This is a genomic window from Methylibium rhizosphaerae (genome assembly GCF_006386545.1).
Classification (GTDB): domain Bacteria; phylum Pseudomonadota; class Gammaproteobacteria; order Burkholderiales; family Burkholderiaceae_C; genus Pseudorivibacter; species Pseudorivibacter rhizosphaerae.
In genome coordinates, this window is sequence record NZ_SWAR01000009.1 from 113511 (window position 1) to 163713 (window position 50203).

The following is a 50203-nucleotide window of genomic DNA, read 5'->3' on the forward strand; positions in this document are numbered from 1 at the left end:
GGTTGCTCGGGTTGACCAGCATGTAGTCGGTCTGCTTGATCTTCATCGGGCGTCCCATGGCGTCCGGCGAACCGTCAGGGAAGCGCTTCCTGATCGCCGCGACCGCGTCCGCCTCGCTCATGCCGAGCTTGACGCCGAGCATGTCGTACCCGGCCATCGCGCCAGTGGTGTCCTGAGGCTTCGGCTTCGAGGGGTCCACGAGTTGCGCCCGGGCGCTGACAGTCAACCCGATGAGGGCGGCCATGGTGAGGGTTCTCAGCGGCGAGTTCCGGGCGAAGTCGAGTGTCATGCAGTCCTGTCCCTGGTTCAATGGTGAGCAAGGTGTGGCGCATCCAGCACCTTAGGCATAACCGTTAGGTCTATAGGTGAACTTAAATGATACACAAAGGGCGCATTTCGATCCACCGTTGATGTGGTCATGCTGCGCTCCTGAAACGGATGCTTGGGCCTCATGCCCAAAGCCAAGCAGCCCCTCACTGCCAGACAAGTTTTCGCTCGGAACCTACGACGAGCGCGGCGGTTGCAGGACCTGACCCAAGAGCAACTTGCGCTTGAGGCTGACATGCCACGCGCGTACATCAGCCGGGTCGAGCGTGGCACGATCAACATCAGCATGGACAACGCCGACATCCTGGCCAAGGCGGTGGGGGTTCCCCTGCGCGATCTAGTGGACCCGGCGAAATTTCAGGGCCTCGACGACGCTGCGTGAAGCCCGCATTAAGGGGGCTTAGCTTGCGGAAACTTCCTCGCTCGTCGCTCGCCTGAGGCGCTGCTTCGTTGCCTTCTCCAGCCGCGCGCGAAGTGCTGAAATTTGCTCGTCCACGGCGGAGGGACTCAGCTCGTTAATTCGCAGACGCACAACTTCTAGCGGAGAGAGGTCAAACACACCCGGAACAACTGCATTCCGCACAAAAAGGTCCCTGCTGCCCGCTCGCACGTAAGCGGCTGGAATATCGAGCGCGTCAAGATCAGCGGACTCTTGGTCAAGAATGGTCCGAGCAGCAGCCGCAAAGCCATCTGGTGCTTCTTGCAAATCTGCCTCGAGGTGTGATCGCCACGCCTCTGGTGCGTATGAGGAGAAGCAGATCCCCGCCATGCGCTCCGCCAACACCGCGGCGTAGACGCGAGTCGCCCGTAGCGGCACCCTGAATATATGTTCCGGCGATATGAGCGCAATTAGCTCGTCCTTATGGCAGAGCAGACATTCCGATGCGTGGCGGATACCATCTACGAAGCACTCAAAGTGCTCAACTGCCGGTGCGATGCGTCGTCCATCCACCTCCACCGCGCTTCGACTACGGTGCAAGCGTAGTGACCGTTGCTCCCAAGGAAGTTCAACCTGAAGGCCTGCATTCGGATCGGCGCGAAACATTACGTCGACGCAACTGAGGCCTCCGTAGTCGATCTCCTGGCCGCCATAGTGGTCGAAGTTAAGGAAAAGGGACGTCACATCGTCATGCTCTTCGCGTGGGCGACGCAGAAGGTAAGCAGCGGCGGCAGCCGAGAACCTTGGCTGACACATCGTTTCACAGTCGACGACGACAGGCCCCTGCTTGGTGGCAATGATGTTCTCGAAGTGCAAATCTGACGCGTTCAGCACTCTCGCCACGGCGTACAGCACCCCACCGGAGAAGGCAAAGTGCTTCGCGGCTTTGGAATCAATTTTCTCCTCGTACTCCACTCCGGCCATCCAATGGTAGCCCTCTCTTATCAAGGCTTCAGGAGCCACCAACGGGAGGCCCCAATGGCGAAGATGACGAGAGACCTCGCCACAAAGTGCAGCCCCAGAGCCAGAGCGAGGTTTGTAGTACAGATCGCCATGGCCAACAAAAGCGAACCGCAGAACGTGTTGACCGTGATGTTTGTCTGCCGAAGCAATTCGCACCGAGCTCAACTCAACGCCATGCCGCAGTAGCCCATTGCTTATTAGCAACTCCTGATCGAGCAAATAACGATGACCTGCTGTAGCGAACTCATGGACCAACTGACATGATTGCTCGTAAAGCGCGCGATCAAGCACCGGACAAGATCGGAGATTGCGCAGTATCCATTGTGCGAGCCCGATCCCCGATAAAGCAGCGAACTGACGCTCAATTGCATTCTTCAGCGGATCACATAACCGTCTGTAGAGCGCGATGAGTTCAATCCCCAAGCCGAGCTCTACGGCTTGATTTAAGAGTCCATCGCCCTTCAATTTCGCGACGACAAGGTTTGCGATCTGCTTAAGACAATCCTCTTCCTCAGCCGAATCGACATCTGCACCACCGATAAGTGCGGAAATCAGCAAGCTTTGTACTCCAACACCCCAAGAGTGATAAGCCGACGACCGAGCTCTATTGCGTCTTCAATCGGCAGACCCAGCTCCTGAGCGATTTCACGCGGAGTGAACTCGCACTTCTCGTTGATCAGTTGCATAGCACGATAGTATCCAGAGGGGAAGGCCGTCTTAGATCGTTGCTCCGAACGGACGCCATAGTCGAATAGCAGGCCTGACACTTCAAGCGTGGATAGGTCGCGCATCAGCTTGTAGGTTATAGGAACCCCATTCACGCGCACGAGCAAGTCTTCGGCGACAAGTCGACCTACGCGCAGCATTGACCGTAACCCATCCCGCGGAAGATAGATTCTTTTCTCGGCGAGATCGGCATCCAAACCTGAATTCGCTTCTAGTGTCTCGAGCGCTTGGCGAATCAGCTCGTCGCGTTCACCAGCCGTGGCAGGCAGCCGAAGTGCCTCCTGAAGCAAGCTCGCTTTGCGGACAGCTTGGACGATTCCGTCCGCGATCGTCGGCACATGCACCCCCGCGGAGAGATGCAATGATCCCGCCTGACCAGGCAGCCCCCGATGAATGTGACCTCGCGGAATGTAGAGCACATCACCCGGCGAAAGATCAGTGCGAAGGTATTCGCGCGCGCACTGGTCCTGGTCGACCGGGGGTTTGTACATTCCCTCAATAGGAAAAGGCGTAGAGGGCCTAGCCACAGACCACGACTTGACGCCATGGACCTGGACCAGAAACACGTCAACTTCGTCGTAGTGATACCCGAAACAATGCTGCGACGAAGGGGACAAGAACGCAGTTACGAAGGTCCGAGCTCCGTCCGGGTAAGCGCGATTGATCTCTTGACAGAGGCGCGCGACGTCAGCGTTACAAAGGTTTAGCTTATTAAAGATGGCCGTATAGCCATCCGCCAATCCTTCGAAGATCCACTGAAGGGCGTCTTGTCTGGCCGCTGCGACAGTGGGAAAGATCTCCTTATCCGCACCGGCCATCCGAATATTCTGCGCGATCTGGCCGCGGTTCGCCCAAAGATCCACCTCGAAGTCAGCCAGTTCGTAGTGGAAATCTGGCAAAGCATCTTCAAGGCGAAAGGTCCGTGCGAATTCCGACGGGATGAAACCCATCATCCCGGGAATCCCATTAGCAAATGATCGACGGCAGAATCAGCTGCGTTCCCGCGCGAGCAACTTCAAGCATCTCAGAACGCGTAAGCGTTTGGGCGACCGGAGGAGACGGGATAATGAAATGAAGCCGTGGCATTTCATCAGCAACAAACACGTATTCCACACCAGGGTTGACCTGAATACCCTCGGCTTGGAGAACGGCCTTTGGATCGGCGAGCAAGGCAGCCTTGAATCCCGGGTCTTGCCAGCATTTCAGCACTATGGCAGCCATCTGCTCTCGAATGCGAGCTTTCTGTGTGCCCAGCGGTTCACCCGGGACAAGCATGTTATGCGGCATGTTGAGCTCCCATGTTTGGACGAGCCACAGTAGTTTGTGTAAACGAACATGTCAAGCTGGCGCAACCGCGTCACGTCATGCAGATTGATGACCCGCAAGTCATAAGGCCCCATCGAGGCGTTCGACTCTCCCTTCATTCCTCGAACTCCGCCGACGAAAACTTCAGCACCGAAGCGTTCTCCTTCGCTGCCCGTTGGGTCGCGTCATCAAATACGCCGCCGCCTGCGTCGGCCTCGATCTCCACCCGAAGCTGAACGCTGACCCCAGGCTTCGTAGTGAACAGCATGACAAGCTCATCGTAGAGGTCGTTGAAGCCTTTCTTTCCCAGCACGGGATCCAACGTCGTTGACGCGTAGAAGCGTCGCTTGACCGAAGAGGGCGTCGGAGGCTGTGCGTTGGAGCCGTTCTCCACGCTCGGCGGGGTCACCGGCGGCGGCACCACAGCCCCACCGCCCCCAGGTATTGGTGACGTAGGGCTTCGCTCTCGAACCGAGTTCGCAAACGATGCAGCCGCGGAAGGCTCGATTAGCAACAGCGAGCTGTCCAGGATCGGCGTCGTGCGATTTCCGTAGACAAAACCGACGAAGCCGTCACTGTCCTTGCCCTGCGCCAGACCAAAGAAGTCGCGACTTTCGGCGCCAGCCGCCAGCGTGCTCTGGAACACGCGATCATCCCGCAGGCGTGGCAGATAGAGCTGGTGGCAGGTCTGCTGCCATACACCCAGTGCGCCGACGTCCGTCTGTTCCGGCTTCCAGAACCAGTTGCGCAGCACCGTGGCGAGATGAACGGGCGCCCACGCCCCAATCACCAGTTCGTTCTCCTTCAGCACACGATCGAGCTCATCACCGAAGTTCGCCGTGCCTGGGTTGAGGGCGAAGTGCTCCCACTGCACATCTGAAATGCCCTTGCCGGGCCGCGCCTCCTGAGAGGGCGCCAGAAGCCACTTATAGGCCTCACGGATCGTCCTACGCACGGTGTCAACCGCCTCTCCCAGGCTGCGCTCGGCCTGCCGCGCTTGGAGTTGGTCGAGGTTCAGCCGCAGATCCTTCACGTCATTGACGATGGACTGCCAGGCCAGCATCGAGCGGACTTGGTCCTTCAGGCGAGACACGGTCTCGAAGTCGGCCGCGACGAAGAGCACCCGGTTCTGCTTGAATCGTGGCTGGTCGCCACGGCCTTTTAGGATCTCGGTCGCACGATCAATCGCCAGGCTCTGCCCACTGCGGCTGAATGCCGCGTCAGGGGGCAGAACGACCAAGCGAAGCATCCAATCGTCGGGCACGTCGGCACTTGGCGTGAACACGTGCACCGCATCGAATGAGGCGCTCGTGATGCTGCGCTGCAGCCGATCGCGGACGGAAGGGAAGACGTCCTCCTTGTCCTGGAACCGGCGTTTCCGGTCCTCCATCTCACGCCTCAGATTCGCGCGCACGTCGAACCAGAAGCGGTTGTTGCCGCTGTTCAGGTACTGAAGCCTATCGCCCAGGCGCCGCAAGGCATCTTTGAACAGGCTCGGCTGCTGTCCGGGCTGAGCGACGCCCAGGACAACGCGCTCTAGCTCAATGCCACGCACAACTTGACCACCATTGGTCGGCGCGCTCCCAAGAAAGATGGCGCGTGCAGCTCGGCGACATGCTTGCACGCTGCCCAAGCGCGGATCGCGACGCTCGATCTCGGTCGTCTCGGCACGCTCGCCGTCAATGTCCTTCTCCAGTACCGGGTCCCACCCCTGCGGCAGGTAGTAGATCGCCTCGTTCCGGACATCGGCGTCGTACAACGGCAAGCTGCCGGGCATGATCAGCAGGTCGGTGTTGTTGGCATTCCAAAGCCGGTGGATGACCTTGGCCATCAACTTCAGCACGCCTCGCGTGCGCTGGAAGTTGTCGAGGGACGACCAGTCCTCGTACAAGCGGTCGAACACCTCCGGATGGATCGGGTACGCCGACAGCAGACGGTCGTGGTACCTGGATTCCTGTGTCTCGTGCGGGAAGTCGTGCGCGTGACCAACGTACAGGTCCGCGAACGCACGGCACACCTCCTCTGCCGCTAGTTGGTCGCCAATGGAGGCAAACAGTCGGCGGCGGACGATCTCGAATGCTTCGCTGGACGACACCGGCTTCCACAGCGCCTGCACGCGACCGAAGTAGTGGGCCAGAGCGCCCAACGCCTTGACCCCTCGCTGGCTTCCCGCCTCCTTGTCAGACTCCGGCAGGGAAGCCAGAAGGATGGCCGTCGGCACTGCCTTCAGGGCCTCTGTGAGTGCCTGGATGAAGCTCAGGTTCGAGTCGAAACTGCCGCCGCTGAGAGCCTTGCCCTCCTCGAACTGGCGGATGTAGGCAACCAGCTCGTCGATCAGGATCACGCAAGGCGCATACCTCGACAGCAATTGCTCCAGCACCGCCTTGCCGGGCGAGGTGCCAGACTGATCGGCATCACGCACCAGCTCATAGGCCTCAGCCTTGCCCAGTTGCCAGGCCAGTTCGCCCCACAAGGTCTTCACGGCTAGGCCGTCATAAACCGCAGGCTGATTCGGCGACTGGCGGATGCCGTCGAGCACGACGATACGGGCAGGCTGTAGGTCGACGATGCCCGCGCTCTCCAGGATGGCCGGGATTCCTTGCAGGTTTGTCGCCGGCACTGCGCCCTTGGCCAGGTGGTATACGGCCAGCATCGTGTGCGTCTTGCCGCCACCAAATGCTGTCTGCAGCTGGATGACCGGATCGCCGCCCTTGCCAGCCAGGCGCTTGACCACGGAGTCGAGCAGCAGCCGCATGCCCTCAGTAATGAACGTGCGCTGGAAGAACAGCGCGGCGTCCTGGTACTCGGCCGACGCGGTCTTGTCATGCACGCGTGACAGATCCGCCGCGAACTCGGCTTGCTGGAAAGTGCCCTTCAGCACGTCCGAATGCGGAACGGCGACTTCACGCCACGGCTTCAATCCCATTTCTCAACTCCCCGAGATGCGCAAGTTCCCGGCCACATAGCCGTGGTGCCGTGAACCGCCGCCACCGAAAGTTGGTGGTGCTGTCAGCGTTTCCGGCATCGTCTCTGCTGCGCCGCCGATGGCCACGGCCAGCTGCGGATACACCGCCTCCAGCTCAACCGGCATGTCGTTCATCCACTGCGGCCGCGGATCGACAGCCTGGCGCAGGATGCGGTGCCCCTTGACGTCGATCGGGCCCTTACCAAGGACTTGCATCATCGGCAGCGGCGAGCTGCCGCCGGTCAGCACCACGTGCAAGCGCACACCATCCATCGCCAGCCATCGCAGCCATGTTTCGTCGACAGCGTCCAGCGACTTCTTGAAGCCGGCCTCCACCGCCTGGGCGAAACGCATCACCTTGTCGTCCGCCAGAAAGTCGTCGAGCTTCACCTCGCCCACGGTGCCGTCTGCCAGGGCGTACTCGAGCTTGCCCGTCTTGAACAGCGTCTCCTTCAGGCCGCGGATCCGACGATTCAGGTCCGCCAGGATCAAGCGGCCCGAGTTGTCGCTCAGGTCGATGGACTCCCGCTGCGCGATGTATCCACGCAGCAGCCCGTCCACCTTGTCGCCAGCCTGCATCAGGCCGTGGATCGACGCGGGCACCTGAAAAACGCGGATCTCGCCGTCCTCCGGCCGGTGGGTCGAGATGAACAGGCCGAAGTCAGTCGTGCCGGCGCCGACGTCAACCACCATGAAGGCGTCGCGCAGGTTCTCGCTATCGGCGATCGCACCGGCGGCCACAGCCACCGGCTCTGGCACGCCGTCATCGATGAGGTATTCGGGCCGCTTGCCCACGGCCTTGATCTGCTCGACAGCCGACTTCAGTTCGCCAACCGGGATACCGCCAGCCCAGCGATCGCTGAAGGTGTCGGCCAGGATCTGCGCTTCGGCCAGCATGCTGCGCATCAGTCCGTCCGCCCACTTCGCCTGCGCCGCATCCGGCCAGCACGGACGGGCGAATCGGCGCTTGGCATACCGCGGTTCCTTCACGCTCTGAAAGGCGAGCGAACGCTCGGCCACGTCCGTCAGGTAGGCGAGATAGATGCGGATCAGGTCGCCTTCTGTTAGGCGAAAGCCCGTAGGGTTCATCGCGGGCTTGAGGACGCAGGCCTCGCCGTCGAGGTTGCCTTCCCTGCGCAGGCTCAGCCAGCCCTTGATCGAGTCCAGCCGCTCGCGACCGGAGTCCACCAGGTCCTGGCTCTGCTCGATCGCTTCGAAGCCGAAGTAGGCCTTGCCATCGTCACCAATGAACACCGAGGAGGGCAGCGTATAGCCCTGCCGGCCAGCCTCGGTGCCCAGCTCCAGGTCGAGGTACTTGTCGGGGAAAACGGTCGCGAAGGCCTTCGACATCGCAGTTCCGAAGTCGAGGCACAACAGCACTTCAGGATCGGTGACCTCCTCGCGCTCGATGGAACCCAACGCGAGCGAAACCTGCGGCAGCGAAGCAATCTTCGGCGTTGAAGTCGTCTTGTCCTCGATGTTCACCGAGGTCGGTGCATTCGGAATCGGAGATGTCCCGTTGCCGCCGGTCACCGCAGCCGAAGCTGGGCTGGGCGCATTCGCCACCGGTTCCGCAGCCGCCGACGCATCGGCGTCGCCACCTGCCTGCAGCGCAAGCAACGCCAGCTGCAGCGCCTTGCGCTCCAGCGACGATACGGCACCAATAACCTGGTCGCGTTCGATGCGCTCCATCAGGCTCGCAATCAATATCGCAGCAGTGTTCTTGTCCAAAGTTCCCTCCTCGACGACTTGTCAGCGATCGGGCCGAAGTGGCCCGCGATTCACTCCACCAATCCCTTGGTCACCACGTCTCCCAGGCCACCATCTGCACGCTTGCGCACGATGGCAGGCTGCTTGACAACCATGCGCTGCCGCGGCGAACCTCCGACGACGGTGAAGAACTTGGTCGACATCTCGACCTCCTCCCCCGGCACGCCGTACAGGTCCAGTCCCCGCAGCGCGGCAGCCTGCTCCACCTGGATGGCCAGCGCCTGCACGCCATCCAACAAGGCCTGCGTGGACGGTGCCAGCGCGGGGTCGTAGATCTCGAGGTTCGACACCAGCGGATCTCGCAGCCCATCGCGAAGCTTGCGGGCCTGGCGCGCGGCCTGTAGCGCGAGCCCGATACTCTCGTCGGCATTGCTGGCAGCGGCCTCCACGGCGGAACTGCTGGCTTGCCGCACCGGCCGCACCCGGCCGTGTTCCAGCCAGTCACGCACCTCTTCGTTCAGCTCGGGATGTCGGGCGGCGAGTTCACGGGCCACCGCGCGGGCCCGCTCAGGGTGGTTGCACAGCACCTCCAGCTGCGCAAGCAGGGCTTGATCACGCTGCCCCTGTCGACCCAGAAGTAGAAGCGCCTCGCTTACGTCAGTAATCAGCCTATCCAGCGGCTTCTGGAGCTCGTTGGGCCAGGAGCCCCCGCCCACCAGTCGTCGACAGTAATCCACTACCCGGTACATCGTTGGATCCGCGACGACCGAGATGCGCGTACGGACGATGTCGTGGACAAGAAGCAGCGCTTGCCGGCACAGGTCCACCTGTGCCTTGTCTTCCTGCGGTTTGCCAACCGCCATCAGCGGGGCACTGACCCACTCGTACAGCGCGATGCCTAGCTCGTCGCCAGCCTCGAGCTCGCTCTCGAGCAGTGCCTCCCGAATGGCCTCGATGGCCGAAGCAAGTCTCCGCGCCATCGTGTCACCAGGTGCCTGCGTGTCGGGTCGGTACGCTTCAAAGGCTTTCGCGAGACGGCGCAGCACTTCGGCGAGGCTGCCCGAACCGGCCATCAAAGCCGACACCAGCTCGAGGCGTGCCTTGTCCGCCGATGCCTCCTCGGCAATGGCTCGGGCCTGGTAGTCCGGCAGCCATGGCGCTGACATCTGGGCACAGGCGCGCGCTAAGTTGAGCCGGTCGTCCCCCTTAGCCAGCAGCTGCATATTCGGCAAGGGCTCGGAGAAGGCAGGGCGCAATTGCTCCACCATCTCAGGCGCCCAGCGCTTGACGATCTGCACTAGGCGGATGCACTCGGCGATCGCAAGCAGTCGATGACCGGGCTCCGAGGCCGTAAGCGCCTGCTGTAGCAAGTGGCGTCGGCCGGCAGCGACTGCCGGATCCTCGTATTGCTTAGGCAGAAACTTGGTCGTGCTGAGCGTCGACAGGGCTTCGTATCGATCCTCCGGCGATGCAGCCGGATCGGCGAACCTCGCCAGGGCCGATACCGCCTCCGAACTGCTTAAGGTATTGGTCGCCATGCGCTGCCCCTCACATGTCCAGCGAGGTTTGGGTACCCACGGGGCCCGCATCCTGCGCGGCCGACTCGATGCCTGCCCATGAACCGATCAGCTCGTTGTAGGCCCGCGCATCCTCGGCCTTGCCCTGCCGTTCGCACAGCGTGTACAGGCGATAGGCCAATGCACGGATGGGCTCAGCGCGCGCTGGCATGCGCGCGAGCAGCGCGCCGGCGGCCGACTCGCCGCCCTTGGCGAGCGCACCGATCAGCTGATGCAGAGCCTCCCAGATCGGCGTCCGGGTGTCAGCTTCAGGCGACCAGTCGGCCGGCATCTCGGCCCAGCGGAGAAGGCGCAGATCGCCACCCGCGCTCTCCACCACGCCCGACACGCGCAGACCTTCCACACTCGTGCCCTTGGCACGGGCCAGCACGTCAGCCTCGCCGAACTTTCCCGATGCCCAGCCACGATGCTCGAACCAGGCCAGGCAGAACTGGGTATCGTGGTCGAAGTCGTCTTCGGCCAAGAAGCGGTTGATCAGCTGCAACGCGGTCTTCACGCTCATCTTGCTGCCGTCGGCTTCCAGTACGGCGCCATACTGACTGAAGATGGCCATGCCAGGGCCGATGATGGCTTGACTTAGGTCCACCGGCGCCACGGGAGAATTGACGCCGCCGCGCGTCATCTCGTCCAGCGCGTCCGGGAGCGCGGCGTTCAGCTCGCGAATGAAGGCCCGGCGGCCGATGGTGGGTGCGTCGTTGGCGCGTTGGCGGCAGACCAGCACGATGCTGGATGCCAAGGCGTTGGAACCGATGCCCCGTGACCGTGCACTACGCTCGGTGCGCATGGGCCACGTACCTGTCACCGCAAAGCCTGCATCCAGGACCGCCTGCAGAAAGGTTTCCCAGCCAGTGCTGGACGTTCCGGACTCAACTTCGGTCTCGCTCTGCTTGAATGCATAGTAGATGGATACCGGAAAGGCGGGGTGCGCCTTTTCGGCCAGGTTGTGCATTGCCTGGGTCATTCCATCAAGAAAGAACGCTTCTGCCTCCTCAGTGCCGCCGTGGCGGTAAGGAGTAGCCACAAGTTCGTCGGCCTTTGGCACAGCCACCGTGGCGTACAGATTCGCGTAGATGGGTTTCAGGCTCCTGCGCAGCCAGACGTAGAAGAAGTCGGACAAGTCGGCATAGCCGATGTTGTCGTAATAAGGCGGATCGGTTGAGACCACCTTTGCTGCAGAGACGCTTTGAAGCTGCGCGCTGTCCTGCACAGCTGTGCCTTGGTATCGGACCTCCAGCCTATCCAGCACACGGCACATACTTCCCACTGTGGTCACGAAATCCCCGGCAGCATCGGAGAAAACGGAAGATTCGGCGAAGTCCCAGACCATCGGAATCGCTTGCCGGCGGAAAAGATGCTGCGTCTGATCAGCGCTCGGCCCCCATTGGCAAAGCGCGTTTTGCGCATCTGCTAGGCGACTCACCGCCAGTCCGAGGTAGACACCAACGGCTTCGGCGTAGGCAGTCGCGGCTTGTCCACCCGACTCCAAAGACAGGCCATCATCAGCAATTCCAGCGGCCAGAGAATCTGAACGGCAGCAGGCGATGACGTCATGCACTAGATCGGAGAAGGTACTTAGCGCGACGAGTTGGCGCGCGGTGAACAGGTCACTCCACTGCGCCATGCCGTAGTTTCCAACGCGGAATCCGAGGGCTTGCTGCAGGAACGCAACGTCCGGCTTCCACGTAGGCGTCGCATTCGCCGCGACGGTTTCGTGTTCGACAGTTGGTGTCAGATAGACGCGCCCGCGCTTCCCCTCGGCCACGATGGCCATCAACCGCGCACCCATGCGGCCGGCCTGACCCTCAGCCTTGATGTAGTCACCACTAATTGGCGCGCCCGACAAGAGGCAGAGGAAGTTGGCTCCGCGCCCTCCAGCTTTGGTTCCTGCTTCCGCAGCCTCGCCCGGTTTACCCATCCGCACGGTGAAGCGGTAGTCGCCCCCCGTAACCAGCGGCTGCACATACGCCTGCTTGCCTTCCTTGCTAGACAGCACGAAGCTTGAGACCAGAGGCACCGCCACGTCAGCAAACGCCGGATTGGGGCTCTTAACCGTGCGCGCCCACAGCCATGCTATGACGGTGAGTCTCTCGCCCAGGTAGGGCTTCAGGTCCGGCCGCTCGGCCACCATCTCCGCCGTCACCTCGATCTTCGGGTACAGGTGTCCGATACGCTTGTAGGCCTCGGCGCGCATCCAGGCGCCGTAGCGTCGAACGTCCTCGGCCAGGCCGCGCGCACCGCTCCAGTCCTCACCGAACTTACCCTGCTTGTCGCCCTCCAGGCGAGGCCCCACCGGTGCGCGGCCAGCGAACTTGGGCGGAATCTCGATCATCGCCTTGTTGATCGTCACTGCCACCGGGTTCAGGTCGCTAGCCCAGCTCTCCAGGCCCAGCCTCTGCGCTTCCAGCGGCAGCGCACCGCCTCCAGCAAAGGGGTCGTGGAAGGCCGGCAGCTTGTCCGGGTTGAACAGATCGGCGGCCTGCGGATGGCCCCTGTTCAGCCGGCAAGTCTCGACCCAGCTCTCGCGGATAGCGGCGCGGGCGCGCTCGAGCACCGCCTCGTTGTTTGTGTTCTCCCACTGCACCAGGTCTTCGATGATCTTGAACAGCTCTTCGCGTTTGGCGTCGGCCTGGATCTTTGTCATGCCCGCAAAGTAGCCGCGCTCGCCGCCTGGGTCATTCACCATCTGCGCAAAGATCACCGCCCTCGCCGCGGCGAGCGGCCGACGCGCCCACCACAGGTGCAGCGTGCTCGGATGACCGTGGCGGATGGATTTCTCACGCGCCGACGCCGTATTGATCACGTCCAGGGGCAACGCCACCTCGATGAGCTTTTTGGGAGACTTGACAGGGGTCATACGAGAGCGGGGGCGTGCGCCTGCAAGGCGGCTTCAGCTGCGGCGCCGAAGAACTGGCGGGTGAGGGAGAAAAAACGGCTTAGCTTGCCGTTCACGGGGACAAGGTCGACGGCGGCCAGGTCAGGAAGGCTCCAGTTCTTCTGGCGATGCTCTTCGTACAGCGCGTCCAGTTCGTCCCACCATTGGCGACGACGGGTCAATAGGAAAGGGCTGTTGAGGTTGAGGATGTCGATGGTGTACTGCGCCTGGTCTTGTTCTGCCGGATTCAACCCCAACGAGGGAACAACCCGCCCATCGGACAAGAAGGCAAAGTAACGGCGGCAGTCAGGCCGATGACACGACACGAAGCGCAGCATGTCGCAGGCAGACTGCTTACCGGGTGCATGGCCGCCAAACACGACGTAGCCTTGCGCTTTGAAGGCCTGCAAGTCCTGGGCGCTATCGAGTGCACTCGCGGCAAGGTTCGCATAGTCGAAGGTACGCGGCGGGTTCTGGCTTTTGTTCTCGACGTGCTCGATGTGGTAGCCCAGGCCCTCCTCGTCAGCCCGCAGCTCGCTATAGCAGCAAAGCTGGAACTGCTCATCAAGCAGGCACTGCAAGACAGCTGGTTTGTGCCCGAACGAGCCCCAGCGGCTGGTGGCTTGTTGATGCGTCTGAGGCGGATTGGTGTGGGCTTGGCCTAGGTGGTACCCGCCGCCGCCCTGCTTCTGGATGCTCCTCATTGCTTCAGCGCCTCTTGACGCTGAATGCTGCGCTGCAGTCGCTGCAGTTGGGGGTGCTGTACGCCCAGAATGTCCGTCAGGCGCTGCAGGAGAGCACGAGCCTCTGTCTCCTGGTAACGCCCCTGGTCCACCCACTCCGTAAGGCGCTGCAGATCGGCCTTCTCCGCGACAGGCGGCTGGGGATCGACGAGCATCACACTGTGGAGCACGTCGCCGCTCGGTTCGCCATAGGTCATCGCTAGCGGCGGCACGGCGACGACCTTGCCCCTGCTGTCTTGCCCGATCACCCGGATGTTCTCGCGCTTCACGGTGCTAAGCACCTGCGGACTATGTGTGGTCACGATGAATTGCGTGTTCCGGAAGGTCTGCATCAGGTCGGTCAACACGCGTTGCTGCCAGGATGGATGCAGATGCAAGTCCACCTCGTCAATCAGAGCGATAGCGGGGAGGTCCAGCGGATTCATGACCTGCATGCCGTTGGGCAGCAGCCTGCTGTTGGCCTGCGCCATGCGGCGCGCTAAGTCCATCGTTAGGCCCAGCACCACCCGATAGCCGTCGCTGAGTTGGCTGATGCGCAGCGTTCGAGTGGTCCCGTCCGGCATCCTGCGGTCGATAACGAAGCGAAGTGGGCCGACCTCGGTGCGGGGCCTGCTGAAGCCTTCCGGCAGCAAGCGCACGATGGCCGTACGTACAGCGCTCAACTCGGGATGCTGGAAGTCAAAGTCGCGCCGCGTCTCCCGCTCGCGGCGTTCGACGTCCTCCATCGCATTGAACCACTCGAACGCAGCACGGAACCGAGAGTTCGGATCGAGCGCTCCGAAGAGCGCATCGAAGCGGGAGAAGTTCTTTCTGAAGCCGCGGCGGCGCTGCACCTCTTCGCGAATCGCGCGGTTGGTGCCGTAGTAGGCGATGACTGGAAGGAAGTAGGGCTGCTGGTCGGCCTCGGCCTGGACAAGACCCAGCGTGAAGTCGTCCAGCTCTTTCAGCCCGCGGTTAAGCAGGGCTTCATGCTCCTCGGACAGCACCTTCTTGATGGTGGCAGCACCGACAGCACCATCGCGTTTACGACCAGTGGCCCATACAACAGGCACTTCGTCACGCGTGCGGGCCTCCCACGCCAGCATCATGAAAGGCTCTCGGCGCTCGCCGTCTGCAACTCGAAGATCAGTGTCCTTGGTCGTGAGGCCGCCAATCCCCGGCAGCTTGGTGAGGTAGCGTCCGAAGCCGATCGCGATCGCGTCCAGCACAGCGGTCTTGCCGGCGCCGTTCTCGGCAATGATGACCGTGAGCCGCTTGCCGAAGTCGATGGTCAGATCCTCAAAGCATCGGAAATTGCGAAGGTGAAGGTGTTCTAGTCTCATGTCCCGGCTCCGGATAACATGGCCGCATGCCCCGTCAGAGATCGCATCTCTGGTCCGACGCCTCCCTGGTGGAGGCGTTTCTCTTTGATGGCTCCGTCCTTCATCTGCGTCCGCATTACAGGGAATCCTCCGCCGAGACCGCCCGCTGAAGCAGTTGTTGAAGGTCGAGGTTCACGCTGGTCACGGCCCAATCAGGCTCCTGGGTGAACGGACGACGGATGTAGTGCGGCCCGTCAACGCTCTCTCCATCGACGTTGACGACGGCGAGGAGGAATTTGTCTTGCTGGTTGAGGCCGTACAGGATCTCGTTCCGGGTGACTGTGACTGAGCCTGCGCCCTTCACGCGCCCCTTCACTTCCAGGTGCCGAGGTGGCAACAGGCGCCCGTCGGCGGACTTGCGGATTGCCGTGACGTCCCAGCCGCACTTTTGCGCCGACACGTCAAACACCTCGTGCCCCAAGGCGCGCTCGGAGGCGATCACGGCATTCATTGCCATGCGCTCGATCCGGGCACGCGCTGCCGCGTCGGCTGACCAGCCTGGTTCGCCGCGACGTTGCGCCAAGAGACCTGCGGGAATCACAAGCGCCCCGCCGAGCACGACCGGGGTCGATGAGACGACATGGCGCATGGCCTTCAACTCGGCAGTCCGGGCCTGCAGGCGCGCCGTGAGGTCGTCCAGGGTCCGCAGTGCGTTGTCGTAGTTCAGGCGCGGCTGCTTTCCGGCGGCGACGTCGTCCTTGAGCTTGATGGCGCGGTCTTGCCAGAAATTGATTTCCTTGACCAGGCGCTCGTGGACCGCCGCCAGCGTCTTGTCGGCAGCGGCCTCGCGGCGCCGCTTGATCTCGTCGAAGTGCTCGGGTGCGAGCTGCGAACTCGCATGCGCGAGCGCCTGAGCTTCGAGATCCTTGGCGATCCAGGGGGCGGAAACGACATCGGCTACCAGCGCCAGATCTTGCGGTGCCAGCGGCGCGAGATCCAGGTGCGGCGCCCAGCCGGCGTGCTTGGCCTGCCCCAACGGATCGATCTCGACGAACTGTAGGCGCCGGCTGATGACCCGGCTCGAGTCAGCGCCCTCACGAATGCTGTGGTCCAGGATGAACAGGACCCGAGGGGCTACGCCCATGTCTCCGGGCGCGACGAGCACCGCGCCCTGCTTGAGTTTGTTGCGATGCTGCTCGAGCACCATGTCCGTCACCGCCTGCATGAGCGGGTGGCCGGGGTGGATCAGGCTTGCCAGAGGTGCGCTGGAACGGTCGGCCACCCGGAGGTGCTGCTTCTCGAAGCAGATGCGCTCGTAGCGGCGCAGCACCGGATCGACATTGCGACGATCGCGGCCAGACAGCATCCGGTCGCGTTCTCGGACGGCGGCCGGGACGTGGCTGATCTCCCAGCGGCCCAGTTCGCGCGGTCGGAGCTCGCCGCCCAGCTGTTGGAAGGCTTGAGTGAAGAAGGCGCGCACGAAGTACGGCTGCAGTCGACGCGCTTCGGCCTTCTCCATCTCCTCCCGGACGGCGAACAGGCGCTTCGAGTCCATCACCTCTTCGCACAACGCGTTGCGGTGAATGATGTCCTCGAGATGGCGTGTGTCCAGCGCGCCTTCCACCTTCTTGCGCAACCGCGCCTTTACCTGCGGGTCGTCGCCGTAGCGAATGGCCTCAATCAGCAGGTCCTTGAGGCTGGTGTCCTCGAAGATCTCGCCGAGAACGTCAAACACCTTGCCCTTGAGCGTGGCCCGGGCGACCTCCATCTTCTCAAACAGCTTGTGGAAAACGTCGCCTTCGCGGGTCTCCTTGGCCACCATGTTCCAGAGGTGGCAGACCTCGGTCTGACCGATCCGATGGATGCGGCCGAAGCGCTGCTCCAACCTGTTGGGATTCCACGGAAGGTCGTAGTTCACCATCAGGTTAGCGTTCTGTAGGTTGACACCTTCGCCTGCGGCATCGGTGGCCACCAGGACACGGGTCGCCAAGTCGTTGCGAAACAGCTCCTGGACCCTGCGGCGATCCTCCCGCTTCACGCCGCCGTGGATCACGACGACAGCGTCCTCGCTGCCCAGGAGACCTCGAATCTTCTGAGCCAAGTAGTCAAGCGTGTCCTTGTGCTCCGTGAACAGGATGAGCTTGCGTTGGCGCCCTGACGCGTCTCGCATCTCGGGCGTGTTCTGAAGCAGGGAAGACAGTTCCTCCCACTTCTTGTCCGTGCCGGAATGGACAACTTGCCGCGCCTGATCTTCGAGCGCCTGGAGGCTGAAGATCTCGGCCTCGAGTTCAGCGATGGTCTGCGACGCGGTTGCCTGGTCGACGACCTCTTCCTCGAAGGTCTCGTAGGCCTCGGCCGACATGGCTTCGGCCGCGTCCCACACGTCATCGGAGGCCATCGGTGGCGTTGCAACGTCGATCAGGGCCTGACCACGTTGACGAAGCTTTTCGTCTTCGACGCGGCGTGTCAACTTCAGACGTCTGCGCCGCAACGATTGGTAGATCGCCTGAGGACTGGAGGCCAGCCGACGCTGGAGCGAAGTCAGCGCGAACCCGACGGTGCCTTTGCGTGCGCCGTCCTGCAGCGTGTCGGCACGGTTCATCTCCTCGCGTACGTAGGCCGAGACGGCGTTGTAGAGCGCGGCCTCCTGCTCCGACAGTTTGTAGTTGACGGTGTAGGCCCGGCGCTCAGGGAACAGCGGCGTACCGTCGAACTTGAGCAGTTCCTCCTTGACCATCCGGCGCATCAGATCGGTGACGTCGACCTTGTGGGCGCCGTCCCTGAACTTGCCGTAAAAGCGGTCGCTGTCCAGGAGCGACATGAACAGCTGAAAGTCCTCCTCTTTGCCGTTATGCGGCGTCGCAGTCATCAACAGGAAGTGCCTGGTGATCGACCCGAGCAGTTCGCCAAGCTGGAAGCGCTTGGTCTTGTTGACCTTCTGCCCGAAGTAATTGGCCGATAGCTTGTGGGCTTCGTCGCAGACCACCAGGTCCCAGTGGGACAGCCGTAGCTTCTCGATCAGTTCGTCGCTGCGCGCGAGCTGATCAATGCGCGCGATCAACAGGTCGCGGTCATCGAACGGATTCCCTGACCGGGACTGTTCGATCTGCTCACGGCTGAAGATGTCGAATGCCAGGCCGAACTTTTCGTGCAGTTCGTCTTGCCACTGTTCGACCAGGCTGCCAGGCGCAACGATGAGGACGCGCTTGGCGTCGGCCCGCATCAGCAACTCGCGGATCAGCAAGCCCGCCATGATCGTCTTTCCAGCACCCGGATCGTCCGCCAGCACATAGCGAAGAGGTTGCCGGGGCAGCATCGACTCGTAGACGGCGGTGATCTGGTGCGGCAATGGCTCCACGTTGGACGTGTGGACAGCCATCATCGGGTCGAACAGGTGCGCCAGATCGATGCGCAGTGCCTCAACGCCGAGCTTGAAGGACTCACCGTCGGCATCAAAGGCCCAAGGGCGCCCGACCACTGCAAGGCTGAGAGTGCCCTCGTCCTGTCGAAACAGCATGCGCTCGTGGAGCGCGCCATCGGGCGTCTTGTAGTAGACCGTGATCGCGTTGTCGCCGACTACCTCGGTGGTCACGACGCGCACGACATGGCCTGGTTCCAGGCCGACCAATGCCGCGTTCTTCTTGATGTCCTCAAGCTTCAGCAATGTGCCCTCCCTGGGCTCTTGGCGCTGCAGTCATTCCCCGCCATAGCCGGGCGCCAGACTCAGATTCTCGACACCCACGAGCATGGGCCGGTTGCGCAACCAGAGGTGGTACTCGGGGCCGCGCAAGCGGTGGTCGATGGAGCAGTCAACATTCATGCGGCGCAGCAGATAGCCCGCAACTGCAGCCCTCACACGGACTTCGAGCACGCCGGCTTCCATTCCGAACTCGGCCTCGATAGTGTCGGGGTGCTGGATGTTGGCGGGGTGTGGCACGAACTCGAGATCGACAAGCCGTTGCCACTGCGCGTCCTGGTCCAAGGCTTCGTGATCGTGGCGCACCGACGGCGATGCCTCAGCGTCGGCGATGCGGGCAATGACGAAGTCCCGGAACGCCATCGACCGCCGGTCGTACGCCCGGATGTGCCAACGATGGCCATCGTTGGCCAGTGCCAGTGGAGCGACTTCCCGAGTAGTCAGGCCGCTGGTCAGCGATCGATACGTGATGCGCACGATCTGCCCCTGATGCATCGCCCGCGTCAGCGCGCCCAGGACATCCAGCCTGATTGCCTGTGGAGCGATGGCGCTGGCGCTCGGCACCAGTGAACGACCGCGAGCCGGTGCAGCATCGCCCGCGCCTTCGGTAAGCCACGCCAGGACGCGCGAGGCACTATGGTCGAACAGGGGCTGGAAGCGATCGGTCCGGCGGTACGCCCGCGTACCCCCGTCCAGGGTCATGTTCTCTGGCGCCATCTCGCGGTAAGCGGAAAGGTCGCGGGTGGCCGCCGCTGTCTGAATCTCGAAACGTCCAACCAAGTCTCCCCGTCGCACCTCCCCGAAGAACTGCAGGCGCAAGTCGACGTGCGCCAAGCGATCACGCTGCGCAAGAGACATGGAAGCCAAGCTGGTCATGGTGAAAGGGCTGGGGAGATCTATTTGTATCCACATTAGAGATCAAATTGATCTCTAATGCAAATCGTCATGATCCTCGTCGACTCAAGCACTTCCCTTCCTACCGGCTTCGGAACACCAGCGTCGCGACCACGCCCTGACCGACGATGTGCAGCGGGACGTCTGTCGGCTGAAAGTCGAAGGGAAGCGCGTCGCGAAGCGTGGATTCGATGGGAAGTGCGCCCCCGGTCGGCGCCGGGACTCGGCGGCCTTGGATCGCCTGCGTCGCAAGAAGGCGCCATATCTCTCGGCCGCGTCCTTCGCGCCAGCGTGCTTGGCCGATAGACGACCCGTCCAGCCAGTCCTCGACCAGCCGACCCATCGCGCTGCGCTGTTCGGACGAAATCGCCCCCGCCAAGGCGGCCAGGATCAACTCGCTGCTAAACCAGGTCCACGCCCAATAACCGGCCAGAACATCCTCCAGGCACTCGCCCGTGCCTCGTAGTGGCTTGTAGACCGTGTCGGCATAACGAAGGAAGCGCGGCTGACCCGAGTGCAACTCATTCCAGGTCAGGACGGCCTCCACTCTTGCATGGAAGAGCAGCCTTTCGTAGGCCAGCCCTATGACCAGCCGGGCCGCCTGCCGATCCGCATCAGCCGCAAGTCCTCTTTGACGCAGTTCTTCTGCCGCCGCGCTGACGACAGCGTCCAACCGACCTGCATGGATGTAGATGCCCCAGGCTTGCTCGGCAAAGCAGTGATGCGGCTGGTACCAACCCAGGGATGCAAGGCCGACCTGCCCGAAGGCCTCGCAGGCCCGAGAGATCGCTTGCTGCTTCTTGGGGAAGTCAAACTGCCGCACCTCTTCAAGCCGCTTGAGCCAGGACGGCTCGCGCGGGTCGAAAGGCCGAGCCGTCACGACGACCTCGCCATCGGCGACCAGGTGCGAATTGGCGACATCCGGTCGAAGTCCAGACTGCCTCGGCTGAAGGAAAGCCCGCGCGAGGCACTTCTTGGAAGCCGCGCGAACTTCCGGGTATCCCGGAAGACCGCGATAGGGCGACCAGGTCACCAGCACGATGCGCTCACCGGAGTTGACCCCCTGCGTGACCCATCCCCGGTACCGAGCGTCACGCGGCGGCGGATAGCTTGGGTTCACGCCCGAGCGGATGGCCATCTCGACCTTCTTGTGGATCACCTCTGGCGCCCACGACGTTCGGATCCGCACGGCCAAACCTTGCGGCAATCGGTTGGCGATGTCCCGCGTGACGCCGTCGAGAATCTCTGCTGGCAACCGTGGTACGCCTGATTTGGTCACCGACACCTGCAGGCCGGCCGCAGGTTCGTCAACCGACGACACGGGAAGCAGGTCATTTGCGAGCTCCATGACCGCTGCGGAGGCCGCAGCGGCGGCACGCCACGCTCGGAGCTTTGCATCGAGCGTGATGGCGGCGTCGTGCACATCGGCTGGAACGAAGGCCGGTCCATTCATCGGCGCACGCGCCATGCACAGCGCCAGCTCATGCCCTGAAGCAACACACAGGACGGCATGCCCATGCAGCCGGATCGCTTCGCCTCGCGGAATGCGATCCTTGTGATTCGCCCTCTGGAGGCTCGAGGCCAAGGCCGCTTCGATGCTACGCCCGCACTGCCGCATTGCTGCGAGTTCGTCCTTTAACCGAACGCCCCGAGCGGGAACCGCAACCTCAAACGCACCATCGCGAAGAACCGGCAGGTACTCAGCCGAATCCACCGGGACCAGGACGGTGATCAGATCGGCCCGCGATTCCAGATGAAGCTCAATCTCCTGCCAGATCCTGGAGGAGGGCAAAGGTGGCATCAATAGTTCCGGTTAGGTGGCATGGCTCGTCAGCGGTGCGAGCAAGTCACCATGCCACCACGTTGCCACGATGACAGCATTCTGACGGACGAAGATGCACATGGATTCGCAGGGGCAGACGGCAACGGAGGCGCCGTCAGCGCGCCCTGTGCGTGCCCGCGACGCAGCCGTGCACGGCCGCCTTGTGCCGCTCGTTCAATAGCCGCGATGCGGCCGGCAGTCCGTATGCTCCAGCAACGTGTCTGGCGATCGAACGCAGGGTCGACGAGTTCCGCTCCGGAAGCTTGCAAGCTGGCGAGCCGGCGACCATCAGCGCCAGGACGATATGAACATGCAGATGTTGCCGGTCGCCGTGCGGCACGACGATCATTGGGAAGTGTTCACCAACACCCAGGTTCTCCAAGGCATCCAGCGCAATGTGGACGGCTTTCGAGTGAACCGAGTTGCTCCCCATGGTGCTTCGCACCGTCGAACCCAAGCCGGCCCGTCGACTAAGCTTGGGCGAGTAACTGATGACAATGTGGCTGTACACGCGTCGGGGCAACCGTCCACCGCCCGTCCAACCCGCTCGGATGAATGCAAACATCTGGTGTGCTAGATCCGTCGCTGCGTTCCGCGCGTCGAGCCCCCATGGCAGATGGCGCTGTACCACGCGACGCGTGACAGGCGGTCCAGCCAAACGCAAGTGGGCGCCGGTCTCCTGTTCGCCAGTTTGCGCAGCAAATAGATAGCGCAGGAGCCGGGCAAGGTCGCCTGGCCGCTGCGGCTCCACCGCGGCGTACGGCAGGATCTTGATGATCAAGCCACACTCCGCCCGGCGATTCGCTGGATCTGCTCAATCGCGTCGGCCAGTTGCGCCCGAGCCTCAGCCCGCCGATGCCGCGAGATGCGCCCTTCGAGAGTCTCAACGACGTAGCCCAGGCCAACGACGAGGTTCGCCAGCGTTACTACGTCATCGTGGATCGTAGATGGATAGATCCCGTCGGCGATGCCGAGCGACGGCGGGGCTACGCCCGCCTCGCCGCCGAGCAACCGCTGGATCGCCTGCCGGATCAGGGCCGACCGACTGACGTTTCTCCGCTTGGCCTCAGACATCAACGCCGCGCTCTCCTCAGCCGTCAGATGGACGCTGGTGGGGCGCACACCCGACCGCCGTGGTGTTGACACCGCGCGGTCGGACCGCTCTTTCGGTGCGCCTCCAATGACCTTCTTGGGCATGCGATTCCTTCCTCTTGTATTCAATTCTCGACTATGTTTTCTTCTCGCCCAGCGACGGACAGCGCCCCGGTCTGCACATTGGTATCGATGCGCGGTCAGGACGGCGTTTCACGCAACGTGCGACGAGGCTACTGGTCTCTGCGGTCCGCCGGATCGGCAGCCTCAGCCGTCGCAGCGTTCGCTGCAATGCGAGCCTCGACCGTCCGCGCGATGCATCGAGCCCACTCCCACACTTCACGGTAGGCAGGAGCTGGCCAGGTTGCCAGCACGTAGTCACGCCCGGCAGGGTCGGCGCTCTCCAGCGTTCGCAGCAAACGGTCGCGGTCGCCGGTAGCGACGCACGCGTCAACGAGTGCTGCGATGTGCAAGCGAGAAGAACTTGCCGTCGACAAAACCGCTGCCAACGCGTCTAGTGCTTGCGCCTGGGCTAGCACGGCGATGGCCGCCTCCATGCGCTCTTTCAGACAGACGACAGGGACGCCGCAAGGGCTGAATGTGTAGAGCCTGGCCTCGGGAGGCGCGCCTGGCGCGTGGCGAACCCATGCATGCACCTCGTCGTCCGAGAGAGGTCGCCATACGTCGGCCAGCAACGGCTCGTTGAATAGAGTCAGTCTTGCCTTCATCGGTGCGCCTGATGTCGTTTGTAGGTTTGTAGATACCTTTGAACAGAGCCAGTGTTGGCATGATCGACTCGCGGGTGGACAACACCTGCGCTGAACGAATCTTCAGGGCCGGAACCCGATAGGGCGCTGCTGTGGCTTGCTGTCCGGGACGTCGACGGACGAGATGGTCCACCGAGATTGCAGAGCTGCGCTGCCACACGCCCTCCGCAACTTTCCACGGATTTCGCGCGGCGAGCTATGGCTCAGCTTCTTCACCGCATCGTCACCGAGCCTGAAGCGCCCGATGTTCGGCTCTTCAGTGACGAGTCGACGCATGACGGATCGAACCATTTGTTCCGCCTGGCTTGGGTGCGGAAGCCGAATGTCGAACGGATGCAGTCTGCTGAGGATCGGCGCCGGCAACAGCGTGCGGTCGTTTGTCGTGGCCACCCAGAGAAGGGGCGACGCGTCGATGCATAGGCCAGGCACCGACTGGTCTCGGAACGACCGTGCGGCCGGCCTCTCGAGAAGTTGATAGAGCGGCCCGATCGGGCTGAAGCGCTCGCCAGGTGCCGATGCGGTCTTGTCGAGTTCGTCCAGCAGCACCAACTGATTTGCATAGGTGGCGCTGGTCAGCGTCGAAAAGATCAGCCCGGGAGAGGAGTTGGACCATGTGATCGCCGACCCGCCAATCTGCGCCCCTGCTTCGGCGGAGCTCATCTGCAGACGCACGAAGCCGCCCGCGACGGTCTGAGCGAGTTGCTCGGCGAACACAGATTTCCCACTTCCAGGGCACCCATCGAACACGATCGGATCGAGTTGGATGACGCCGTTACCCAGCTCGGCGAGAGCAGCCATCCCCCGGACATAGTCAATGACCCCGTCGAAGTTCGGAAAGTCCTGCTGCAGCGAGGTGAGTTCGCTTCTCCAGGTGGCCGGCAACCGGCGCAGCCGGCGGATCCGCCCCCCGACCGAACTCAGCTTTTGCGCGATGTTTGCATTGCGCCGCCGAAGTTCTTCACCGCCGATTTCGAGCTCCACGGCTGCCACCAGTTCGGCGACCGACTCACGGCTGCACAGGTAGTGAATGGGATCGAACCCTCGTTCGAGAGGACTTTCTTCGTCGAGGTCGAAGACATCGAACAGAACTTCTTCGATGGACTCGTGAAAGACGATCTCGGAGTTGAGCGGCAGCTGCAGCTGCTGCCACAGACCGTCGCCTGCACCCTCAGCTGGTGCGGCAGTGGTGGCGTGGGCCGTACTGGTCATGCGATTCCTGTGTACCGACGAGCGCATCCCCCATGGTGCGCAACGCGTCAACAAGATCGCGACCCATCAGCCGCTATGAAAAGGTGTCGTGCAACTCTAGCCGGCGGCCGCCAGCCAACCAAAAGAAATCGGACCGCGCCGGCCGAATCGTGGCGCGTACGCGTCAGCGCACGACGGACAGCGAGGGGCGCTCAGTGGGCGGCCCGGATGGGGGCCGAGACGCTCAGGTGCCAAACGTCCATGTTGTCTCGCTGCCAAGCAGCCCTCTTCGACCACTTTCCTGTACGTTTTGAGCACTTTGAGATTCAATTGGGAAAGTATCTGCCTCATCAAACGATGAGACTACAACCAAGAGCTCGGCGACGGCCGATTTAGGAGGCATGCGATGTTTAGCGCGATGGAACTGACGCAAAACGCGGTGGATGGCTTCACGGCCGGGATCCGAAGCCTAGTGGAACAACGCGCCGCGCGAGCCGAGATGGAGGCTGTGACGCGGCAGTCCTCAGCGCAAGCATGGGCTGACTATGCGAAGCGCCTTGAGCGCGAGCGAGACGAACTTCGGCAGGCCGTGTCCACGCTCTTGGAGCGCCACGAACAGGTTCGAGACCAACTCAATACCGTCCAGAACTGCTACATCAAGTACACGGCCCTGCTGGTATCACGGGTCAAGGGTCTCGACGAGACGGTACAGCGGAAGAGTGCCAACGAGTATGCGTACGAGAAGTTGCGCGAACACCTGGTTCAGCTTCTGCAAGAGCAGGGGGCTGGCGACGCCCATGCCTTGACCACCGACGACGCACAGGTCGAGTTCCTCAAGATGTACTGGGACTACTTCATGGAACACAACGACGTGCGGCAAGGAGTGCCGACGTTGGCGGACGCTCTGAAGACCTGATACGGCGCTTCATGGCGGTACTCGGCCGTTTGCGCAATGCGCGAACGGTGCCTTGGCCGGTCACCGGCTGGCTCGCAAGTTCGAGCCTCCGACTATCCGGCATGGATCAGCCGGGGATGAATCTGTCCGCACGCAAGGCGGATGACGATGGCACTTGCTAAACGAAATTTTTCCGACATAGAATCCGGATACGCGAAATCGTCCACAGGATTCCCGAATGACACCTTCGAACCGAGACACCGTGCCGGCCCTTTTGGTGAAGAACTTGGCCCGGGAGGTTGTGCTTGGGGTAGAGGAGGCGCTGACGGTAGGAGCTCAGCGCGCCTACACCGCCGCACGGGGCATGGATGAGGGGCACTTGCCTCACGTGGTTGGTCAATTGCGCCACTTCCATATGAATGAGGCGTTCCAGCGGGCCTTGGCGACAGCAAACTCCTCTCCTTCGGCTCTTCGTGGCAACAGCATCGTCACGGGGCGGGCCGGGATTTTCACGATCGCCCGGTTCAACATCCCGGAAGGCTTTTGGATCAACGGGCGGCGCAGCCAGACACGGCGGCAGATGTCGTTCGCGAACAAAGCCATCGAACCGCTGGTCCAGCCTGAGCTCTTCGAGCAGTACCAGCCGCCTTCTGAGGGTGTCGCCTTCTTCGTCGCATGCTTCTCCGGTTCGCTGCAAACGCAGCCGGATTCGCCGGTCTCGATCCAGATTGCGGTGCCCGATCGCGAGATGCGCGGCTGGCTGTTCAGGGAACCCCTTGGCGAGTTCGTGAAGCGGTACGACCACCAGGACAGAAGCGCAACGCAAGACGACCTCGCGGTGCCGAAGCTCAAGAAGCACGTCGTCAAGCGGCAAGACAAAGACGGAACATCAGAATGAGTCGTGGCGCATTGCAGGGTTTCCGAAAGGAACGCCTGAGCCAAATCCTCGCTGCGCGCCGGCTGACGCAGGTTCAGCTCGCGTCGATGGCCGGCGTCTCGCCCGCCACGATCAGCAAGTGGCGCGCAGGATCTCAAGCGCCCGAGCGCGAAGCGCTGGAGCGGCTGGCCATGGTGGTCAATGTGACGCCAGAGTGGTTCACGCGGCCTGCGGCAACCAAGCTCACGCCGCCGCTGTTCCGCAGCAACGCATCGGCGCACGTGGCCGCTCGAGCAATGCTGGAAGCCCGACTCGACTGGGCGCAGGACGTCGCGGCCGCGCTGATGGAGTTCGTCGACTATCCCGCGGTGAACCTGCCGTCGCGCTCGTTCACGGATCCTGAGCAGATCACTTTCGAAGACATCGAAGTTGCGGCTTGCGAGTGCCGCGATAGGTGGCGTCTGGGGCGCACCGTGGTGCAGGACCTGATGCTGGCTGTCGAGGGAGCAGGTGTTGTCGTTGTCCGGGAGGAGACCGGGATCGCGCAAATCGAAGGGCTCTCTGCATGGAGCGAGGTCCTCGATCGACCAGTCATCCTCTTGTCCGCCGACAAGGACAACGGCTACCGCAGCAGATTTGACCTCGCACATGAACTCGGACACCTCGTCCTGCACAGGCACATCACTCGGCCGACCGAGCGTGATCGGCACAAGCTTCTTGAGCAGCAGGCTCACCGCTTCGCCGGCGCCTTTCTCCTACCGGCGGAGACCTTTGCAGCCGAGATTCGGGTACCGCCAACACTGGACGACCTACTGCTGTTGAAGCGTCGCTGGGGGGTCTCGGCCGCCGCGATCATCATGCGCTTGCGCGCCTTGGATTTGATCGACGAGGATGGCGCTTTGACGCTGTTCAAGCGTCGCTCGGCCCGGTGGGGTGCCAAGGCGGAGCCAGGTGACGGTGATCGAAGGCCGGAACAGCCGCGGCTGCTCCGTCGCACCATCGACTTGCTGGTGGCTGAGAACGTGATGCCGCTGGATGCCATCCCCCGGCACATCGGCCTCTCTGCTTCAGACATCGAGATGCTCGCGAGCCTTCCTGAGGGGTACTTCGCTGGCGGCACCGAAGGCAACGTGGTCCAGTTTGCGCGCCTGAAGTCCACAGGCCGGCCGTCTGCGCCAATTTCCTCCGGCAACACCGTGCTTCCGTTTCGCGACCGTACCAAGTCGTGATCCATTTCCCGAGAGACCGCCATGACCAAGAACGCTAAGCAAACATCTGCCCGCATCGCGAAGCTCGCGGCTGAAACCTTGCAAGACAGCAAGGCCTCGCAGGTTGCCAAAAGCTTGGCGGCGTCTGCACTCTCGCAACGAAGCGGCCGCAAGCAAACCGGCGCGGAGATGGAAGACGTCGCGGCTCGTGTGCTCGCCAACGATCGGTCCGCAGAAGCTACGAAGGAGCTTGCGGCGTCGGTCCTGGCACAAGCCAACAAGCAACGTTGACTTCTAGGTCGCGGCGAATGCGCCGGCGACAACGTACGTTCATGTCACCCTTCCCCGCATTTCGGGGTTACACTTCGGGGTGACGCTTTTGACCACCCTGGGCCAGGTCCAAGGTTGTCGTAAGTGCTTGATCCGCCTCGCAAGAGGCGCGAGATTTAGAGATTTCGGTGGTGGCTCCCTGAAGCGCCACCAGATCCTTTCATGAAGCGTTAGCAGGCAAGTGCCCGCTAACGCTTCATTGTTTTGGGCACCGCATGTTCAGCCTGACGCTGCTCACGATCCGCCGCGCAAGGGAAGAACGCCTGCCCCAGGTGGCCGGCAGCCTGGCCTTCGCGACCGTGCTGTCGATGGTGCCGCTGCTGGCCGTGAGCTTCGCGCTGTTCACGCGCTTTCCAGTGTTCACACGCTTCGAGCGCGCCATCGAAGAGCACCTGCTCAAGAGCCTGCTGCCGCCGGAGATCTCGCGCACGGTACTCAAGTACCTGGGCCAGTTCGCCAGCAATGCGAGCGGCCTCACGCTCGTGGGCTCGGTGTTCCTTCTGCTCGCCGCGCTTGCGCTGCTGCTCACGGCCGAGAACGCGCTCAACCAGATCTGGCAGGTCAGGAAGAGCCGCCCCATCCTCAAGAGGCTCGGACTCTACCTGCTGATGCTCGCCATCGGGCCGCCGGCGCTGGGCGCCAGCCTCTGGGCCACCTCGTATCTCGTCAGCGCCTCCCTCGGGTTGATCGGCACGCTGCCGCCTTCTGCCACGTTCGTGCTGAACCTGGGGCCAGTGCTGCTGGGCATGCTCGCGTTCGCCTGCGTGTTCTACGTCGTGCCCAATACCAAGGTGCGCCGGCGCGATGCCTTGATTGGCGGCCTGCTCGCGAGCGCGGCCTTCGAGCTGGGCAAGCGCGGGTTCGCCGCCTACCTGCTCAAGGTGCCGACCTACAAGGCGGTGTATGGCGCCTTTGCAGTGGTGCCGGTGTTCCTGCTGTGGATCTACTTCTCATGGCTGGTGACGCTCGCGGCGGCACTGGTCACGGCCAATCTGGGCCGCGGCGACACCCGGCGCGTCGCTGGAAAAGTGCCTCGCCGCTAGGCAAGCCCCGAACTAAAATCGCCCCCTCCTTCCCCACCAGCCACTGGATCTACACCATGTTCCGCTGTGTCCTGACGGCCGCCCTCGTAGCGGCCGCCCCCTTCGTCGCGCAAGCCCAGGTGGTGCGCAGTTTTCCGCAGAACGCGCTGCGCGGGCAGATCGTCGTCACCAACCCGCCCGAGATCACGCTCAACGGCAAGCCCTCGCGGCTCGCGCCGGGTTCGCGCATCAAGGGGCAGGACAACCTCCTCGTGATGTCAGGGGCCGCGGTAGGCCAGAAGCTGGTCGTCAACTACACGCTCGACCAGTACGGCCTCGTGTCCGACGTGTGGATCCTGCGTCGCGACGAAATTGCCAAGACGTGGCCGAAGACCGCGGAAGAAGCCGCGAAGTGGAGCTTCGACCCGGTGGCGCAGATCTGGACCAAGCCCTGAAGGAGGCAGCCATGAGCAGTACTGCCGAGACCAAGAAGAAGGTGTGGATCAAGACCTTCGGCTGCCAGATGAACGAGTACGACTCGGACAAGATGGCCGACGTGCTGAAGGCGGCCGAGGGCTACGAGCCCACGACCAACGTCGAGGAGGCCGACCTCATCCTGTTCAACACCTGCTCGGTGCGCGAGAAGGCGCAGGAGAAGGTGTTCTCCGACCTCGGGCGCATCAAGCACCTGAAGGGCCGCGGCGTGAAGATCGGCGTGGGCGGATGCGTGGCCAGCCAGGAAGGCGCGGCCATCATCGAGCGCGCGCCCTACGTCGACGTGGTGTTCGGCCCTCAGACGCTGCACCGCCTGCCCGACATGCTGGCCCGGCGCGACGCGCAGAACCGGCCGCAGGTGGACATCAGCTTCCCCGAGATCGAGAAGTTCGACCACCTGCCGCCGGCGCGCGTGGAAGGTGCCAGCGCGTTCGTTTCCATCATGGAGGGATGCTCCAAGTACTGCAGCTATTGCGTGGTGCCCTACACCCGCGGCGAAGAGGTCTCGCGCCCCTTCGAGGACGTGCTGACCGAAGTGGCCGGCCTCGCCGACCAGGGTGTGAAGGAAGTGACGCTGCTGGGCCAGAACGTCAATGCCTATCGCGGCAGGATGGGCGGCACCGACGAGATCGCCGACTTCGCGCTGCTGATCGAGTACGTGGCCGACATCCCCGGCATCGAGCGCATCCGCTACACCACCTCGCACCCCAACGAGTTCACGCAGCGCCTGATCGACGTCTATGCCAAGGTGCCCAAGCTGGTGAGCCACCTGCACCTGCCGGTGCAGCACGGCTCCGATCGCATCCTCATGGCCATGAAGCGCGGCTACACCGCCATCGAATACAAGAGCACGATCCGCAAGCTGCGCGCGGTGCGGCCCGACATCAGCCTCTCGAGCGACTTCATCGTCGGCTTCCCTGGCGAAACGGAGGAAGACTTCGCAAGGATGATGAAGCTGATCGAAGACGTGGGCTACGACTCCAGCTTCAGCTTCGTGTTCAGCCCGCGGCCCGGAACGCCGGCCGCCGCCCTGCACGACGACACGCCGCAGGAAGTGAAGCTCAAGCGGCTGCAGCACCTGCAGGCCACCATCGAGGCCAACGTGCGCCGCATCAGCGCCAGCCGCGTGGGCACGGTGCAGCGCATCCTGGTCGAAGGCCCGTCACGCCGGCCGGGGCCCGGCGGCGCGCCCGAGCTCATGGGGCGCACCGAGTGCAACCGCATCGTCAACTTCGCCGGATCGCCGCGCCTGGTGGGCCAGATGATCGACGTGACGATCACCGAGGCGCTGCCGCACTCGCTGCGCGGCGAGGTGGTGACCCGCGAAGAGATCCAGGCGGCCTGAGCTTCGGTCAGGCCTGCGAGGGCGTGTAGACGCAGCGGTCGCCGCTGCTCTTGCGCTGCACGCTCACCGAATGCACCTGCGGCACGCGCTGCGAAATCTGTGCGTGAATGAACACGCACAGGTTCTCCAACGTGGGCGTGCCCACGCCCGGCACCTCGTCGAGAAAGTGGTGGTCGAGCTGCTCGCGCACGGCGGCGATGGCCGCCCGCAGCACCCCCAGGTCCACCACCATGCCGGTGGCCGCATCACGGGCACCGCGCACGGTGACCTCGGCGGTATAGGTATGTCCGTGGATGCGGCGGCTGCCCTTGGCCTCCGCCTGGCCCACGGCCGGCCGGCGCAGTGTGTGCGCGGCCTCGAAGTAGAAGGACTGGCTCAGTTCGAACATCGGGGAGAGTCCTTCAGCGGATGCCCAGGTACTTGTGCGTCTGCAGGCTCAGCTGCCAGCGCGGGTGCTGCAGGCACCATTGCACGGCCCACTCGGTGTTGGCCTCGCGTTGCGGGCCGTCCATCGGCTGCACCCGGCGGTGCTCGAAGTCCAGCGCTTCGAGTTCGGCAAGGTCGATGCCCGGCTGTGGCACCACGACCTTGAGCTCCTGACCAGAGCGCTGCACCAGCGGTGCGCCGGCCTTCGGGCTCACACACAGCCAGTCGATGCCGGGGGGCGCGGCCACGGTGCCGTTGGTTTCGACGGCGATCTCGAAGCCCTGCGCATGCAGCGCGTCGATGAGCGGCGGGTCGACCTGCAGCAGCGGTTCGCCGCCGGTCAGCACCACGAAGCGACCGGTGCCGCCCTGGGGCCACAACGAGGCAACACGGGCGGCCAGCTCTTGCGGCTGCGCGAACTTGCCGCCCAGCGTGCCGTCGGTGCCGACGAAGTCGGTATCGCAGAACCTGCAGACCGCGCCGCCGCGATCCTGCTCGCGACCGGTCCAGAGGTTGCATCCGGCAAAGCGGCAGAACACGGCCGGCCGGCCGGCATGGCTGCCCTCGCCCTGCAGCGTGTAGAAGATTTCCTTGATGCTGTAGGTCATGTCCTTGCCCCGCTGCTCATCTGCGGCCCGGGCCCCAGCCCGCCCACAGCAGCGCCAGTGCGCAAGCCGCCGTCATGGCGATGTAGGTGGCCATGCGACCATCGCGCCCGGTGACCACCAGCCCGCCGATCAGCACCAGCGCACAGGCGCCCACGGCCCAGGCGGCGAGCCGGCGCAGCGAAACGCCTTGCAGCGCGTGCCGCCACAGCAGCTTGGTGAGCAGCGCGCTCAGCAGGCCGACACCCAGCGCGGGCATGAAGAAATTCACGAAATGGATCAGTGCGTCGAGGAGGCCCATGTGTGCGGCCGATGCAACTTGGCGCCAGTGCGGCGGAATCGCCACGCGGCGTCCGGCTATGGAGCCGATAAGTCTTTGAAAAAGCTCGCAATTTTATAATCGCCGCCATGAGCGTGTTTGCCCTGGGACTCAACCACACCACCGCCCCCGTGGACCTGCGGGGGCGGTTCGCCTTCACGCTCGAGCAATTGGCGCCCACGCTGCTCACCTTCCAGCAGCGGGTGCAACCCGCCAGCGCCCCGGCCAGCCGGGCCCCCGAGGCCGCCATCCTGTCCACCTGCAACCGCACCGAGCTGTACTGCGCCGCCGGGCCACAGCTCGTGCGCCCGGCCATCGAATGGCTGGCCGGCGTGGGCGGCGTGGGTGCAGACGCGCTGAAGAACCACGCCTACGTGCTCGAAGGCGGCGAGGCCGCGCGCCATGCCTTCCGGGTGGCCAGCGGGCTCGACTCCATGGTGCTGGGCGAGCCGCAGATCCTCGGCCAGATGAAGCAGGCGGTGCGCGAGGCCGACGTGGCCGGCACGCTGGGCACCACGCTGCATCAGCTGTTCCAGCGCAGCTTCGCGGTGGCCAAGGAGGTGCGCACCTCCACCGAGATCGGCTCGCATTCCATCAGCATGGCGGCGGCGGCGGTGCGCCTGGCGGCGCAGCTGTTCGAAGACCTGCGCGAGATCAAGGTGCTGTTCGTCGGCGCCGGCGAAATGATCGAGCTGGCGGCCACGCACTTCGCGGCCAAGACGCCCCGCCAGATGGTGGTGGCCAACCGCACGCTCGAACGCGGCGAGAAGCTCGCCACCCGGCTGGGCGCCGAAGCCATGCGGCTGGCCGACCTGCCGGCGCGGCTGCACGAGTTCGACGCGGTGATCTCCTGCACCGCCAGCACGCTGCCCATCATCGGCCTGGGTGCGGTGGAGCGGGCACTCAAGGCGCGCAAGCACCGCCCGATGTTCATGGTCGACCTGGCGGTGCCGCGCGACATCGAGCCTGAAGTCGCCCGGCTGTCCGACATCTACCTCTACACGGTGGACGACCTCTCGGCGCTTGTGCAGACGGCGGGGGAGAAGCGCCAGGCTGCCGTGGCGCAGGCCGAGGCGATCATCGAGACCGGCGTGCAGAGCTTCGTGCACTGGCTCGACCAGCGTGCCACCGTGCCGCTGATCCAGGCGCTGCAGGCCCAGACCGACGCCTGGCGCGAAACCGAGATCGCCCGCGCGCGCAAGCTGCTCGCCAAGGGGACCGACGTCGAAGCGGTGCTCGATGCGTTGTCGCGCGGCCTCACGCAGAAGATGCTGCACGGCACTCTGGCCGAACTGCACGGCGCCGACAGCGTGCAGCGCCAGCAACTGGCCGGCACGGTATCGCGCCTGTTCCTGCGCGGCGAATGGACGCCCGAGCTGCGCACTGCTGCCGCGCGCGCGGCCAACGACGACGACACCTCGCGCTCCTAGCGCCCCTGCCCCACAGTCCGGTTCGTGCCCAGGCACGCGCCTCATTTGCGCCTTCACCGATGAAAGCCTCGCTCCGTCAACAATTCGACCGCCTCGCATTCCGCCTGCAGGAACTCGATGCCGCGCTGGCCGACCCGGGCGTCGCGAGCGACATGACGCGCTTTCGCGGCCTCTCGCGCGAACATGCCGAAGTGGAAGGCCTGGTGAGCCGCTACCGCCGCTACGTGCAGCGCGAGGGCGACCTCGCGTCCGCACGGGAGCTGCTCGAAGACCCCGACATGGCCGACATGGCCCGCGACGAGATCGCGAGCGCCGAAGAAGAGCTCGCAAGGCTCGACGGCGAACTGCAGCTCGCGCTGCTGCCCAAGGACCCGGACGACGAGCGCAACGCGTTCGTCGAGATCCGTGCCGGCACCGGCGGCGACGAGTCCGCCCTGTTCGCCGCCGACCTGGCGCGCATGTACACGCGCTATGCCGAGCGGCAGGGCTGGCGCTGCGAGGTCATGTCCGAAAGCGTGTCCGACCTCGGCGGCTACAAGGAAGTGGTGCTGCGATTCGAAGGCGACGCGGTGTACTCGCGCATGAAGTTCGAATCGGGCGGCCACCGCGTCCAGCGCGTGCCGGCCACCGAAACCCAGGGCCGCATCCACACCAGCGCCTGCACGGTGGCCGTGCTGCCCGAGCCGGACGAGGCAGAAGAGGTGCAGCTCAACCCGGCGGAGTTGCGCATCGACACCTTCCGCGCCTCGGGTGCCGGCGGCCAGCACATCAACAAGACCGACTCGGCGGTGCGCATCACCCACCTGCCCACCGGCCTGGTGGCCGAATGCCAGGACGATCGCTCGCAGCACCGCAACAAGGCCAAGGCCATGGCGGTGCTGGCCGCACGGCTGCGCGACAAGGAACGCCTCGAGCGCCAGGCCAGGGAAGCGGCCACCCGCAAGAGCCTCATCGGCAGCGGCGACCGCAGCGACCGCATCCGCACCTACAACTTTCCGCAGGGCCGGCTCACCGACCACCGCATCAACCTCACGCTCTACAAGCTCGGCAACATCATGGAAGGCGACCTCGACGAGGTGACCGCCGCCCTGCAGGCTGCACGTGCGGCCGAACAGCTGGCCGAGCTCGAGACCGGCGGACTCGCATGACCAGCGTCGCATCGCTGCTGCAGTCCGCGCGCGCGGCCGGGGTGGACCGGCTCGATGCCCAACTGCTGCTGGCCCATGTGCTGCAGCGCCCACGCGCCTGGCTGATCGCCCATGAGGACGCGGTGCTCGACGCGCAGCAGCTCGCGCAGGTGCACGCGGCAATCGATCGCAGGGCCGCGGGCGTGCCGGTGGCCTACCTGCTGGGCGAGAAGGAATTCCACGGCCTCATGCTCGGAGTGACCGCCGATGTGCTGGTGCCTCGGCCCGACACCGAGGTGCTGGTCGACTGGGCCCTGGAACTGCTCGCGGCGGCACCTGCCGGCATGGAAGTCGCCGACCTCGGCACCGGCAGCGGTGCCATCGCCCTGGCGTTGAAACAGGCGTGTCCGTCTGCGAAGGTCTGCGCGGTGGATGCGAGCGCCGCCGCGCTGGCGGTGGCCCGGGGCAACGGTGAGCGGCTCACGCTGGCGGTGGAGTGGCTGGACGGCCATTGGTGGTCGCCTCTGCATGCGCGGCGCTTCGATCTCGTGGTCAGCAACCCGCCCTACATCGCCGAGGGCGACCCGCATCTCGATGCGCTGCAGCACGAGCCGCAGCAGGCGCTCACATCGGGTGCCGACGGGCTCGATGCGATCCGGGAAATCGTGGCGAGCGCCGCCGACCACCTGCGCGCGGGCGCATGGCTGCTGCTCGAGCATGGCCACGACCAGGCGGCGGCGGTTTGCGCCTTGCTGCGCGACGCGGCCTTCGATGCCGTCGCCACACGGCCCGATCTGGCGGGCCTGCCGCGCTGCACCGGTGGCCGGTGGCCAGGTTGACGCAGGCCGTTGCGTCGCCGCCATTCCAGGCGGCAAGAATCCACCACGGAACCATGCAGGCGGCGTAGCATCGCTTCGAAGTGCCTTGTCCAGAAAGGCCCGAGGGGGCCGAACCGCAAGGAGGATCGCCATGGGTAAGAAGTCTTGGCTGATGGTGATGACGGTGGCAGGCGCCATGTCAAGCGCCGGCGCATGGGCCGCCGACGCGGGGGTCGCGTCGTGGCGGCCGCGGCTGCAGGCCACCGAGATTTCTGACGGGTGGCTGTCGGCCGCGCGCCTGCAGGGCCGCCTGGGGCTGGCCACCAGCACCCGGCTGGGCCGGCTCGACAGTTCGCCTGCCAGTGCCGAAGACGGCTCGCGCATCGAAAGCGTGAGCCTCATGGGCGACTACTACTTCTCCATCCGCCGCGGCCTGCGCGCCACCGGCGGTGTCGTGCTCGGCTCGCGCCCCACCTTCTGGGCCGCCCAACCCAGCTTTGGCCTGCATGGCGCCACCACGGCGCTCGCGGCCGAGCGCCGCAGCTTCACCCTCGGCGGCGGCGACATCCACGGCGACTCCGGCCCGACCACTGCCATTCCCTACCTGGGGGTGGGCTACACGGGCACCGCTTCCGCGGCCCGCAGTGCAGACACCCTGCGGGCCGGCAGCTGGGGCTTCACCGCCGACGTCGGCCTCATGGCACAGAACTCGCGCCAGGGCCTGCGGCTGGGCGCCCGCCCGCAGCAGAGCTTCGACGACTTCCTGCGCGACCTGAAACTGGCGCCCATGGTGCAGCTCGGCGTGTCGTATTCCTTCTGAGGTCTTGGCGCTGGCGCAAGGGGGCACCTTGCGCTTTGCCGTATAACCTCGTCTCTTTTCTGCTTGCATGACCGAGACCCCCATGAGCGACGTTCAACAACGCATCTCCGACCTGGTGCACGGCAACCGCGTGGTGCTGTTCATGAAAGGCACGGCCCAGTTCCCGATGTGCGGTTTCTCCGGCCGCGCGGTACAGATCCTCAAGGCCTGCGGCGTGACGGACCTGAAGACCGTCAACGTGCTCGAAGACGAGGAGATCCGCCAGGGCGTGAAGGACTACGCCAACTGGCCCACCATCCCGCAGCTTTACGTGAACGGCGAGTTCGTCGGCGGCTCGGACATCATGATGGAGATGTACCAGGCCGGTGAGCTCCAGCAGGTGCTGGGCCAGCAAGCCTGATCACCGATCGCTCGCCTCCGTTCGGGGCGGACCCCACTTGGCTCAAGAGACCCACTCAACCCGGCTGGTCGTCGGCATCACCGGCGCCACCGGCGCCGTCTACGGCGTGCGCCTGCTCGAGCGCGCGCGCTCGCTTGGTGTCGAGACTCATCTCGTGGTCACGCCGGCCGGCGTGCTGAACGTGCACCACGAGCTCGGCCTCGACCGCACCACCCTGGAGGCATTGGCCGACCATGCCTACAACCCGGCGGAGGTGGGTGCCTGCATTGCCAGCGGCAGCTTCGACACTGCGGCAATGGTGGTGGCCCCTTGCTCGATGAAGAGCCTGGCCGCCATTGCGCATGGCCTGGGCGACAACCTGCTCACCCGCGCGGCCGACGTGACGCTGAAGGAGCGCCGACGCCTGCTGCTGATGGTGCGGGAGACGCCATTCAACCTCGCGCATCTGCGCAACATGACGGCCGTCACCGAAATGGGCGGCGTGATCTTCCCTCCGCTGCCCGCGTTCTATCACCGGCCCCAGACGGTGCACGACCTGGTGGACGACACGGTGGAGCGTGTCCTCTCCTTGCTCGGCGTGCAGCACGCGCAGCCGCGCGCCTGGACCGGGCTGTGACGCCCGGCCCGGCTCACACGCCCCGCTGAGGGGCCGAGGCCGACGGCTCCGACTCGGGCGTGAACAGCCAGCGCTTGCGCGCGGCGAACACGGCGTTGGGGTACTCGGCCTTGCCGCGGCTGCCGTTGTAGCGGCCCAGCGCCAGAAAGAGATCGCCCTTCTCTCGGTCGATGTAGTGGCGCAGGATCACGCAGCCGAAGCGCAGGTTGGTCTGCATGTGGAACAGCCGGCTCGCGTTGCCGTCGCCGATCACCCGGCTCCAGAACGGCATCACCTGCATGTAGCCGCGCGCGCCGACCACACTGATAGCGTACTTGCGAAAGCCGCTTTCCACCTCGATGAGGCCGAGCACCAGCGCCGTGTCGAGCCCGGCCCGCTTGCTCTCGTACCACACCGCCTCGAGGAATTCGCGCCGCACCTGGAAGTCGGGCTTGCGCCGCTTGAGACGGTCGCCCACGTGGGCTAGCCAGCGCCAGTAGGCGAGGCGCTCCTGCACCGTGGCGAACTCGGGCCTGGGTGGCGCGTTGTTGGCAATGGCCGCAGAAAGGGCAGAGCGAACGGCGTCGGCCAGCGGCTCCTCCACCTGCGCGCCCGCGAGCGACAAGCCCGGCAGCCCGACCGCCGCCAGTGCGACGCAGGCTCGACGGCGCGGCAACCAGACCTTGCTGACCTTGTGAAGACTCATGGCGTGATTTTCCGTCGGCGTGGCCCGGCGAGCCAACGTTCGAGCGGCCCGGTCCATCCCCTGGGCGCGGCCAGGCTGCCGAGGGCCGCAACGGCCGCCCAGCTGACCAGCGCCAGCGCAGCCACTGCCGCTGTGCCCGGCTGCCAGGCCGCGCCTGCACCACTGAAGCACAAGGCCAGCACCAGCGACCAGCCCACATACAGTGACAGGGTGTACCGCCCCGCCGGCGCCAGCTTCACCAGCCATAGCGCCGTCCCTGCTTGCCGGCTGGCTGCCAATGCGGCCACGGCAGCGGCCGAAAGCCAGGGGCCCACCAGCGCCGACGCAACGACCACCGTGTTCTGCGCCGCGTAGCCCCACGAGACCGCCCGGTCCAGCAGCACCGCATACGCCACATTGGCCGCGAAGGCCACCGGCAACCAGCGGGCCAGCTGCAGGCGGGCCGTCTGCCAGCGCCGATGGGTCAGCCAGCGCAGGCGGCCAGCCACGAAACCGGCCAGGGTGATGGTCACAAGCTCCGGCAGGAACAGCAGCGGCGCGAGCAGCACCGTGTTCCAGTAGGCACTCACGTTGAGGACCCACCACTCGCGCCAGGTGCCGACGCTTGCGCTGTTCGGCATCGTTTCGGTCAGTGCAGGCGCGCCTGTGGTCAGCGTCGCGGCGAGCACCATCGAAGCCCCCCACAGCACGAGCAGCCAGGCCAGCCCGCGACGCAATGCCGACAAGGGCAGTTGCGCCCAACGCAGCAGGAGCAGGCCACACACCGCATAGGCGGTCAGGATGTCGCCGCTGTAGATGAGCGCGCCATGCAAGACCCCGAGCAGCAGCAGGCGCCTCATCCGCCCTCGCCTGTGCATGACCGCAGTCGCCGCACGGCTGCGCATCGAGAGCGCAAAGCTGTAGCCGAACAGGAAGGCCAGCAGCGGATAGGCCTTGGCCTGGAACAACACCGTCATGGCGACGAACACCGCATGCGCGAGCCAAGAGTCGGCCGGCACAGGCACGCCGGGCAGCGGGCCGTAGGGACCTGCGGCATAGCTCATGGCATTGACGACCAGCACGCCGGCCAGCGCCAGCATGCGCAGGCCGTCGACGAGCGGCTCGCGCGACACGCGGTGCAGCGGCTCGGCCTGCACCATGCCGCCCATCACCTCAGCTCGCGAGTCCGAGCCGCACCCTCACGTGCTGCAGCACCTCGCCGGGTGCCAGCTTGGTGGCAGCGGCGTCGCGTCGGCCCTGGTACTCGAGCTGGCCCTCCTTCAGGCCTCGGTCCGAGATCACCACCCGGTGTGGCACGCCGATGAGCTCCCAGTCGGCGAACATTGCGCCCGGGCGTTCGCCGCGGTCGTCGAGCATGACGTCGATGCCTGCGGCCAGCAGGTCGTCGTGCAACTGGTCGGCCGCGGCCTTCACCTCGGCGCTGCGGTCGTAGCCGATGGGGCACAGCACCACGGTGAACGGCGCAATGGCGTCGGGCCAGACGATGCCGCGCTCGTCGTGCGTCTGCTCGATGGCAGCGCCCAGGATGCGGGTGACGCCGATGCCGTAGCAGCCCATCTCCATCAGCTGCGGCTTGCCGTTCTCGTCGAGGTAGGTGGCGTTCATCGCCTTCGAGTACTTGGTGCCGAGGTAGAACACGTGGCCCACCTCGATACCGCGCTGGATGGCCAGCACGCCTTGGCCGTCGGGCGAGGGGTCCCCTTCGACGACGTTGCGAATGTCGGCCACGAGGTCGGGCTCGGGCAAGTCGCGGCCCCAGTTGACGCCGGTGAGGTGGAAGTCCGCCTCGTTGGCACCACACACGAAGTCGCTCATGTTGGCCACGGTGCGATCGGCTACCACCTTCACCGGCTTCTTGAGGCCGATGGGACCCAGGTAGCCGGGCTTGCAGCCGAAGTGCTCCTCGATCTCGGCGACGGTGGCAAAGCGATAGCCCTCCTTCAGGCCCGGCACCTTGCCGGCCTTCACTTCATTGAGGGCATGGTCGCCGCGCACCAGCAGCAGCCAGACGGTGGACTTGGTGACGTCGCCGGCGGCGGTTTTTTCGTCGGTGGCAAGCACCAGCGACTTCACCGTCTGCGCCAGCGGCAGCTTCAGCAGCTCGGCGACGTCTTCGCAGGTGGCCTTGCCGGGGGTGGGCGTCTTCTGCATCGCCTGCGCGGGCGCGGCACGCTGTGCCAACAGCGGCAGCGCCTCGGCCAGCTCGATGTTGGCGGCGTAGTCGCTCGTGGGGCAGTAGACGATGGCGTCCTCGCCGGTTTCGGCGATCACCTGGAACTCGTGCGAGCGATCACCGCCGATCGCACCGGTGTCGGCCGCCACGGCCCGGTATTGCAGGCCAAGCCGATCGAAGATCTTGCGGTAGGCCGCGTACATGAGGTCGTAGCTCCTGCCGGCGGCCTCGGCATCGCGGTCGAAGGAATACGCATCCTTCATGGTGAACTCGCGGCCGCGCATCACGCCGAAGCGAGGCCGGCGCTCGTCGCGGAACTTCGTCTGGATGTGATAGAAGTTTTTCGGCAGCTGGCGGTAGCTGCGCAGTTCCTGGCGCGCGATGTCGGTCACCACCTCTTCGCTGGTGGGCTGGATGATGAAGTCGCGCTCGTGCCGGTCTTTCACGCGCAGCAGCTCCGGGCCCATCTTGTCGAAGCGCCCGGTCTCCTGCCACAGCTCGGCCGGCTGCACCACGGGCATGAGCAGCTCCACCGCGCCGGCACGGTTCATCTCCTCGCGGATGATGTTCTCGACCTTGCGAATCACCCGCAGGCCCATCGGCATGTAGTTGTAGATCCCCGCGCCCAGGCGCTTGATGAGCCCGGCCCGCATCATCAGCTTGTGGCTCACGATCTCGGCGTCGGCAGGAGCTTCCTTGAGAGTCGAAATGAAGAACTGGGAGGCTTTCATGGGCGCGATGACGGCAAAAACATGCCGAATGTCGGAGAAAGAAGCAGGGAGCTTGCACACCGCGGCTTGGGGTTAGCCGGGGGTCGGGCCATGAGACCCGGTGCAATAATGATTTCAGTACTGAAATTTGGGGTTGATTATGCTCGACCGTGAAGGCTTCAGGCCCAACGTCGGCATCATCCTGCTCAACCAGCGGAACCAGGTGTTTTGGGGCAAGCGCATCCGGACCCATTCCTGGCAGTTTCCGCAGGGCGGCATCAAGCATGGCGAAACGCCCGAGCAGGCGATGTTTCGCGAGCTGCACGAAGAAGTGGGCTTGCATCCGGAACATGTGCGCATCATTGCGCGCACGCGCGACTGGCTGCGCTATGAGGTGCCCGAGCACTACATCCGGCGCGACGCGCGCGGCCACTACAAGGGCCAGAAGCAGATCTGGTTTCTGCTGCAGCTGACCGGCCGCGACAGCGACATGAACCTGCGCGCCACCGACCATCCGGAGTTCGACGCCTGGCGCTGGAATGAATACTGGGTGCCGCTGGACGTGGTGATCGAGTTCAAGCGCGACGTCTATCAGATGGCGCTGACGGAGCTCGCCCGGTATCTGCCGCGCACCAACCACCACAACCGCTACCTGCGCTCGGGCATGCGGCCGCATCGGCGCGACGACGAGCACCACCCGTCGGTGCCGCCTGAGGTGCCCGCACCGGCCCCGAGCGAGGGCGAGGGCTGACCCTCAGGTTGCGTCGGTCTCTAGACCAGCACCATGTTGTCGCGGTGGATCATTTCCGGCTCGGCGGTGTAGCCGAGCAGCCGCTCGAATTCGCTCGACGGCTTGCGCGCGATGAGTCGCGCTTCGGCGCTCGAGTAGTTGGCCAGCCCGCGTGCGATCTGCACGCCGTCGGGGCCACGGACCGCCACCACGTCGCCGCGATGGAAGTCGCCCGTCACTTCGACGACGCCGATGGGCAGCAGGCTCTTGCCTTCATCGCGAACCTTGTTCGCCGCGCCCGCATCGACCACCAGCGTGCCGCGCAGCTGCAGGTGGTCGGCCATCCACTGCTTGCGGGCGGCCTGCTTGGCGGTGCCGGCCACGAACAGCGTGCCGATGGCCTCGCCGCCGGCGAGCCGCACCAGCACGTCGGCTTCGCGGCCCCAGGCCACAACGGTATTGGCACCGCTGCCGGCCGCGCGCTTGGCCGCCAGCACCTTGGTGATCATGCCGCCCTTGCCGATGCTGGAGCCCGCACCGCCGGCCATCTGCTCGAGCGACGGATCGCCCGCGGTGACCACGTCGAGGAAGCGAGCGTTCGGATCCTTGCGCGGGTCGGCTGAATACAGCCCCTTCTGGTCGGTGAGGATCACCAGCGCATCGGCTTCCACGAGGTTGGCCACCAGCGCGCCCAGGGTGTCGTTGTCGCCGACCTTGATCTCGTCGTTGACGACCGTGTCGTTCTCATTGATGACCGGGATCACCTTGAGCGACAGCAGCGTGAGCAGCGTGGAGCGCGCATTGAGATAGCGCTCGCGGTCGGCCAGGTCGGCATGGGTGAGCAGCACCTGGGCGCTGCCCAGGCCCTGTTCGCGCAGCTTGGTTTCGTAGATGTGCGCGAGGCCCATCTGCCCCACCGCCGCGGCCGCCTGCAGCTCGTGCACTTCCTTGGGCCGGCTCGACCAGCCCAGGCGCTTCATGCCTTCGGCGATGGCGCCGCTGGAAACCATCACCACTTCGCGACCCTGCGCAGCCAGGGCGGCCATCTGGCGGCACCAGTTGCCGATCGCATCGGCATCGACGCCCCGGCCTTCGTTGGTCACGAGGCTGGAGCCCACCTTCACGACGATGCGGCGGGCGTTCTTCAGAACGTCACTCATGGGGCTCCTGCGAAATCAGCGGAAACGGGGGTCGTCCGAAGCGGGCTTGAAGGCTTGCTCTTCCGCCGGCGCGGCCGGCTCTTCAAAGCGCACGTCGGGCTCGACCACGTGCTCCTGGAACTGCGCGACGTGCTGCCAGATGGCCTGCACCAGCGGCTCGCAGCCTTCCCGGGTGAGCGCCGAGATCTCGAACACCGGCCCCTTCCACTTGAAGCGCTTGACGAAGTCCTTCACCCGCGCCGCGCGCTCCTCGGGCGGCACCATGTCCAGCTTGTTGAGCACGAGCCAGCGCGGCTTGTCGTAGAGCGTCTGGTCGTACTTCTTGAGCTCGGTCACGATGGCCTTGGCCTGCGCAACCGGATCGACGCCTTCGTCGAACGGCGCCAGGTCCACGAGGTGCAGCAGCAGCCGTGTGCGCTGCAGGTGGCGCAGGAACTGGTGCCCAAGGCCGGCGCCTTCGGCCGCGCCTTCGATCAACCCCGGCACGTCAGCCACGACAAAGCTGCGCTCCGGTCCGACGCGCACCACGCCCAGGTTGGGATGCAGGGTCGTGAAGGGGTAGTCGGCGATCTTGGGTCGCGCATTCGAGATGGCGGCAATCAGCGTGGACTTGCCGGCGTTGGGCATGCCCAGCAGGCCCACGTCGGCCAGCACGCGCAGCTCGAGCTTGAGCTTCTTCTGCTCACCCGGCCAGCCGGGCGTCTTCTGCCGCGGCGCCCGGTTGGTGCTGGTCTTGTAGTGCAGGTTGCCGAAGCCGCCGTCGCCGCCCTTGGCGAGCATCACCATCTCGCCGGGCTTCAGCAGTTCAACCACCAGTTCGCCGGTCTCGGCGTCGGTGACGATGGTGCCCACCGGCATGCGCAGCACGATGTCTTCGGCAGCCGCGCCGAACTGGTCGGAGCCGCGGCCGGGCTCGCCGTTGCGCGCCTCGTGGCGACGCGAGAAGCGAAAGTCGATCAGCGTGTTGAGGTTGCGATCGGCCACCGCGTAGACATGCCCGCCGCGCCCGCCGTCACCACCGTTGGGCCCGCCGAACGGGATGAACTTTTCTCTGCGGAAGCTCACGCAGCCGCTGCCGCCGTTGCCGGCGACCACGTCGATGTAAGCCTCGTCGACGAACTTCATGACTTGCTGTCCTTGCCCTGCTGGTTGTCCGCGGGCTCGTGGGTCACGATGGACCACGCTGCAGCGTGTGCGGACGGTCGCAATGGCACGATGGTAATGGAGGCCCTCCGCGAAGGGCCTCAAAAACAAAGCCCCGGCAAGCCGGGGCTTTGTGCGAGTGCAGCTCGGGCCGCTCAGACCGGCGTGACGACGACCGTCTTGCGGCTCTGCGGGCCCTTCTCGGTGAAGGACACCTCGCCGTCGACCAGGGCGAACAGCGTGTGATCCTTGCCGGTGCCGACGTTGGTGCCGGCATGGAAGCGGGTGCCGCGCTGGCGCACGATGATCGAGCCGGCCGGCACGACCTGGCCGCCGAACACCTTCACGCCGAGCATCTTCGGTTGAGAGTCGCGGCCGTTCCGGGTGGAACCGCCGCCTTTTTTCTGTGCCATGTTTCGAACTCCTTGGAGCTAAGGCCGGGATCAGCCGTTGACCGCGCTGATTTCCAGCTCGGTGAAGGTCTGACGGTGACCTTGGCGCTTCTGATAGTGCTTGCGACGACGCATCTTGAAGATGCGCACCTTGTCGTGCTTGCCATGCGCCACCACCGTGGCCTTGACGCTTGCGCCGGCAACCAAGGGAGTCCCAACCTTCAGGTCCGCGCCGTTACCCACGGCGAGCACCTGCTCGATCACGATCTCTTGGCCAACTTCCGCAGCAATCTGTTCTACCTTGATCTTTTCGCCAGCAGCAACCTTGTATTGCTTGCCACCGGTTTTTATGACCGCGTACATATCAGCCCTTTCAGTAACAAAGAACACGCGCGACGGGGCTGCCCCCAAAGCGCAGCTCCTCGCCCGAGAGGCGAAGAGCCCGCGATCATACCACAGCCGACCTGTCAAGGCGCGCTTTCGCTCAGCGCGCGGCCAGGAGGTGTCCGCCCGCTCCCTATAATCCGCCGTCTGCTCACCGCGAGCCCGCCTCTGTTCAAGGGTCCCCAGCGTGTCCCCCGTCCCCAAAACAACGACCTCCGCCGCAGCACTTCTGGCTGCCGACATGGCCGAGGTCGATGCCCTGATCCAGCGCCGACTGGCCTCCGACGTGGTGCTGATCAACCAGATCTCGCACTACATCATCAGTGCCGGCGGCAAGCGCATCCGGCCGATGCTGGTCCTGCTGTTCGCACGGGCACTCGGCTTCAACGGGCCGGAGCGCTATGAGCTGGCAGCGACGGTGGAATTCATTCACACGGCCACGCTGCTGCACGACGACGTGGTGGACGAGTCGGCTCTGCGCCGCGGCCGTGAGACCGCGAACGCGCTTTTCGGCAATGCGGCCAGCGTGCTGGTCGGAGACTTCCTGTACTCGCGCGCCTTCCAGATGATGGTGTCGGTGAAGCGCCTGCGCGTGCTGGAAGTGCTGGCTGACGCGACCAACGTGATCGCCGAAGGCGAAGTGCTCCAGCTCATGAACATGCACGACCCCGACCTCGCGGTCGAGGATTACCTGCGTGTCATCCGCTACAAGACGGCCAAGCTGTTCGAGGCCAGCGCGCGCCTGGGCGCCGTGCTCGCAGGCGCCGACTCTCCGCTCGAGGAAACCTGCGCCTCCTACGGCCGCGCGCTCGGCACCGCCTTCCAGCTCGTGGACGACCTGCTCGACTATGAAGGCCTGTCGGCCCAGATGGGGAAGAACGTCGGCGACGACCTGCGCGAGGGCAAGCCCACCCTTCCGCTGCTGGTGGCCATGGAGCGCGGCACGGCACAGCAGCGGGCACTGATCCGCCACGCCATCGAACATGGCGAGGTCGAGAAGCTGCCCGAGATCATCGAGATCGTGCGCGAAACCGGCGCGCTGGAGGCCACGCGAGAGGCAGCTCGCGCCGAGGCTTCGAAGGCCCGCGAATGCCTTGCTGCATTGCCGATGTCAGAAAGCCGCGAAGCTCTGCTAGAATTTTGTGTTCGTTCGGTAGACCGCTCTTCCTGAGACGGTCTGACGAACCTGCAGAGCAGCCCGCAACGGGCTCGTCACTGCAAATCGGGGTGTAGCTTAGCCTGGTAGAGCGCTACGTTCGGGACGTAGAGGCCGGAGGTTCGAATCCTCTCACCCCGACCAACTTCAACAGTCGGTTTTCATAGGGAAGCAAGCGCTTCTGCGGGTCGCAAGACCATTCGTGTGTCTGTTCGATGTGTCACTTTCCTCTCTGACACGTGGCACACGAACCGATGGCAAAACCTCTTGGATTGTTCCTACGTGGCGGGTCTTACTCGCTGCGCGTCATGGTCCCGAAGGACCTTCAGGCCCAAAACGCGGGAGAAGGCGGTAAGCCGCGCACGAAGCTGGTCGTCGCATTGGGTACTGCTGACCTGCGCGAGGCTCGTTTGCGGGCCGCTCAGAAGCGAGCGGAATACGAAACGCTGTTCACGGTACAGCGTGCCCGCCTCAAGCCACGGAGCATCCAGCCGACCCGCGAGGTCGTCACACATCTTGCGGCGCTGTTCCGCCATGAACTGCTGAGCGACGACGACAGGACCCGCGCAAACCCACACACCACCGGAGCGACGGCGGCGCTCGGAGCCGCGCTGCTCCTTGGGGCCGAGCCGGTTCACACGAAAACCACGCCCACCGGCCACATCGTGCAGGTTCACGCACTTGGTGCGGAGCTGCTCCCAGACGATGACGCGGACCCGCTGGCAGGGTTCAAACGCGAGCATGCGCAACTTATCAAGGCGGACCACCAGCGCACACTCGCGGGCTGGAAGGAGGACGCCGCGGATGGACGTCTGGAGGTCGCCCGCCGGGCAGCGGATCGCATGGCGCAGCGCATGGGCTTGCAGCTGGACTGGGGCACGGCAGGGGCACGTGAGCTTCTGGTGACGTTTCAGCGCAGCATGATCGACGCCGCGGCGGCCCTCGTGGCCCGTGGGGCCGGTGAGAGCGTGGAGACCCCGGAAGCGCCGGCAGCCCAGCAGGTCGCCGCACCTGCGAGGCTGCGCGATGCACTCGCCCCATGGAGGGCTGCCAAGCCCAACCGACACGCGAAGACGGTGCGCGATACCGAGCTGGCCCTGGAGGCCTTCGAGGCCTTCACGGGCAACCCCCCGCTATCGCGCCTAACGCTGGCACATGGCGACGATTTCCGTGCGTGGCTGCTCAAGCAGTCAAGCAGCGAGAAGACCGCTGCAAACAAGTTCGCTGCCGTCAACGGGCTGCTCAACTATGCCGCCGACCAGCGCGGCATGATCGAACGCAACCCTTGGGCAAAGCTGCGCGTAAACATCACCAAGCGAACCAAGGGCGGCCCGTGGGCCCTCGGGGAAGTCGCCACTATCTTCGGCACGTCGCTGTTCACGTGCTACGAACTCCCGCCCCAGGAAAAGGCTGCTCAGGATGCGGCGTACTGGGTACCTCTGCTCGCGCTGTTCACGGGTGCTCGCGTGTCCGAATTGGCGCAGCTCCGCATTCGAGACCTCGTGCTTGCCGACAGCTCCGCAGGCCCTGCCACCCTTGCAGTCTTGAGCATTACCGATGAGCCAGAGGACGACGAGGTGGGCACGTTCGCAACGGCCACCAAGACCGCGGGCAGCGTGCGCACGGTCCCGCTGCATCGCGAGCTGATCCGCTTGGGGTTCCTGGAGTACGCAGCCGCCATCAAGGAAGCCGGCGCCGCCCAGATGTTCCCCTCCGTTCAGCGGCGCGAGGGTAAGGGCGCAGGCGACGACCTATCTACCTGGTTCGGCAAGTACCGGCGAGGCCTGGGCATCACGCGACCTCGTGCAGGTATTCACGCCGCGCGACACACGATGCGCACCGCGCTTGCCAATGCAGGGGCCACCGATGCACAGGCATTTGCGATTGGCGGATGGTCGGGCGCCCGCGGCCCGGGCAATTCCACATACCTGCACGCCCTTTCGCCCGAGGTATTGCGAGAGGTACTGGATCGCGTTACCTATGCAGGCCTGACGTTGCCGAGAGTTTTCAAAGAGCCCGCCTGGGCCCCAAAGACCAACCGGGTCGGGTAGAGCGCCCCAGCCCTTGCCCAGCGTGCCCGCGCACACCCACCTGGCTCCCGATAAGCGCCCCCGGGTTTCAGCGGCGCCACAACCTTGAGACGCAGAAGCCAATGAACCGTCTTGCCACTGCCGAGTTCCTGACCTTCACACCCACCGAACAGGCGGCTTTGCATGCGTTGGCGCATTCACTGTCCCGAAGCCTTTGCGTGGGGGTCACCGCGGACTTCTATAGCCCCCAGGATAACGACGAGTACGCCTCGCTCCTTATGGTCGAGCCGGACAGATTGACGTTGGAGCCGCTGGCGACGGTGCAGCTCATTCGAAGGCCTGCGCGTGGGTTCGGGCTCGTTATGGCGAGCGGTCGGGCCTATGGTTCTGCCACTTGGCGGGCCGCAATTGCGGCTGACTTCTGGCTGACTCTGCGCTATGCCGAGCGCACGGCAATTCGTGCCGCTCTTGGTCTGCGGGCAGGTTCCTTCGCGCTGCAGCATGCCATGCCCCCCACTCCACAGTTGGAAGCAAAGGTGTGGCGGCTCAGCCGCGCGGCGTGCACTTCTCCGCTCCTTGACCGTTGACATGCGGCTCCGGGCTCCCTGCCTGGAGGCCCCATTGACGAACTACCGGTTAGGTAGGGGGCCGCTATCCCTGGCGCCCTCCACCGACGGATTGAACTCGCTCCAGTGCCGGTCGGAAAACCTTCGACGCGACATGCAGTTGCAGTAACGCACGGTTAGGTAGCGACCTTAGCGCCACGCCAGCAGTCCCCACAGTTGCGAGCAACTCCCCGTCGGGGTCGCTGATGTGGCCCCAGGCAGGGCTGAAGCCAGGCAAATCAGCCGCGCCAGCCCGCGTCTCGCGCAAGCCCCCCCTGCCCCGCGCTATTTACGAGCCCAGGAGCCCCTTGCCGGTCTCGGCAGGCTCGTGATGCCCAAGAGCGCGGCCCCTCCGCGCATACGCGCAGGACCTGCCCCCTCTATCCCTGGCCTCCCGGCCGGGAGGGGTGCGTTCGACCACGAAAGACCCAGCAATGACTCACAAAGTCCCCGTCCTCCTGAAGCGCTCGCCCAAGACCAACGACGTGCGTCCTCATTCACACTGGCCTGACGTGCTCGTCGTGCAATTACAGAACCGCCAGGCCTGCCAAATCAGCAAGGCCCGGTACGAGGCCCTGCAGGCCGCTGGCCACACTGGGCGCTGGTTCGCCAACCGAGACGGCAAGTGCGGCCATAGCTACGTCCGTCTCGAAGGTCCATCCAACCTACTGACTGTCGCCCGCCTCATCACTGACTGCGAACCCGGGCAAGCCGTCCGCTACCTCAACGGCAACCGCTTCGACCTCCGCGACGAGAACCTTAGCGTGGTTGCCAAACGGGGCGGCAAGTGCAAGAACCCGGTGCAGGAAGCCGAGGACCGCTTCCCCGGGGACGTTGAGGCCCAAGCGGCCTGGTTGCGCCGCAGAGCCCGCAAAGGCGATCGGACCGACTTGGCTGTCATCGCGACCGCGCTGCATGGTGATACCCCGGCGGCCCGCGTAGGGCTCATGGAACTGTTCGGCGGGAAGCGCACCTTGGGCGAACTCGGTTGTGTGACCGTCTGGGCCACGGAGCCCGCATGAGCTGCACGCAGTGCGCGGCGCAGCGCACTCCAAACCCTGCACGACCGACTGAAGCGCAGCGACGCGCCCGGGAGGAATTCGACATTGACAAGGCAATGGCGGCACTTCCTGCCACTTCCACTGCGTGTCGTCCGCAAGGGGCAGCGGGTGTGCGGTTGCGCCGACATCACGTCGCGGTCATTCCGGAGGGCTTGTTGCGTGAGTTCGCCCGTGACACGCTCGGTGCCAAACGGATGTCGAAGCAATACCTTGATGCTCTTCGCGTGGTCCTCGGCAACAAGGCCGACGCAAGCTGCAGGCGGTACGTGCTGGAACTGAACATCCGAGTCCCGTTCGCGGCGGAACGCGTGATGCGAACCATCATCGACCAGATGAAGCGAGCGGGGCTCACCTATGGTCAAGGGGTCGCCCTGGGCAATGGGCGCACGCAAGTTGTCCAGTGCTTCGGCCCGCGTCGGCAGGAGTGTGCGGATGAAGATGCGCCGGCAGAACTGGAGGCTGACCTGCGAAGGGAAGAGGAAGCGGCGCCCCATGCACCCGCCATGCCCCCAAATGCCGAGCCGTGGGGCATCCAGGCGAGCGAAGTGCCGCACTGACGAGCACCGAGCGGCCAGGTCTTAACGTCACAGTAAATGGGCCCCAGAGCCCTAAGGTCCAGACCATCCTTCGTGGCGCCGCTCTGGCGACCGCAATTTCCAGCCTGAGACAGAAAGAGGATTCCCCAGCGGCCCGCGCCGGCGGTTTGATCTGAGCGACCATAGGCTACAGGGTACGCGTCTGTGCATCCCACCTTGACTGGTCAGCAGCAGCCCGGCAGGAAGGGCCGATGTCGTTGTAAGGTTGAGCACACCCAAGGCGCCAGCACGTTGTTCAGATGAACCAGTCCCCATAC

At 64.6% G+C, this 50203-nt stretch carries 47 protein-coding genes and 1 tRNA gene (1 of these 48 running past the window's edge); 21 read left to right on the forward strand and 27 right to left on the reverse strand.

The genetic code is table 11. The features are described 5' to 3' along the window. Positions 1-289 carry the 5' portion of a hypothetical protein gene (locus E8D38_RS09360; protein ID WP_140628325.1) on the reverse strand. 515 nt of this gene lie to the left of the window's left edge, so 289 of the gene's 804 nt are visible here — the first part of the coding sequence; its start codon is at positions 287-289; its stop codon lies beyond the left edge, outside the window. 162 nt (positions 290-451) lie between these two features. Here E8D38_RS09360 and E8D38_RS09365 point away from each other — a divergent pair, with 162 nt between their 5' ends. Further along, positions 452-709, forward strand: a complete 258-nt coding sequence (locus E8D38_RS09365; protein WP_140628328.1) for a helix-turn-helix transcriptional regulator — start codon at positions 452-454, stop codon at positions 707-709. An 18-nt stretch (positions 710-727) separates the two neighbouring features. Here E8D38_RS09365 and E8D38_RS09370 read toward each other — a convergent pair whose 3' ends face one another. From E8D38_RS09370 to E8D38_RS09445, 16 genes are all read right to left on the reverse strand, one after another. Beyond that, on the reverse strand, positions 728-2287 hold the full coding sequence (locus tag E8D38_RS09370; protein WP_140628331.1) for a DUF4135 domain-containing protein: 1560 nt from the start codon (positions 2285-2287) through the stop codon (positions 728-730). Further along, positions 2281-3408, reverse strand: a complete 1128-nt coding sequence (locus E8D38_RS09375; RefSeq protein ID WP_140628334.1) for a JmjC domain-containing protein — start codon at positions 3406-3408, stop codon at positions 2281-2283. The genes E8D38_RS09370 and E8D38_RS09375 overlap by 7 nt, the downstream gene beginning before the upstream one ends. A 13-nt stretch (positions 3409-3421) precedes the next feature. Then, a complete protein-coding gene (locus E8D38_RS09380; RefSeq protein ID WP_219851697.1) occupies positions 3422-3742 on the reverse strand; it encodes a nitrile hydratase subunit alpha in 321 nt (106 codons plus the stop codon). A 133-nt stretch (positions 3743-3875) separates the two neighbouring features. Next, a complete protein-coding gene (locus tag E8D38_RS09385; RefSeq protein WP_140628337.1) occupies positions 3876-6686 on the reverse strand; it encodes an ATP-binding protein in 2811 nt (936 codons plus the stop codon). A 3-nt stretch (positions 6687-6689) separates the two neighbouring features. Further along, positions 6690-8456 carry an Hsp70 family protein gene (locus tag E8D38_RS09390; protein ID WP_246099415.1) on the reverse strand — a complete coding sequence of 589 codons (1767 nt, stop codon included), beginning with the start codon at positions 8454-8456 and terminating at the stop codon, positions 6690-6692. 50 nt (positions 8457-8506) lie between these two features. Next, entirely contained in the window at positions 8507-9973 is a 1467-nt protein-coding gene (locus E8D38_RS09395; protein WP_140628347.1) for a hypothetical protein, read from the reverse strand. A 10-nt stretch (positions 9974-9983) separates the two neighbouring features. Beyond that, a complete protein-coding gene (locus tag E8D38_RS09400; RefSeq protein ID WP_140628350.1) occupies positions 9984-12866 on the reverse strand; it encodes a DUF1156 domain-containing protein in 2883 nt (960 codons plus the stop codon). Continuing rightward, positions 12863-13588, reverse strand: a complete 726-nt coding sequence (locus E8D38_RS09405) for a retron system putative HNH endonuclease (RefSeq protein WP_140628353.1) — start codon at positions 13586-13588, stop codon at positions 12863-12865. The genes E8D38_RS09400 and E8D38_RS09405 overlap by 4 nt, the downstream gene beginning before the upstream one ends. After that, positions 13585-14949, reverse strand: coding sequence for an AAA family ATPase (locus tag E8D38_RS09410; protein ID WP_140628355.1), 1365 nt, complete (start codon positions 14947-14949; stop codon positions 13585-13587). The genes E8D38_RS09405 and E8D38_RS09410 overlap by 4 nt, the downstream gene beginning before the upstream one ends. Before the next feature lie 115 nt (positions 14950-15064). Continuing rightward, the gene (locus E8D38_RS09415) at positions 15065-18592 is read right to left on the reverse strand and encodes a helicase-related protein (RefSeq protein ID WP_140628358.1); all 3528 of its coding nucleotides are present in this window, start codon (positions 18590-18592) and stop codon (positions 15065-15067) included. Positions 18593-18622: 30 nt separating this feature from the next. Next, positions 18623-19483, reverse strand: a complete 861-nt coding sequence (locus tag E8D38_RS09420) for a WYL domain-containing transcriptional regulator (RefSeq protein WP_140628468.1) — start codon at positions 19481-19483, stop codon at positions 18623-18625. 118 nt (positions 19484-19601) lie between these two features. Then, the gene (locus tag E8D38_RS09425; RefSeq protein ID WP_140628362.1) at positions 19602-21320 is read right to left on the reverse strand and encodes a hypothetical protein; all 1719 of its coding nucleotides are present in this window, start codon (positions 21318-21320) and stop codon (positions 19602-19604) included. A gap of 136 nt (positions 21321-21456) precedes the next feature. Further along, positions 21457-22122: a relaxase/mobilization nuclease domain-containing protein gene (locus tag E8D38_RS09430; RefSeq protein ID WP_140628365.1), complete on the reverse strand. Its 666-nt coding sequence runs from the start codon at positions 22120-22122 to the stop codon at positions 21457-21459. Beyond that, positions 22119-22538 (reverse strand): ribbon-helix-helix domain-containing protein, encoded by a 420-nt coding sequence (locus E8D38_RS09435; RefSeq protein ID WP_140628368.1) that lies wholly within the window; start codon positions 22536-22538, stop codon positions 22119-22121. Before E8D38_RS09435 ends, E8D38_RS09430 begins: the two co-directional genes overlap by 4 nt. Positions 22539-22666: 128 nt before the next feature. Further along, positions 22667-23161 (reverse strand): hypothetical protein, encoded by a 495-nt coding sequence (locus E8D38_RS09440; RefSeq protein ID WP_140628371.1) that lies wholly within the window; start codon positions 23159-23161, stop codon positions 22667-22669. Between the two features lie 102 nt (positions 23162-23263). Continuing rightward, complete coding sequence (locus tag E8D38_RS09445) at positions 23264-24409, reverse strand: AAA family ATPase (RefSeq protein WP_181179010.1); 1146 nt, start codon at positions 24407-24409, stop codon at positions 23264-23266. Between the two features lie 385 nt (positions 24410-24794). Between E8D38_RS09445 and E8D38_RS09450 the strand changes: the two genes are divergently transcribed. From E8D38_RS09450 to miaB, 7 genes are all read left to right on the forward strand, one after another. Next, positions 24795-25304: a hypothetical protein gene (locus E8D38_RS09450; protein WP_140628377.1), complete on the forward strand. Its 510-nt coding sequence runs from the start codon at positions 24795-24797 to the stop codon at positions 25302-25304. A gap of 217 nt (positions 25305-25521) precedes the next feature. Next, positions 25522-26181: an alpha/beta hydrolase gene (locus E8D38_RS09455; protein ID WP_140628380.1), complete on the forward strand. Its 660-nt coding sequence runs from the start codon at positions 25522-25524 to the stop codon at positions 26179-26181. Continuing rightward, positions 26178-27389, forward strand: a complete 1212-nt coding sequence (locus E8D38_RS09460) for an XRE family transcriptional regulator (protein ID WP_140628383.1) — start codon at positions 26178-26180, stop codon at positions 27387-27389. The genes E8D38_RS09455 and E8D38_RS09460 overlap by 4 nt, the downstream gene beginning before the upstream one ends. A gap of 21 nt (positions 27390-27410) precedes the next feature. Then, positions 27411-27659: a hypothetical protein gene (locus E8D38_RS09465; RefSeq protein ID WP_140628386.1), complete on the forward strand. Its 249-nt coding sequence runs from the start codon at positions 27411-27413 to the stop codon at positions 27657-27659. Between the two features lie 254 nt (positions 27660-27913). After that, positions 27914-28741, forward strand: coding sequence for a YihY family inner membrane protein (locus E8D38_RS09470; RefSeq protein ID WP_140628389.1), 828 nt, complete (start codon positions 27914-27916; stop codon positions 28739-28741). A 56-nt stretch (positions 28742-28797) separates the two neighbouring features. Beyond that, positions 28798-29175 carry a hypothetical protein gene (locus E8D38_RS09475; RefSeq protein ID WP_140628392.1) on the forward strand — a complete coding sequence of 126 codons (378 nt, stop codon included), beginning with the start codon at positions 28798-28800 and terminating at the stop codon, positions 29173-29175. Between the two features lie 11 nt (positions 29176-29186). Next, a complete protein-coding gene (gene miaB / locus E8D38_RS09480; RefSeq protein WP_140628395.1) occupies positions 29187-30560 on the forward strand; it encodes a tRNA (N6-isopentenyl adenosine(37)-C2)-methylthiotransferase MiaB in 1374 nt (457 codons plus the stop codon). 7 nt (positions 30561-30567) lie between these two features. On the opposite strand, the gene E8D38_RS09485 is transcribed toward miaB, so the two are convergent. The 3 genes from E8D38_RS09485 to E8D38_RS09495 are packed head-to-tail and all read right to left on the reverse strand — an operon-like array spanning position 30568 to position 31892. Beyond that, positions 30568-30948, reverse strand: a complete 381-nt coding sequence (locus E8D38_RS09485) for a 6-pyruvoyl trahydropterin synthase family protein (protein WP_140628398.1) — start codon at positions 30946-30948, stop codon at positions 30568-30570. Positions 30949-30961: 13 nt separating this feature from the next. Continuing rightward, positions 30962-31594 (reverse strand): 7-carboxy-7-deazaguanine synthase, encoded by a 633-nt coding sequence (gene queE / locus E8D38_RS09490; RefSeq protein ID WP_140628400.1) that lies wholly within the window; start codon positions 31592-31594, stop codon positions 30962-30964. Between the two features lie 16 nt (positions 31595-31610). Next, on the reverse strand, positions 31611-31892 hold the full coding sequence (locus E8D38_RS09495) for a hypothetical protein (RefSeq protein ID WP_140628402.1): 282 nt from the start codon (positions 31890-31892) through the stop codon (positions 31611-31613). 107 nt (positions 31893-31999) lie between these two features. Between E8D38_RS09495 and hemA the strand changes: the two genes are divergently transcribed. The 6 genes from hemA (at position 32000) to E8D38_RS09525 (ending at position 37121) form a co-directional block, all read left to right on the forward strand. Then, complete coding sequence (gene hemA / locus E8D38_RS09500) at positions 32000-33340, forward strand: glutamyl-tRNA reductase (protein WP_140628404.1); 1341 nt, start codon at positions 32000-32002, stop codon at positions 33338-33340. Positions 33341-33399: 59 nt separating this feature from the next. Beyond that, positions 33400-34488 carry a peptide chain release factor 1 gene (gene prfA / locus E8D38_RS09505; protein WP_140628406.1) on the forward strand — a complete coding sequence of 363 codons (1089 nt, stop codon included), beginning with the start codon at positions 33400-33402 and terminating at the stop codon, positions 34486-34488. Then, positions 34485-35306, forward strand: a complete 822-nt coding sequence (gene prmC, locus E8D38_RS09510; RefSeq protein WP_140628409.1) for a peptide chain release factor N(5)-glutamine methyltransferase — start codon at positions 34485-34487, stop codon at positions 35304-35306. The genes prfA and prmC overlap by 4 nt, the downstream gene beginning before the upstream one ends. Positions 35307-35436: 130 nt before the next feature. Beyond that, complete coding sequence (locus E8D38_RS09515) at positions 35437-36105, forward strand: hypothetical protein (RefSeq protein WP_140628411.1); 669 nt, start codon at positions 35437-35439, stop codon at positions 36103-36105. 82 nt (positions 36106-36187) lie between these two features. Continuing rightward, a complete protein-coding gene (grxD, locus tag E8D38_RS09520; RefSeq protein WP_140628413.1) occupies positions 36188-36505 on the forward strand; it encodes a Grx4 family monothiol glutaredoxin in 318 nt (105 codons plus the stop codon). 37 nt (positions 36506-36542) lie between these two features. Beyond that, entirely contained in the window at positions 36543-37121 is a 579-nt protein-coding gene (locus tag E8D38_RS09525) for a UbiX family flavin prenyltransferase (protein WP_140628415.1), read from the forward strand. Between the two features lie 13 nt (positions 37122-37134). Here the strand turns inward: E8D38_RS09525 and E8D38_RS09530 are convergent, their stop codons facing one another. From E8D38_RS09530 to E8D38_RS09540, 3 genes are read right to left on the reverse strand one after another with little or no spacing between them, the layout of a single operon-like run. Continuing rightward, positions 37135-37806 carry a lytic transglycosylase domain-containing protein gene (locus E8D38_RS09530; protein WP_140628417.1) on the reverse strand — a complete coding sequence of 224 codons (672 nt, stop codon included), beginning with the start codon at positions 37804-37806 and terminating at the stop codon, positions 37135-37137. Continuing rightward, positions 37803-38954: a DUF418 domain-containing protein gene (locus E8D38_RS09535; RefSeq protein ID WP_140628419.1), complete on the reverse strand. Its 1152-nt coding sequence runs from the start codon at positions 38952-38954 to the stop codon at positions 37803-37805. The genes E8D38_RS09530 and E8D38_RS09535 overlap by 4 nt, the downstream gene beginning before the upstream one ends. 4 nt (positions 38955-38958) lie before the next feature. After that, on the reverse strand, positions 38959-40710 hold the full coding sequence (locus tag E8D38_RS09540; RefSeq protein WP_140628421.1) for a proline--tRNA ligase: 1752 nt from the start codon (positions 40708-40710) through the stop codon (positions 38959-38961). Between the two features lie 139 nt (positions 40711-40849). On the opposite strand from E8D38_RS09540, the gene E8D38_RS09545 reads away from it, so the two are divergent. Further along, positions 40850-41440: an RNA pyrophosphohydrolase gene (locus E8D38_RS09545; protein WP_140628423.1), complete on the forward strand. Its 591-nt coding sequence runs from the start codon at positions 40850-40852 to the stop codon at positions 41438-41440. A gap of 20 nt (positions 41441-41460) precedes the next feature. Here E8D38_RS09545 and proB read toward each other — a convergent pair whose 3' ends face one another. The 4 genes from proB to rplU form a co-directional block, all read right to left on the reverse strand. Then, positions 41461-42579 (reverse strand): glutamate 5-kinase, encoded by a 1119-nt coding sequence (proB, locus tag E8D38_RS09550; protein WP_140628426.1) that lies wholly within the window; start codon positions 42577-42579, stop codon positions 41461-41463. 15 nt (positions 42580-42594) lie between these two features. Then, the gene (cgtA, locus tag E8D38_RS09555; protein ID WP_140628429.1) at positions 42595-43704 is read right to left on the reverse strand and encodes an Obg family GTPase CgtA; all 1110 of its coding nucleotides are present in this window, start codon (positions 43702-43704) and stop codon (positions 42595-42597) included. Positions 43705-43877: 173 nt separating this feature from the next. Continuing rightward, positions 43878-44135 (reverse strand): 50S ribosomal protein L27, encoded by a 258-nt coding sequence (rpmA, locus tag E8D38_RS09560; RefSeq protein ID WP_140628432.1) that lies wholly within the window; start codon positions 44133-44135, stop codon positions 43878-43880. A 30-nt stretch (positions 44136-44165) separates the two neighbouring features. Next, positions 44166-44477 (reverse strand): 50S ribosomal protein L21, encoded by a 312-nt coding sequence (gene rplU / locus E8D38_RS09565; protein ID WP_140628434.1) that lies wholly within the window; start codon positions 44475-44477, stop codon positions 44166-44168. 250 nt (positions 44478-44727) lie between these two features. On the opposite strand from rplU, the gene ispB reads away from it, so the two are divergent. The 6 genes from ispB to E8D38_RS09595 all read left to right on the forward strand — a co-directional run bounded on the left by ispB (position 44728) and on the right by E8D38_RS09595 (position 49907). Beyond that, positions 44728-45669, forward strand: coding sequence for an octaprenyl diphosphate synthase (ispB, locus tag E8D38_RS09570; RefSeq protein WP_140628471.1), 942 nt, complete (start codon positions 44728-44730; stop codon positions 45667-45669). Between the two features lie 52 nt (positions 45670-45721). Then, a tRNA-Pro gene (locus tag E8D38_RS09575) sits at positions 45722-45798 on the forward strand. 110 nt (positions 45799-45908) lie between these two features. Then, positions 45909-47705 (forward strand): DUF6538 domain-containing protein, encoded by a 1797-nt coding sequence (locus tag E8D38_RS09580; protein ID WP_342779525.1) that lies wholly within the window; start codon positions 45909-45911, stop codon positions 47703-47705. Positions 47706-47806: 101 nt separating this feature from the next. Further along, positions 47807-48271, forward strand: coding sequence for a hypothetical protein (locus E8D38_RS09585; RefSeq protein ID WP_140628438.1), 465 nt, complete (start codon positions 47807-47809; stop codon positions 48269-48271). Positions 48272-48723: 452 nt separating this feature from the next. After that, positions 48724-49311: a hypothetical protein gene (locus E8D38_RS09590; protein WP_140628441.1), complete on the forward strand. Its 588-nt coding sequence runs from the start codon at positions 48724-48726 to the stop codon at positions 49309-49311. Further along, positions 49308-49907 (forward strand): hypothetical protein, encoded by a 600-nt coding sequence (locus tag E8D38_RS09595; protein ID WP_140628444.1) that lies wholly within the window; start codon positions 49308-49310, stop codon positions 49905-49907. The genes E8D38_RS09590 and E8D38_RS09595 overlap by 4 nt, the downstream gene beginning before the upstream one ends. Positions 49908-50203: the final 296 nt, after the last annotated feature.

Bases quoted from the DNA above. Each gene is read 5' to 3' on its own strand.
- E8D38_RS09450 (WP_140628377.1), top strand. From the start codon at position 24,795: ATGTTTAGCGCGATGGAACTGACGCAAAACGCGGTGGATGGCTTCACG.
- prfA (WP_140628406.1), top strand. From the start codon at position 33,400: ATGAAAGCCTCGCTCCGTCAACAATTCGACCGCCTCGCATTCCGCCTG.
- E8D38_RS09405 (WP_140628353.1), bottom strand. From the start codon at position 13,588: ATGAGGAGCATCCAGAAGCAGGGCGGCGGCGGGTACCACCTAGGCCAA.
- E8D38_RS09445 (WP_181179010.1), bottom strand. From the start codon at position 24,409: ATGACCAGTACGGCCCACGCCACCACTGCCGCACCAGCTGAGGGTGCA.
- E8D38_RS09535 (WP_140628419.1), bottom strand. From the start codon at position 38,954: ATGGGCGGCATGGTGCAGGCCGAGCCGCTGCACCGCGTGTCGCGCGAG.
- rplU (WP_140628434.1), bottom strand. From the start codon at position 44,477: ATGTACGCGGTCATAAAAACCGGTGGCAAGCAATACAAGGTTGCTGCT.
- E8D38_RS09385 (WP_140628337.1), bottom strand. From the start codon at position 6,686: ATGGGATTGAAGCCGTGGCGTGAAGTCGCCGTTCCGCATTCGGACGTG.
- E8D38_RS09515 (WP_140628411.1), top strand. From the start codon at position 35,437: ATGGGTAAGAAGTCTTGGCTGATGGTGATGACGGTGGCAGGCGCCATG.
- miaB (WP_140628395.1), top strand. From the start codon at position 29,187: ATGAGCAGTACTGCCGAGACCAAGAAGAAGGTGTGGATCAAGACCTTC.
- E8D38_RS09365 (WP_140628328.1), top strand. From the start codon at position 452: ATGCCCAAAGCCAAGCAGCCCCTCACTGCCAGACAAGTTTTCGCTCGG.
- E8D38_RS09590 (WP_140628441.1), top strand. From the start codon at position 48,724: ATGACTCACAAAGTCCCCGTCCTCCTGAAGCGCTCGCCCAAGACCAAC.
- E8D38_RS09545 (WP_140628423.1), top strand. From the start codon at position 40,850: ATGCTCGACCGTGAAGGCTTCAGGCCCAACGTCGGCATCATCCTGCTC.
- E8D38_RS09420 (WP_140628468.1), bottom strand. From the start codon at position 19,483: ATGTCTCTTGCGCAGCGTGATCGCTTGGCGCACGTCGACTTGCGCCTG.
- E8D38_RS09375 (WP_140628334.1), bottom strand. From the start codon at position 3,408: ATGATGGGTTTCATCCCGTCGGAATTCGCACGGACCTTTCGCCTTGAA.
- cgtA (WP_140628429.1), bottom strand. From the start codon at position 43,704: ATGAAGTTCGTCGACGAGGCTTACATCGACGTGGTCGCCGGCAACGGC.
- E8D38_RS09460 (WP_140628383.1), top strand. From the start codon at position 26,178: ATGAGTCGTGGCGCATTGCAGGGTTTCCGAAAGGAACGCCTGAGCCAA.
- E8D38_RS09470 (WP_140628389.1), top strand. From the start codon at position 27,914: ATGTTCAGCCTGACGCTGCTCACGATCCGCCGCGCAAGGGAAGAACGC.
- E8D38_RS09380 (WP_219851697.1), bottom strand. From the start codon at position 3,742: ATGCCGCATAACATGCTTGTCCCGGGTGAACCGCTGGGCACACAGAAA.
- queE (WP_140628400.1), bottom strand. From the start codon at position 31,594: ATGACCTACAGCATCAAGGAAATCTTCTACACGCTGCAGGGCGAGGGC.
- E8D38_RS09530 (WP_140628417.1), bottom strand. From the start codon at position 37,806: ATGAGTCTTCACAAGGTCAGCAAGGTCTGGTTGCCGCGCCGTCGAGCC.
- grxD (WP_140628413.1), top strand. From the start codon at position 36,188: ATGAGCGACGTTCAACAACGCATCTCCGACCTGGTGCACGGCAACCGC.
- rpmA (WP_140628432.1), bottom strand. From the start codon at position 44,135: ATGGCACAGAAAAAAGGCGGCGGTTCCACCCGGAACGGCCGCGACTCT.
- prmC (WP_140628409.1), top strand. From the start codon at position 34,485: ATGACCAGCGTCGCATCGCTGCTGCAGTCCGCGCGCGCGGCCGGGGTG.
- E8D38_RS09580 (WP_342779525.1), top strand. From the start codon at position 45,909: ATGGCAAAACCTCTTGGATTGTTCCTACGTGGCGGGTCTTACTCGCTG.
- E8D38_RS09485 (WP_140628398.1), bottom strand. From the start codon at position 30,948: ATGTTCGAACTGAGCCAGTCCTTCTACTTCGAGGCCGCGCACACACTG.
- proB (WP_140628426.1), bottom strand. From the start codon at position 42,579: ATGAGTGACGTTCTGAAGAACGCCCGCCGCATCGTCGTGAAGGTGGGC.
- E8D38_RS09495 (WP_140628402.1), bottom strand. From the start codon at position 31,892: ATGGGCCTCCTCGACGCACTGATCCATTTCGTGAATTTCTTCATGCCC.
- E8D38_RS09440 (WP_140628371.1), bottom strand. From the start codon at position 23,161: ATGAAGGCAAGACTGACTCTATTCAACGAGCCGTTGCTGGCCGACGTA.
- E8D38_RS09410 (WP_140628355.1), bottom strand. From the start codon at position 14,949: ATGAGACTAGAACACCTTCACCTTCGCAATTTCCGATGCTTTGAGGAT.
- E8D38_RS09585 (WP_140628438.1), top strand. From the start codon at position 47,807: ATGAACCGTCTTGCCACTGCCGAGTTCCTGACCTTCACACCCACCGAA.
- hemA (WP_140628404.1), top strand. From the start codon at position 32,000: ATGAGCGTGTTTGCCCTGGGACTCAACCACACCACCGCCCCCGTGGAC.
- E8D38_RS09540 (WP_140628421.1), bottom strand. From the start codon at position 40,710: ATGAAAGCCTCCCAGTTCTTCATTTCGACTCTCAAGGAAGCTCCTGCC.
- E8D38_RS09435 (WP_140628368.1), bottom strand. From the start codon at position 22,538: ATGCCCAAGAAGGTCATTGGAGGCGCACCGAAAGAGCGGTCCGACCGC.
- E8D38_RS09425 (WP_140628362.1), bottom strand. From the start codon at position 21,320: ATGCCACCTTTGCCCTCCTCCAGGATCTGGCAGGAGATTGAGCTTCAT.
- E8D38_RS09395 (WP_140628347.1), bottom strand. From the start codon at position 9,973: ATGGCGACCAATACCTTAAGCAGTTCGGAGGCGGTATCGGCCCTGGCG.
- E8D38_RS09465 (WP_140628386.1), top strand. From the start codon at position 27,411: ATGACCAAGAACGCTAAGCAAACATCTGCCCGCATCGCGAAGCTCGCG.
- E8D38_RS09595 (WP_140628444.1), top strand. From the start codon at position 49,308: ATGAGCTGCACGCAGTGCGCGGCGCAGCGCACTCCAAACCCTGCACGA.
- E8D38_RS09475 (WP_140628392.1), top strand. From the start codon at position 28,798: ATGTTCCGCTGTGTCCTGACGGCCGCCCTCGTAGCGGCCGCCCCCTTC.
- E8D38_RS09455 (WP_140628380.1), top strand. From the start codon at position 25,522: ATGACACCTTCGAACCGAGACACCGTGCCGGCCCTTTTGGTGAAGAAC.
- E8D38_RS09400 (WP_140628350.1), bottom strand. From the start codon at position 12,866: ATGACCCCTGTCAAGTCTCCCAAAAAGCTCATCGAGGTGGCGTTGCCC.